The organism is Amycolatopsis sp. WAC 01375 (assembly GCF_003947325.1).
In the GTDB taxonomy this organism is placed as follows: Bacteria; Actinomycetota; Actinomycetes; order Mycobacteriales; family Pseudonocardiaceae; genus Amycolatopsis.
In genome coordinates, this window is record NZ_QHHW01000044.1 from 111,673 (window position 1) to 165,919 (window position 54,247).

General features: G+C 68.9%; 56 protein-coding genes (2 of these 56 running past the window's edge). 31 read left to right on the forward strand and 25 right to left on the reverse strand.

The features are described from left to right. Both DL991_RS30485 and DL991_RS30490 read left to right on the forward strand, forming a co-directional pair. Nucleotides 1–731: the 3' portion of a TetR family transcriptional regulator gene (locus tag DL991_RS30485; RefSeq protein ID WP_125787808.1), read on the forward strand. It extends 4 nt beyond the left edge of the window; the window shows 731 of its 735 coding nt (coding positions 5–735); the start codon falls outside the window, past its left edge; it ends in the stop codon at nt 729–731. A 94-nt stretch (nt 732–825) separates the two neighbouring features. Then, a complete protein-coding gene (locus DL991_RS30490; RefSeq protein WP_125787809.1) occupies nt 826–1,029 on the forward strand; it encodes a hypothetical protein in 204 nt (67 codons plus the stop codon). Nucleotides 1,030–1,161: 132 nt separating this feature from the next. Here DL991_RS30490 and DL991_RS30495 read toward each other — a convergent pair whose 3' ends face one another. Next, nucleotides 1,162–2,241 (reverse strand): epoxide hydrolase family protein, encoded by a 1,080-nt coding sequence (locus tag DL991_RS30495; protein WP_125787810.1) that lies wholly within the window; start codon nt 2,239–2,241, stop codon nt 1,162–1,164. 112 nt (nt 2,242–2,353) lie between these two features. Here DL991_RS30495 and DL991_RS30500 point away from each other — a divergent pair, with 112 nt between their 5' ends. Beyond that, entirely contained in the window at nt 2,354–2,833 is a 480-nt protein-coding gene (locus DL991_RS30500; protein WP_125787811.1) for a MarR family winged helix-turn-helix transcriptional regulator, read from the forward strand. A 122-nt stretch (nt 2,834–2,955) separates the two neighbouring features. Here DL991_RS30500 and DL991_RS30505 read toward each other — a convergent pair whose 3' ends face one another. Next, nucleotides 2,956–3,834, reverse strand: a complete 879-nt coding sequence (locus DL991_RS30505; protein WP_125787812.1) for a LysR substrate-binding domain-containing protein — start codon at nt 3,832–3,834, stop codon at nt 2,956–2,958. Between the two features lie 51 nt (nt 3,835–3,885). Beyond that, nucleotides 3,886–4,641, reverse strand: coding sequence for an SDR family oxidoreductase (locus DL991_RS30510; RefSeq protein WP_125787813.1), 756 nt, complete (start codon nt 4,639–4,641; stop codon nt 3,886–3,888). Nucleotides 4,642–4,867: 226 nt separating this feature from the next. Here DL991_RS30510 and DL991_RS30515 point away from each other — a divergent pair, with 226 nt between their 5' ends. Further along, nucleotides 4,868–6,013 carry a hypothetical protein gene (locus DL991_RS30515; protein WP_233599070.1) on the forward strand — a complete coding sequence of 382 codons (1,146 nt, stop codon included), beginning with the start codon at nt 4,868–4,870 and terminating at the stop codon, nt 6,011–6,013. Nucleotides 6,014–6,018: 5 nt separating this feature from the next. Here DL991_RS30515 and DL991_RS30520 read toward each other — a convergent pair whose 3' ends face one another. Further along, a complete protein-coding gene (locus DL991_RS30520; protein ID WP_125787815.1) occupies nt 6,019–6,531 on the reverse strand; it encodes a CGNR zinc finger domain-containing protein in 513 nt (170 codons plus the stop codon). A gap of 25 nt (nt 6,532–6,556) precedes the next feature. On the opposite strand from DL991_RS30520, the gene DL991_RS30525 reads away from it, so the two are divergent. Then, on the forward strand, nt 6,557–6,745 hold the full coding sequence (locus DL991_RS30525) for a hypothetical protein (protein ID WP_125787816.1): 189 nt from the start codon (nt 6,557–6,559) through the stop codon (nt 6,743–6,745). Here the strand turns inward: DL991_RS30525 and DL991_RS30530 are convergent. Further along, entirely contained in the window at nt 6,736–7,863 is a 1,128-nt protein-coding gene (locus tag DL991_RS30530; RefSeq protein ID WP_158634470.1) for a tyrosine-type recombinase/integrase, read from the reverse strand. The genes DL991_RS30525 and DL991_RS30530 overlap by 10 nt on opposite strands. A 101-nt stretch (nt 7,864–7,964) precedes the next feature. Between DL991_RS30530 and DL991_RS30535 the strand changes: the two genes are divergently transcribed. Next, complete coding sequence (locus tag DL991_RS30535; protein ID WP_125787818.1) at nt 7,965–8,168, forward strand: hypothetical protein; 204 nt, start codon at nt 7,965–7,967, stop codon at nt 8,166–8,168. Here the strand turns inward: DL991_RS30535 and DL991_RS30540 are convergent. Together DL991_RS30540 and DL991_RS30545 are read right to left on the reverse strand one after the other, a co-directional pair. After that, entirely contained in the window at nt 8,159–8,584 is a 426-nt protein-coding gene (locus DL991_RS30540; RefSeq protein ID WP_125787819.1) for a nucleoside deaminase, read from the reverse strand. The genes DL991_RS30535 and DL991_RS30540 overlap by 10 nt on opposite strands. Then, nucleotides 8,581–9,450, reverse strand: a complete 870-nt coding sequence (locus DL991_RS30545) for an LLM class flavin-dependent oxidoreductase (protein WP_125787820.1) — start codon at nt 9,448–9,450, stop codon at nt 8,581–8,583. The genes DL991_RS30540 and DL991_RS30545 overlap by 4 nt, the downstream gene beginning before the upstream one ends. A gap of 92 nt (nt 9,451–9,542) precedes the next feature. Between DL991_RS30545 and DL991_RS30550 the strand changes: the two genes are divergently transcribed. After that, nucleotides 9,543–9,989, forward strand: coding sequence for an Lrp/AsnC family transcriptional regulator (locus DL991_RS30550; RefSeq protein WP_125787821.1), 447 nt, complete (start codon nt 9,543–9,545; stop codon nt 9,987–9,989). 26 nt (nt 9,990–10,015) lie between these two features. Here the strand turns inward: DL991_RS30550 and rox are convergent, their stop codons facing one another. Beyond that, the gene (rox, locus tag DL991_RS30555) at nt 10,016–11,443 is read right to left on the reverse strand and encodes a rifampin monooxygenase (RefSeq protein WP_125787822.1); all 1,428 of its coding nucleotides are present in this window, start codon (nt 11,441–11,443) and stop codon (nt 10,016–10,018) included. Nucleotides 11,444–11,675: 232 nt separating this feature from the next. On the opposite strand from rox, the gene DL991_RS30560 reads away from it, so the two are divergent. Genes DL991_RS30560 through DL991_RS30570 form a run of 3 tightly spaced genes read left to right on the forward strand, consistent with a single transcriptional unit; the run spans nt 11,676 to nt 14,350 of the window. Next, a complete protein-coding gene (locus DL991_RS30560; protein WP_125787823.1) occupies nt 11,676–12,350 on the forward strand; it encodes a TetR/AcrR family transcriptional regulator in 675 nt (224 codons plus the stop codon). Further along, nucleotides 12,347–13,480 (forward strand): NAD(P)/FAD-dependent oxidoreductase, encoded by a 1,134-nt coding sequence (locus tag DL991_RS30565; RefSeq protein ID WP_125787824.1) that lies wholly within the window; start codon nt 12,347–12,349, stop codon nt 13,478–13,480. The genes DL991_RS30560 and DL991_RS30565 overlap by 4 nt, the downstream gene beginning before the upstream one ends. 54 nt (nt 13,481–13,534) lie before the next feature. Further along, nucleotides 13,535–14,350, forward strand: a complete 816-nt coding sequence (locus DL991_RS30570; protein WP_125787825.1) for a hypothetical protein — start codon at nt 13,535–13,537, stop codon at nt 14,348–14,350. Here DL991_RS30570 and DL991_RS30575 read toward each other — a convergent pair. Beyond that, complete coding sequence (locus DL991_RS30575) at nt 14,314–14,934, reverse strand: ABATE domain-containing protein (protein ID WP_125787826.1); 621 nt, start codon at nt 14,932–14,934, stop codon at nt 14,314–14,316. The genes DL991_RS30570 and DL991_RS30575 overlap by 37 nt on opposite strands. Nucleotides 14,935–15,024: 90 nt before the next feature. Here DL991_RS30575 and DL991_RS30580 point away from each other — a divergent pair, with 90 nt between their 5' ends. The 4 genes from DL991_RS30580 to DL991_RS43065 all read left to right on the forward strand — a co-directional run bounded on the left by DL991_RS30580 (nt 15,025) and on the right by DL991_RS43065 (nt 18,137). Next, complete coding sequence (locus DL991_RS30580) at nt 15,025–15,771, forward strand: MBL fold metallo-hydrolase (RefSeq protein ID WP_125787827.1); 747 nt, start codon at nt 15,025–15,027, stop codon at nt 15,769–15,771. Nucleotides 15,772–15,825: 54 nt separating this feature from the next. Beyond that, on the forward strand, nt 15,826–16,596 hold the full coding sequence (locus DL991_RS30585) for a dienelactone hydrolase family protein (protein ID WP_199746719.1): 771 nt from the start codon (nt 15,826–15,828) through the stop codon (nt 16,594–16,596). 185 nt (nt 16,597–16,781) lie between these two features. Next, a complete protein-coding gene (locus DL991_RS30590; RefSeq protein ID WP_125787828.1) occupies nt 16,782–17,498 on the forward strand; it encodes a class I SAM-dependent methyltransferase in 717 nt (238 codons plus the stop codon). A 378-nt stretch (nt 17,499–17,876) separates the two neighbouring features. Further along, complete coding sequence (locus DL991_RS43065) at nt 17,877–18,137, forward strand: hypothetical protein (RefSeq protein WP_199746718.1); 261 nt, start codon at nt 17,877–17,879, stop codon at nt 18,135–18,137. A 1,043-nt stretch (nt 18,138–19,180) separates the two neighbouring features. On the opposite strand, the gene DL991_RS30600 is transcribed toward DL991_RS43065, so the two are convergent. Further along, nucleotides 19,181–19,366 (reverse strand): hypothetical protein, encoded by a 186-nt coding sequence (locus tag DL991_RS30600; RefSeq protein WP_125787829.1) that lies wholly within the window; start codon nt 19,364–19,366, stop codon nt 19,181–19,183. Nucleotides 19,367–20,435: 1,069 nt separating this feature from the next. Between DL991_RS30600 and DL991_RS42720 the strand changes: the two genes are divergently transcribed. Further along, the gene (locus DL991_RS42720) at nt 20,436–20,609 is read left to right on the forward strand and encodes a hypothetical protein (protein ID WP_158634471.1); all 174 of its coding nucleotides are present in this window, start codon (nt 20,436–20,438) and stop codon (nt 20,607–20,609) included. Between the two features lie 28 nt (nt 20,610–20,637). Here the strand turns inward: DL991_RS42720 and DL991_RS30605 are convergent, their stop codons facing one another. Together DL991_RS30605 and DL991_RS30610 are read right to left on the reverse strand one after the other, a co-directional pair. After that, nucleotides 20,638–21,060 carry a hypothetical protein gene (locus DL991_RS30605; RefSeq protein ID WP_125787830.1) on the reverse strand — a complete coding sequence of 141 codons (423 nt, stop codon included), beginning with the start codon at nt 21,058–21,060 and terminating at the stop codon, nt 20,638–20,640. Between the two features lie 27 nt (nt 21,061–21,087). After that, on the reverse strand, nt 21,088–22,299 hold the full coding sequence (locus DL991_RS30610) for a hypothetical protein (RefSeq protein ID WP_125787831.1): 1,212 nt from the start codon (nt 22,297–22,299) through the stop codon (nt 21,088–21,090). A gap of 90 nt (nt 22,300–22,389) precedes the next feature. Between DL991_RS30610 and DL991_RS30615 the strand changes: the two genes are divergently transcribed. Together DL991_RS30615 and DL991_RS30620 are read left to right on the forward strand one after the other, a co-directional pair. Further along, the gene (locus DL991_RS30615; protein WP_125787832.1) at nt 22,390–25,164 is read left to right on the forward strand and encodes a BTAD domain-containing putative transcriptional regulator; all 2,775 of its coding nucleotides are present in this window, start codon (nt 22,390–22,392) and stop codon (nt 25,162–25,164) included. Nucleotides 25,165–25,606: 442 nt separating this feature from the next. Beyond that, the gene (locus tag DL991_RS30620) at nt 25,607–26,293 is read left to right on the forward strand and encodes a hypothetical protein (RefSeq protein ID WP_125787833.1); all 687 of its coding nucleotides are present in this window, start codon (nt 25,607–25,609) and stop codon (nt 26,291–26,293) included. Between the two features lie 148 nt (nt 26,294–26,441). On the opposite strand, the gene DL991_RS30625 is transcribed toward DL991_RS30620, so the two are convergent. Continuing rightward, nucleotides 26,442–28,085 (reverse strand): WXG100 family type VII secretion target, encoded by a 1,644-nt coding sequence (locus DL991_RS30625; RefSeq protein WP_125787834.1) that lies wholly within the window; start codon nt 28,083–28,085, stop codon nt 26,442–26,444. Between the two features lie 100 nt (nt 28,086–28,185). Next, the gene (locus DL991_RS30630; protein ID WP_125787835.1) at nt 28,186–28,965 is read right to left on the reverse strand and encodes an SDR family NAD(P)-dependent oxidoreductase; all 780 of its coding nucleotides are present in this window, start codon (nt 28,963–28,965) and stop codon (nt 28,186–28,188) included. Nucleotides 28,966–29,050: 85 nt separating this feature from the next. Here DL991_RS30630 and DL991_RS30635 point away from each other — a divergent pair, with 85 nt between their 5' ends. Further along, the gene (locus DL991_RS30635) at nt 29,051–29,902 is read left to right on the forward strand and encodes a helix-turn-helix transcriptional regulator (protein WP_125787836.1); all 852 of its coding nucleotides are present in this window, start codon (nt 29,051–29,053) and stop codon (nt 29,900–29,902) included. Here DL991_RS30635 and DL991_RS30640 read toward each other — a convergent pair. Then, nucleotides 29,861–31,084: a helix-turn-helix domain-containing protein gene (locus tag DL991_RS30640; protein WP_125787837.1), complete on the reverse strand. Its 1,224-nt coding sequence runs from the start codon at nt 31,082–31,084 to the stop codon at nt 29,861–29,863. The genes DL991_RS30635 and DL991_RS30640 overlap by 42 nt on opposite strands. A gap of 111 nt (nt 31,085–31,195) precedes the next feature. Here DL991_RS30640 and DL991_RS30645 point away from each other — a divergent pair, with 111 nt between their 5' ends. After that, nucleotides 31,196–32,068 carry an SGNH/GDSL hydrolase family protein gene (locus tag DL991_RS30645; RefSeq protein ID WP_233599071.1) on the forward strand — a complete coding sequence of 291 codons (873 nt, stop codon included), beginning with the start codon at nt 31,196–31,198 and terminating at the stop codon, nt 32,066–32,068. Between the two features lie 81 nt (nt 32,069–32,149). Here DL991_RS30645 and DL991_RS30650 read toward each other — a convergent pair whose 3' ends face one another. Continuing rightward, complete coding sequence (locus DL991_RS30650; protein ID WP_370308240.1) at nt 32,150–33,331, reverse strand: S8 family peptidase; 1,182 nt, start codon at nt 33,329–33,331, stop codon at nt 32,150–32,152. A 268-nt stretch (nt 33,332–33,599) separates the two neighbouring features. Between DL991_RS30650 and DL991_RS30655 the strand changes: the two genes are divergently transcribed. Continuing rightward, nucleotides 33,600–34,403, forward strand: a complete 804-nt coding sequence (locus DL991_RS30655) for a pentapeptide repeat-containing protein (protein ID WP_125787838.1) — start codon at nt 33,600–33,602, stop codon at nt 34,401–34,403. Between the two features lie 5 nt (nt 34,404–34,408). On the opposite strand, the gene DL991_RS30660 is transcribed toward DL991_RS30655, so the two are convergent. Then, entirely contained in the window at nt 34,409–35,047 is a 639-nt protein-coding gene (locus DL991_RS30660) for an SDR family NAD(P)-dependent oxidoreductase (protein ID WP_125787839.1), read from the reverse strand. A gap of 118 nt (nt 35,048–35,165) precedes the next feature. On the opposite strand from DL991_RS30660, the gene DL991_RS30665 reads away from it, so the two are divergent. Then, nucleotides 35,166–36,119: a YafY family protein gene (locus DL991_RS30665; RefSeq protein WP_125787840.1), complete on the forward strand. Its 954-nt coding sequence runs from the start codon at nt 35,166–35,168 to the stop codon at nt 36,117–36,119. Here DL991_RS30665 and DL991_RS30670 read toward each other — a convergent pair. Next, the gene (locus tag DL991_RS30670) at nt 36,098–37,036 is read right to left on the reverse strand and encodes an AraC family transcriptional regulator (RefSeq protein WP_125787841.1); all 939 of its coding nucleotides are present in this window, start codon (nt 37,034–37,036) and stop codon (nt 36,098–36,100) included. The genes DL991_RS30665 and DL991_RS30670 overlap by 22 nt on opposite strands. Before the next feature lie 81 nt (nt 37,037–37,117). Between DL991_RS30670 and DL991_RS30675 the strand changes: the two genes are divergently transcribed. Together DL991_RS30675 and DL991_RS30680 are read left to right on the forward strand one after the other, a co-directional pair. Continuing rightward, a complete protein-coding gene (locus DL991_RS30675; RefSeq protein WP_125787842.1) occupies nt 37,118–37,945 on the forward strand; it encodes an NmrA family transcriptional regulator in 828 nt (275 codons plus the stop codon). A 32-nt stretch (nt 37,946–37,977) separates the two neighbouring features. After that, nucleotides 37,978–38,469: a DUF1772 domain-containing protein gene (locus DL991_RS30680; protein ID WP_125787843.1), complete on the forward strand. Its 492-nt coding sequence runs from the start codon at nt 37,978–37,980 to the stop codon at nt 38,467–38,469. Nucleotides 38,470–38,554: 85 nt separating this feature from the next. Here DL991_RS30680 and DL991_RS30685 read toward each other — a convergent pair whose 3' ends face one another. The 3 genes from DL991_RS30685 to DL991_RS30695 form a co-directional block, all read right to left on the reverse strand. Further along, nucleotides 38,555–39,328, reverse strand: a complete 774-nt coding sequence (locus tag DL991_RS30685; protein ID WP_125787844.1) for an alpha/beta fold hydrolase — start codon at nt 39,326–39,328, stop codon at nt 38,555–38,557. 74 nt (nt 39,329–39,402) lie between these two features. Beyond that, a complete protein-coding gene (locus DL991_RS30690) occupies nt 39,403–40,629 on the reverse strand; it encodes an RNA polymerase sigma factor (protein WP_125787845.1) in 1,227 nt (408 codons plus the stop codon). After that, on the reverse strand, nt 40,626–41,759 hold the full coding sequence (locus tag DL991_RS30695) for a glycosyltransferase (RefSeq protein ID WP_125787846.1): 1,134 nt from the start codon (nt 41,757–41,759) through the stop codon (nt 40,626–40,628). The genes DL991_RS30690 and DL991_RS30695 overlap by 4 nt, the downstream gene beginning before the upstream one ends. An 84-nt stretch (nt 41,760–41,843) precedes the next feature. On the opposite strand from DL991_RS30695, the gene DL991_RS30700 reads away from it, so the two are divergent. Genes DL991_RS30700 through DL991_RS30720 form a run of 5 tightly spaced genes read left to right on the forward strand, consistent with a single transcriptional unit; the run spans nt 41,844 to nt 45,423 of the window. Next, nucleotides 41,844–42,881 carry a hypothetical protein gene (locus DL991_RS30700; RefSeq protein ID WP_125787847.1) on the forward strand — a complete coding sequence of 346 codons (1,038 nt, stop codon included), beginning with the start codon at nt 41,844–41,846 and terminating at the stop codon, nt 42,879–42,881. A 38-nt stretch (nt 42,882–42,919) separates the two neighbouring features. Continuing rightward, the gene (locus DL991_RS30705) at nt 42,920–43,207 is read left to right on the forward strand and encodes a hypothetical protein (protein ID WP_125787848.1); all 288 of its coding nucleotides are present in this window, start codon (nt 42,920–42,922) and stop codon (nt 43,205–43,207) included. Beyond that, nucleotides 43,204–44,604 carry a WXG100 family type VII secretion target gene (locus tag DL991_RS30710; RefSeq protein WP_125787849.1) on the forward strand — a complete coding sequence of 467 codons (1,401 nt, stop codon included), beginning with the start codon at nt 43,204–43,206 and terminating at the stop codon, nt 44,602–44,604. Before DL991_RS30705 ends, DL991_RS30710 begins: the two co-directional genes overlap by 4 nt. Beyond that, nucleotides 44,588–45,145: a hypothetical protein gene (locus DL991_RS30715; protein WP_125787850.1), complete on the forward strand. Its 558-nt coding sequence runs from the start codon at nt 44,588–44,590 to the stop codon at nt 45,143–45,145. Before DL991_RS30710 ends, DL991_RS30715 begins: the two co-directional genes overlap by 17 nt. Before the next feature lie 23 nt (nt 45,146–45,168). Next, complete coding sequence (locus DL991_RS30720; RefSeq protein ID WP_125787851.1) at nt 45,169–45,423, forward strand: hypothetical protein; 255 nt, start codon at nt 45,169–45,171, stop codon at nt 45,421–45,423. Between the two features lie 495 nt (nt 45,424–45,918). Here the strand turns inward: DL991_RS30720 and DL991_RS30725 are convergent, their stop codons facing one another. Continuing rightward, a complete protein-coding gene (locus DL991_RS30725; RefSeq protein ID WP_125787852.1) occupies nt 45,919–46,713 on the reverse strand; it encodes a TetR/AcrR family transcriptional regulator in 795 nt (264 codons plus the stop codon). Between the two features lie 68 nt (nt 46,714–46,781). On the opposite strand from DL991_RS30725, the gene DL991_RS30730 reads away from it, so the two are divergent. Continuing rightward, nucleotides 46,782–49,499 (forward strand): DEAD/DEAH box helicase, encoded by a 2,718-nt coding sequence (locus DL991_RS30730; protein WP_125787853.1) that lies wholly within the window; start codon nt 46,782–46,784, stop codon nt 49,497–49,499. Then, complete coding sequence (locus DL991_RS30735) at nt 49,496–50,656, forward strand: SWIM zinc finger family protein (RefSeq protein ID WP_125787854.1); 1,161 nt, start codon at nt 49,496–49,498, stop codon at nt 50,654–50,656. The genes DL991_RS30730 and DL991_RS30735 overlap by 4 nt, the downstream gene beginning before the upstream one ends. On the opposite strand, the gene DL991_RS30740 is transcribed toward DL991_RS30735, so the two are convergent. Next, nucleotides 50,593–51,240 carry a DUF4865 family protein gene (locus DL991_RS30740; protein WP_125787855.1) on the reverse strand — a complete coding sequence of 216 codons (648 nt, stop codon included), beginning with the start codon at nt 51,238–51,240 and terminating at the stop codon, nt 50,593–50,595. The genes DL991_RS30735 and DL991_RS30740 overlap by 64 nt on opposite strands. A 31-nt stretch (nt 51,241–51,271) precedes the next feature. On the opposite strand from DL991_RS30740, the gene DL991_RS30745 reads away from it, so the two are divergent. Then, complete coding sequence (locus DL991_RS30745) at nt 51,272–52,021, forward strand: nucleotidyltransferase domain-containing protein (protein WP_125787856.1); 750 nt, start codon at nt 51,272–51,274, stop codon at nt 52,019–52,021. On the opposite strand, the gene DL991_RS30750 is transcribed toward DL991_RS30745, so the two are convergent. Together DL991_RS30750 and DL991_RS30755 are read right to left on the reverse strand one after the other, a co-directional pair. Beyond that, nucleotides 52,008–52,439 (reverse strand): hypothetical protein, encoded by a 432-nt coding sequence (locus DL991_RS30750; protein ID WP_125787857.1) that lies wholly within the window; start codon nt 52,437–52,439, stop codon nt 52,008–52,010. The two genes, DL991_RS30745 and DL991_RS30750, sit on opposite strands and share 14 nt — an antisense overlap. A 287-nt stretch (nt 52,440–52,726) precedes the next feature. Next, nucleotides 52,727–54,247 carry the 3' portion of an acyl-CoA dehydrogenase family protein gene (locus DL991_RS30755; protein ID WP_125787858.1) on the reverse strand. Its footprint extends 99 nt past the window's final position, so only the last 1,521 of its 1,620 coding nucleotides appear in the window; its start codon lies off the right edge, out of view; the stop codon is at nt 52,727–52,729.

Below are 54,247 nucleotides of genomic sequence, written 5' to 3' on the forward strand. Positions count from 1 at the left end.
CCGATTCGCCGCGCCGAGCGCCGGTGACCAGGGCAGGGGCGACGCCCGCGGGCCGTCGCCGGCTGCGTCGCGCGCTCGCCGCCGCGGCCGTCGACCTGTTCGTGGCCAAGGGCTACGAGGCCACCACGGTGGACGAGATCGCGGCCGCCGCCGGGGTGGGCCGCCGGACGTTCTTCCGGTACTTCGACGCCAAGGACGACGTGCTCTTCGCGAACCACGACGAGATCGTGGCCGAAATGGAGGAGACGTTCGCCGCCGCGGACCCCGGCCGCGACCCGGTGGAGGTGGCCTGCGCCGCGGTCGGCCTTGTCCTCGACTCCTACGCCGCGGAACTCGACGTCTCGCTCAAGCGGTTCACCCTGACGCGGACGGTCCCCTCGTTGCGGGACAAGGAGGTCGCGACCGTCGACCGCTACCAGCGGGTGCTCGCCCGCTACCTGCGGGCGCGGTACACGGAGCAGGGCGACGAGACGGCGAGCCTGCGGGCGGCAGTGGCCGCGGCGGCGATCGCGGCCGCCAACAACCACGTGCTCCGGCGCTGGTTGCGCAGTGGCGGGCAGGACGACATCGCGGCCAGCGCGGCGGAGGCCTTCGCGCTGGTCATCGACGCGTTCAGAGCCGAACCCGTCGCGGGCGCCGGCGCCGAAAAGACGGTGGTGGCCGTGCTGTCCACGGCAGCACCGCTGCACACCGTCATCGCCAAGGTGAACGCTGCCTTGAACGAGCCGTAACCGGTTCTGGCACTCAGTGCCATGAGGCGATCCGAAGGTAGGATGTTCCCTGCTGATCAGCCCGATCTCCTGGACTCACCACTGGGTGTGGGTGGTGCCCGCGATCGGCTTCCTCGCCGCCCGAGGACGTCGCGGGGCTGCGCTGATGGTCGCCGTTCTGTTCACCGGGTGGACGGTCTCCGTGGTCCCGGGCGGCGGGGGAGCGGAGCGCGACTGGAACCTCGTGGAGGCCTTGATCGGCAACGCCTATCTGATCTGCCTTCTCATCGCGGGACTCATCCGCCTACCCCCTATATAGGCGCGTCCTGGAAGGCCGGAAATCGACTGAAGCGGTGGAGCTCTCGACCGATCACTGACGTTCCTCAAATGTATAACGCCCTATACTGCTGGGCTGACTTCAAAGCCCATTCCTTCGACAGAGAAAACCCGGCTACGACGCCGGCAGGCCGAGGAAGAAGGCCCGAATGTCCTCAGCCAGGAGATCCGGTACCTCCATCGCGGCGAAGTGTCCGCCGCGCTCGAACTCCGACCAGTGCCTGATGTCGTACAGCCGCTCGGCCAGCGGCCGCACCGACTGCGTGATGTCGTACGGGAGCACTGCCACGCCGAGCGGGACCGGGCACGGCTCGGTGCCGCGCACGGCCTCGTGGTGCAGTCGCGCGGAGGAGGCCGCGGTCGCGGTCAGCCAGTACAGCGAGATGTCGGTGAGCATCCGGTCGTCGCTGATCGGCGAGCGGGGATCCGTCCACTGTGCGAAGCGCTCGGCGATCCAGGCCAGCTGGCCGACCGGCGAATCGGTCAGCGCGTAGCCGATGGTCTGCGGGGTCGCGGCCTGCAGGGCCTGATACGGCGGCCGGCTCGCCATCAGCCGCCGGACCTTGTCCAGTCGGGCTTCGTCCTTTTCGGACAGTTCGACACCGGCTTCCGGCCGGGTCGGCAGGTAGTTGACGTGTACACCGACGACCTGTTCGGGGGCCACCGTGCCGAGTGCGATCGAGATGCCCGAGCCGAAGTCGCCGCCCTGTGCGCCGTAGCGCTCGTATCCGAGCCTGCGCATCAGCTCGACCCAAGCTAGCGCGATTCGGGTGATGTCCCAGCCGCGTTCGTGGGTCGGGCCGGAGAATCCGTAGCCGGGGATGGACGGGATGACCAGGTGGAAGTCGCGTGACAGCGGCTCGATCACGTCGAGGAACTCCAGGAACGAACCGGGCCAGCCGTGGGTGAGGATCAGCGCGAGCGCGTCCGGGTTCGCGGACCGGACGTGGATGAAGTGGATGTTCTGACCTTCGATCTCGGTGGTGAAGTGTGGAAGTTCGTTGAGCTCGGCTTCGTGCGCGCGCCAGTCGTAACCGGTGCGCCAGTGCTCGGCCAGTTCCTTGAGGCGGGCCAGTGGGAAGCCGTAGTCCCAGTCGGCGTCGGTGATCTCGTTGGGCCAGCGGGTGCGGGACAGGCGGTCGTGGAGATCGTCGAGGTCGGCCTGGGGGACGTCGATACGGAAGGGCTTGATCATGGTCTTGGCTCCCGGATGGTCATTCGCCGCCTAAACGTTTAGGCGCCCAACGTTTGGTCTCCAAACGATACTGCAATCGTTCGGGCTCCCAACGATTGGTTAGACTTGTCACATGGAGAACTCGTCCGGAGAGCCGCCTGCCCGATGGCGCGGTCTGCCAAGCTGGCTGCTCACGCAGACCGCGACCCACGCCCATCGCCTGGTGACCGACGGGTTCTCCGCCGTCGACGCCCGGGGCTACCACTACCGCGTGCTGGCGACGCTGGAGGAGTACGGTCCCGCCAGTCAGGCGACGCTTGGCCGTCGTAGTGGGATCCACGTCAGCGAGATGGTCGCGACGATCAACGAACTCGCCGACCGCGAACTGGTTGAGCGCGCCCCGGATCCCGCCGATCGGCGGCGCAACGTCATCTCACTGACCACCGCCGGCAAGCGGCGGTTGCGGAGGCTGGAGAAGCAGCTGGCCGAGCGCCAGGAAGAACTGCTGGAACCGCTGTCACCCGGGGAGCGGGCGCAGTTCACCGAGCTGCTGTCGAAGCTGCTGGATCACCACGATCGGCGGACCGGCGAGTCCCGGGTCGACCTCTCGTGAGTGGCGATTCGCCCACCTGTCCTGGACCAGCCCTGAGAGCTCGGCGATGGAGGATTTGGGACGTTCAGTGTCCCAAATCCTCCATCATCACGACATCGCGCCACTCACGAGACCCGTGTGCCTCACGAGAAACCCTGGGCAGACGCGAGAAAGGCCTGGCGAGCGTCGGAAGTGCTGTACTGGGGCCAAAGTGCCTGAAGCGGGACGTTTACCTCCGGTTCCAGCCCCAGGACGCACACGGCGCCGCCGGCCGCCGGTCCTGGCGGCGCGGTCACGAGGGCGACGCCGTCGGTGTCGAGGACGGCAGTGACCGGTGGTGTTCCCTGGATGGGGTTGCGGCGCACGCGTGGCTCGAATCCCGCGTCACGGCAGAGGTTGACGAGCAGATCGGTGTACCCGGAGCGGCCGGGATGTCCCCAGACGGTGATGTCCTCGTCGGCGAGGTCGCTCAGCTGGAGGTGGTCGCGTCCGGCGAACCGGTGGCCTGCCGCGACGGCGACGTTGAGCGGCTGCCGGATCAGGGTGGTGCCGACAAGGCCGTGCGCGAGGGCCAGTGCGCGGCCGAGGCCGAGATCGAGCTGTCCGCCGAGCAGCTGTGCGACGAGTTCGTCGGGATAGCGCTGGTTGACGTCGATGATCAGCTCGGGGTCGGGCTGGTGCTTCCGGAGCAGGGCGGTGACCTCGTCGCCGGTGACGGCGGGGGTGTGGCCGACGCGGAGTCGTTCCGGTTCGGTCCGGCCGATGCGCCGGGCGCGCTGGACGGCGGAGTCGGCGATGCCGTGCAGGAGGTGGGCGTCGGCGATGAGTGCCTGTCCGGCGGGGAGGACGGTGACGCCGGTGGCGCTCCGCTCGAGCAGGGGGACGCCGACTTCCCGCTCGAGCGTGCGCACCGAGGTCGACAGCGCCTGCTGGCTCAGGTGCAGCCGGGTCGCCGCGCGGGTGAAGCTGCCTTCTTCGGCGACGGCGATGAGGTGGTTCAGCTTGTACAGGTCCAGGCCCACCTCGGGGTTCCCCTTCGTGTCCGGTCTGCGGCGTCTCGGTCAGCGTAGGGGTCAGCGTGTGGTGTAGCCGCCGTTCGGGAACATCGTCTGGCCGGTGAACCAGCCGCCGTCGGTGGCCAGGAACCGGATGATCGGCACGATGTCCTCGATCTTCGTGAGGCGTCCGCCCATGGCCTGCGACTTGTGGAACTCGACCCGTTCGGGGGTTTCCTGCGGGTAGAAGAACGGGGTGTCCATCGGGCCGGGGGCGACGACGTTGACCGAGATGCCGCGGTCGGCGAACTCCTTGGCGGCCGCCCTGGTGAAGTGCTCCAGCGGGGCTTTGCCGCCGGCGTAGGTGGAGTAGCCGTCGGTGAAGGCCGCCAGCAGTGAGGTGCCGAGGCTGATGATCCTGCCGTTGTCGGAGAGGCGTCGGCCGGCTTCCTGGATGAAGAAGTAGGCGGCTTTCGCGTTGACCGCGAACATGCGGTCGTACTCGTCCTCGGTGGTTTCGAGGATCGGTTTGCGCAGGACCATGCCGGTGGTGTTGACCGCGATGTCGGCGCGGCCGAAGTTGTCGATCGCGGTGTCGAAGAGGCGGCGGACGTCGGCGACCGTGGTCAGGTCGCCTTGGACGGCGATGGCTTCGGAGCCGGTGTCGAGGACGGCTTCGACGGTCTTCTCGGCGTCGGCCGCGGAGGTGTCGCCGTGGTAGTGGACGACGACTTTGGCGCCGGCCTCGCCGAGGGTGGTGGAGAGGAGTCCGCCGAGGTTCTTCGCGCCGCCGGCGATGATCGCGACCTTGTCGTCGATGTTCTGTTCGCTCATGGTTCCGACCGTAGGAGCCGTGGGCGGGGGCTGGGAAACACAGGATCGAGGTGGGCCCACAAGCCTGGTTTGTGGCCTTCCCCACCTGCTCCGAGCTGTGAATCTTCGAGATCGAACGGCGAAATGACCTCACATTGTGGACACTCTGATCGTGCTTCGAGAAGTCGACGACCTTGATCAACCCGCCGTTCGCGAGACGGCGCCCCGGCAGGGGCGTCCGGCGCGTGTGTTCGAGAGAGTCCTCGACCGCCTGGCCTGGTCGCCTTACCCGAGGGCGATCGCGCTGTACCTGGTGATCCGCACGGCGAGTGTCCAGTTGCTGGATCTGCTGGCCGCCCGGCGCGGTTCGACGCTGACCGATCGGCTGACCGCGTGGGACGGTCAGTGGTATCTGCGGCTGGCGGTGCACGGGTACGCGGATCTGCCGGGAACCCTGGACGCGGCGAGGCAGCCGTACTCGGACGCGCCGATGGCGTTCTTCCCGTTGTATCCGAAGCTCGTCGGCGCGGTGATGTGGCTCGGGCCCGACGTCGTGACCGCGGCGCTGACGGTGTCGGTGATCGCCGGTCTCGTGCTGGCGTGCGGGCTGATCCGGATCGGGCGGGCGGTGTCGCCGGATCGGGGTGACCGGACCGGGTTGCTGCTGGTGGCGTTGTGGGCCGGGGCGCCGATGGCGATCGTGTTCTCGATGGCCTACACGGAGGCGGTGTTCTGCGCGTTCGCGGTGTGGGCGTTGGTGGGGGTGCTGGAGCGGCGCTGGATGCTGGCGGGGTTGTGTGCTTTCGGGGCCGGGTTGTCCCGGTCGACGGCGGTGGTGCTGGTCGCGGTGGTCGTCGTGGCGGCGTTGATCGCGGTCTTCCGGCGCACCGAGGAGCGTTGGTGGGCGTTGGCGGGTGCGGTGGTCGCGCCGTTGGGGGTGGCGGGGTACCTGGGGTTCGTCGCGTACCGGACGGGCAGTTGGACCGGCTGGCAGGACATCGAGTTGCGGGGTTGGAACACCGAGTTCGATTTCGGGGCGGAGACGGCGGATTCGGTGCTGGCGCGGTTGACCGGGGACGAGTCGGTGTTCAGCACGCTGACGGTGTTGTTACTGCTGGGTGCGGTGGCGTTGGCCGGGGTGGCGGCGTTGATCCGGGTGCCGTGGCCGTTGACGCTGTACGGCGCCGGTGTGCTGTTGCTGGCGATCGGGACGCGGGGGCTGCCGGACGCGAAGATCCGGTTCATCCTGCCTGCTTTCCCGGTCCTGATCCCGATCGCGATCGGGTTGTCGAAGCGGCGGACGGTGACTGCGGTGGCGGCTGCGGCGGCGTGGGTGGTCCTGGGTGCGTGGTTCTCGGCGCATGCCCTGACGGCGTGGCGGTACGCGATCTAGCCCGCCTAGCTCGCCTGCCGGGTGCGGTGGTCGGCGACGTGGACTCTGGTGGCGCAGCGGGTCGAGCAGAAGCGGCGTCGGCCGTTGCGGGAGATGTCGACGTAGACGGTTTCGCAACCTTCGCGTGAGCAGACGCCGAAGCGATCAGGGGCGTCGCAGACGAGGTGCGCGAGCCCGCCCGCGGTGTAGGCCCGGACCCGGGAGACGGTTCCGGCGTGCGCGTCGACGTAGTGCAGGTGGGGGGCTTTGCCGTCGTGGGTGGAGATGTAGGGCTTGGACGCGGAGTCGTGGAGCAGCGCGTTGACCAGGTCGACGCGTGTGGCCGGGTCGGCTTCGAAGACGTGCCCGAGTCTCTGGGTCCAGGCGATGATCTCGGTCGATTCGTGTTCCTCGACGGCGGGGACGGTCATGCGGTCCTTGAAGATCGCGGTCAGGGTGGCTGGTCCGGCGGCGTCGCCGAGATTGACCAGTTCGGCGGCGATCTGCGCCGCCGCTCCGCCGTAAGGGTTGAAGTGCATTGACTCATTACAGCACGATCGGGGGATGGAAGCGAACATGTGTCCGCGGTGCGGGTGGCCGCTGGCGGAACTGCCGGGAAGCGTGCGGAACACCCAGCGGGTGTCCCAGGGCAGGCTCGAGTACGTCCGGTGTCTGTGCGGGAGCTGGCTCACGCGGGTCGACGGTGTCGTGATCGGGGCGACGAAGTCCCAGCTGGGGCAGGCTCAGTTCTGACGGTGGCGCGCGTCGGCGAGCAGTTGCGCGAGCGCGTGCACGGGAGAGGTCTCCAGCTTGTGCCGGTGCGCGTCGTAGCGGTCGCGGGTGGTGCGGATGTCCGCGTGGCCCAGCAGGTCCTGGACCTTCTGCACCGGGACGTCGTTGGCCAGCAGCAGGGTGCCGGTGGTGCGCCGCGCGGTGTGCGGGGAGATGGTGTTCGCTTCGGCGAGCCCGGCGGCGCGGGCCTGTGCCCGCAGGAGAAACCAGACATCCCGTTGCGCCAACGGTTTTCCGCCGGGCTTGGTGCTGTCGTAGCGGTGGGGCATGGTCGCGAGCAGCGGTCCGGTCAGTTCGTCGGGACGGACTCCGGCGCGGGCGGCGCGCAGGTCGAGGTAGCGGTGCAGCGGGTGCAGGGCGGCGGGTACGAGCGGGACGAAGTCGCGGTGGCCGCCCTTGGCGGTGTAGCGCAGGATCGTGTGCCCGGCGTCGGCGTCGAGGTCGCGCACGGTCGCGGTGGTCAGGCCGGAGACCCGCAGGCCGGTGTAGAACAGGATCGCGACGACGGCGGCGTCGCGCCAGGACGCTTCGGTGTCGTTGGTGCGGGCCCGGTTCTCCATGTGGTTCAGCAGTTTCGCCGTCGACTCGCCGCCGAGGGCCGGTAGCGGCGGGGTCTTGCCGGTTTTGGGCCGGTTGACCGCGGAGACCGGGTTGCGGTCGGCGATGTCGTTGGACTGCAGGTACCGGTACCAGCTGGAGATGCCGGCGAGGGTGCGCGCGACGGTGGAGTCGGCGGCGGGCCGGGGCAGGCCGTCCCTGCCGGTGACGGTGAGGGTGTTCTTCCAGGCGTCGACGTCGGCGCGGCGGGCCGTCAGCGGGTCGAGCCCGGTGCGGGCGCACCAGCCGAGCCAGGCGGAGAGGTCGGCGTAGTAGGCGCGGCGGGTGTGGTCGGTCTTGTCGGTCTCGAGCCAGAGCGTGGTGATGTGCCGGATCGCGTACCGGTCGAGCGGGTCGGCGGGCGGGAGCGCGGGAAGCAGCGCGACGGCTTCGGCGAGGATCTGTCGCCGGTTCTCGGCCCTGGTCTCCGGCAGCCGGGCCGCCGGTGCTTCCGGCGCGGTGGGCACGAGTTCGGCGGACATCGTGATCATCCTAGCCGAAGCCGGCCGTCCGCGACCCGTCTCGTTCCGCTATTGACAGGGCCGTATTGCTGCGCGGCATTCGCAGTAATGAGTCGGGCTGGGTGATCTACTACATGGATTACCGACCCTATGGTTTCGGGGCGGCCGCGTGCGTCGGTTCGCGTTTCGTGAACCAGGCGACGGCGCGGGTCCTGGAATGCTGGGATGAATTGACGGCCGTGGAAATCGAGCTGCGGAAAGAGAATCCGGTGATGGGGCCGATTCTGGCCCCGCCGGAATTCCGATTCGCCGCTGCTCAGGTGTAGTAGCCCTCCACGGGGACGCGGGCTTCGTCGTACAACGCCGGGCCTTCGAGCCGGACGGGCGGCGCGGTGGACGGCGGTTTGAGCGCGGTGACCTGGTCGCCGGAAAGGGCGAACACGACCCGGCCGAGGCCGGAGCGTTCGATGGCGCCCTGGCACATCCCGCACGGCTGGCAGCTGGTGTACATCGTGGTCGCCGCGGCGACGGCTGGGTCGAGTTCGCGCGCGGCCCAGACGGCGAGTTTCAGCTCCGGGTGCAGGCTGATGTCCGATTGCGACACCGAGGTGTTGTGGTCCTCGGCGAGCACCGTGCCGTCGGGGCCGACGAGGAGCGAGCCGAAGGGCGGGTCGCCGTCCGTGCGGGATTTCGCGGCCAGTTCGATGGCGCGGCGGAGGAACTTCTCGTCTTGTTCGGTCATCGTCGGTCCTGTTCGGTTCGGTAGCGGCCCAGTTCCCAGTGTGCGGCCACGGTCGCCAGCGCCTGCCAGGCGGCTTCCGGGCGGAGGGTCTCCTCGGGGTCACCGGAGAACGGGTCGAGTACGACCGTCTCGGCACCGAGGTGGCGTAGCCGGTCGAGGTCGTCGACGATCTGCTCGATCGTGCCTTCCCCGGCGAGGCGGCCGGGTCCGGTGACCGGACGGCCGGTGATGTTCAGCAGGATCCGCGGGGTGAACGCGGGGACGGGCCGGTTCTGCGCGTCGGCGATGGTCTTGACCCTGGTGAGCGCTTCGGTGAGCCAGGGGAGGGTAGCCCGCAGCGGATGCCAGGCGTCCCCGACCCGGACGGCGCGGCGGATCCCGGCGTCGCTGTTGCCGCCGACCCAGATCGGGATGTCACCGGCGCGGTAGTCGGTGTCGTCGGCCCAGGCCTTCCGGACGGCGTCGAGATGGCCGTCGGTCAGCCGTCCTCGTTTCTCGAACGGGACGTCGAGCGCTGCGAACTCCTGACGGGCCCAGCCGGACGCGACGCCGAGCACGAGCCGTCCGCCGCTGAGCTGGTTCAGGTTCGCGGCCATGCGGGCGATCAGCAGCGGATGCCGGTACGGGACGATGAGCACGGTGGTGCCCAGCCGGATTTCGTTCGTCACGCCGGCGAGCCAGGACAGCGTCGTGAACGGTTCGTAGAACGGCGCCGGATACTGCTCGGCGACGTCGGGGGTGATGGCGACGTGGTCGGACACCATGAGCAGGTCGTAGCCGAGGCCTTCGACCGTGGTGGCCCAGCCGCGGAGGATCCCGGGGTCGGTCCCCGGGCCGAAATTCGGGACGTTGACACCTATTCGCACAGGTCAAGGCTATCGGCGGGGCGATAACCCGGGAAGAGATCTTTCCCGGCGTACCGGCACTTCCACCGTGGATCTGCCGGTATTCTGCCCCGATGGCCGAGACTCTCGACGCGACCGACTGGGCGATCCTGGTGGAGCTCCAGAACGACGGGCGGCTTCCGCTCACCGAGCTGGGGAAACGGGTCAACTTGAGCGCGTCGGCGACGACGGAGCGGGTCAAACGGCTGGAGTCGGCCGGGGTGATCACCGGCTACCGCGCCGAGGTCGACCTGGAGAAGGCCGGGTATGTGGTGCTCGCGGTGGTGCGGCTGAAGTATCCGGGCAGCAAGCACGCGCCGTTGCACAAGCTCCTGGCGGAGCGGACCGAGATCCTCGAATGCCTCCGCACGACCGGTGACGACTGCTATTCGCTGAAGATCGCGGCCCCGTCGATGGGACGGCTGGAGGAGATCGTCAACGAGCTCGCGCTGTTCGGGAGTACGAACACCAACATCGTCTACAACCAGACGTTGCGTTATCGGGGTCCGCAGGGCCCGTGACCGGGCACGGGCCCCCGCGGACGTCGCTAAAGCCCTTCGGTCTCTCCGAACCACCGGCGCAAAGCCGTGAGCAGCTCTTCCTGGTCTTCACCCGCCCACGCCACGTGCCCGTCCGGCCGCAGCAGCACCGCCGGTACCTCGAGTTCTTCGCTGACGTCGACGACGTGGTCGACCCGGTCCGACCAGTCCCGCACCGAGAGCGCGCCGGTCTGGTCGAGCAGCAGGCCACGACCGCTACGGGTCAGCCCGTAGAGATGTCCTTGCTTGAAGTCCAGATCCCGCATCCGGCGGCCGAGCAGCTCGTGCCCTTCGCCGAAGTCGTAGCGGATCGCGGTCGCGGTGATCTTCTCGGTCAGGAACAGGCTCACGTCCTCGAAATCCATCAGCTCCGTGAGCAGCCTTCGGACGGCCTGGGACCCCGGGTCGAGCGACATCAGCTGCATCTGCGCGCGGGTGTTGTCCAGTACCGCGGCGGCCACCGGGTGCCGTTCCGTGTGATAGGTGTCCAGCAGGTCTTCCGGTGCCCAGCCGTTGACCGCGGCGGCCAGTTTCCAGCCGAGGTTGAAGGCGTCCTGGACACCGAGGTTGAGCCCCTGCCCGCCGACCGGCGGGTGGATGTGCGCCGCGTCGCCCGCGAGGAACGCGCGCCCTGCCCGGTAGCGCTCGGCCAGCCGCGTCGCGTCGCCGAAGCGGGAGAGCCAGCGCGGCGAGTGCACGCCGAAGTCGCTGCCGGCGACGGCTTTGAGCTGCCGTTTGACCTCGTCGAAGGTCGGCGGGATGCGGGGATCCTCGGCCAGTCCTTCGGCGGGCACTCCCACCCGGTACACCCCGTCGCCGATGGGGGAGAGACCGAACCGCAACTGGGTCTTGCGGACTTCGGTCATCACGGCGAGCACCGTTTCCCAGTCCTCGGTCAGTTCCATCTCGCCCAGCAGCGTCTCGGCGGTGGCGGGCTCGCCGGGGAAGTCGATCCCGAGCAGTTTGCGGACCGTGCTGCGGCCGCCGTCGCAGCCGACGAGGTAGCGCGAGCGCAGTGTCGTCCCGTCGGAGAGTTCGACGTCCACGCCGTCCTCGTCCTGGCTCAGGCCGACCAGTTCCCGACCGCGCCGGAGGTCGACACCCACCTCGGTGGCGTGCTCGGTCAGCAGGCGGTCGGTGACGGTCTGCGGAATGCCGAGGATGTAGGCGTGGGCGCTGTCCAGCGGCGGCGCCGATTTCGGGATGCCCGCGAAGGAGCCGCCGACCGGGTACTTCGTGCCGTGTTCGAGGAAGCGCTCCAGCAGGCCCCGCTGGTCCATCACCTCGATGCTGCGTGCGTGCAGGCCCATGGAGCGGACGACCTTGGTCTGCTCCGCGTCCTTCTCCACGACGACCACATGGACGCCGTGCAGTCGCAGTTCGGCGCCCAGCATCATGCCGGTCGGTCCGCCGCCCGCGATGATCACGTCGATCAAGAGTTCCCCCGATTGTCGAGCTCGTGTTGTCCGGCGGGAGATTCTGCGGCACGACAGGGGTCTTGCCGCAAGCCCCCGGGTGCGCTATACGTTAGAAGTGGCAGGGAGTGTCGATCTCCCTGCTTTCGTCATTTCAGTCCGTAGTGGACGGACGCCCCCCGTGGGAAGCAGCGCGCATCACTGACACTAGGCCGAACATGTTCGTTACGAACATGTTCGCTATAGTGGTCGCATGGCACCTGAGAAGAGCCGCCGGGAACGACCGGCCAAACCCGCGTTGACCCGCGGCGGCATCGTCGCCGCGGCGGTCGCGATCCTGCGGGAGGAAGGCCTGCGAAAGGTCACGATGCGCCGCCTGGCGCAGGAACTCGACACCGGCGCGGCCTCGCTCTACGTCTACGTCCGCAACACCGCCGAGCTGCACGCGGCGATCCTGGACGAACTCCTCGGCACGATCGCCCCGCCGCCGCCCGAAGGCGACTGGCGCGACCGGCTCGAACAGCTGCTCACCGGCTACACCTCCACCCTGCTCGAGTACCCCGGCCTCGCCCTCTCCGCACTGGTGGCCCGCCCGAGCGGCGAGAACTACCTCGGCCTGGTCGAGAACCTGCTCGCCCTCCTCGCCGAGGGCGACGTGCCACCCGAGCGGCGCGCGTGGGGGATCGACATCCTCCTCCAACACGCGACGGCGACCGCGGCCGAGCACGCCGAGCAGGACTCCCCGGACGACTGGGACGCGCTGGCCCGCGCTGTGAGGGACGCCGACGAGACCACGCATCCCCAGATCGCCGCACACGCGGCAGACCTGCTCACCGGACGGCCAGAACAGCGGATGTCGTGGGGACTGCGGGTGCTGATCACCGGAATCACGCACACCGGCCTGCCCACCGAAAGGAACCCGACATGACCACACACCACCCCATCGCGATCATCGGCGCCGGCCTCGGCGGCCTTACCCTCGCCCGCGTCCTGCACGTCAACGGCATCGAGTCCGCGGTCTTCGACCTGGACGCGTCGCCGTCCGCACGGGCACAGGGCGGCATGCTCGACATCCACGTCGAATCCGGACAGGCGGCGCTTCGGGCCGCCGGACTCCATGACGAATTCCGCTCGCTCGTGCATCCCGGTGGCGAGGCCCTGCGCATCCTCGACCGGCACGCGGTCGTGCACCGCGAGGAGGCCGACGACGGTGACGGCGGACGCCCCGAAGTCGCCCGCGGCGACCTGCGCGACCTGCTCCTCAGGTCCTTGCCCGAAGGCACCGTGCGCTGGGGTGTCAAGGTCACCGGCGCACGCGCGCACGACGGCGGCGGACACGAGGTCACTCTGGCCGACGGCACCACGTTCACCACGGATCTGCTGATCGGCGCCGACGGCGCGTGGTCCAAGGTCCGCCCTCTTGTCTCGGCCGCCGAGCCTGCTTATGAGGGCATCTCCTTCGTCGAAGTGCACCTGAACGACGCCGAGAACCGCCACCCCGCGAGCGCCGCGCTCGTCGGAAGCGGCATGTTCTTCGCACTCGACGAGGCCAGAGGACTCCTGGCGCATCACGACACCACCGGCAGCCTGCACGTCTACGTCGCCGTGAGGATCGAGGAGGACTGGATCTCCACTGTCGACTTCAGCGACACCACCTCCGCGAAAGCCGCCGTGCTGGACCACTTCGACGGCTGGGACGCCGGCCTGCGAGCGCTGATCACCGACGCGGACGGCGAACTGATCCCACGGCCGATCCACGCGCTTCCCGTCGGCCACCGATGGGACCGCGTCCCCGGCGTCACCCTTCTCGGGGATGCCGCCCACCTGATGTCGCCGTTCGCCGGTGAAGGTGCCAACCTCGCGATGCTCGACGGCGCCGAACTCGGCCTGGCCCTCGCAGCCCACTCCGGCGACGCCGAAGCCGCTCTCGGTGCGTACGAGACGGCGCTGTTCCCGCGCAGCGAGGCCTCGGCGGCCGAATCCGCCGAAAGCCTTGCCCTGTGCTTCGCCGAAGGCTCCCCGAAGCCTTTGCTGGAACAGTTCGCGTCCTACCGTTGAGGCAACCATCGCGCGGCGCCGGGCGTGAACCCGGCAGACGAGCTAGGGGGAACAGTGGCGACGGGCGCACTCAGCTTCGAAGAGATCGCGGTGACCAGGAGGTGGCTGGCGAAACGCGGTGTCGAGGTGGTGACACCGTCGAGACTCCTCGCCGCCCGGGTCGGCCCCCGCCTGAGCCGGACCGTTCCCGGCCGGTTCCGCCGGCTCGCCGCCGCGCTGGCGGTGGGTGTCCTGCTGGGCGTCGCTTACGGGTTCTTCGACTTTCGTGACGGCGAGGCACCGGGCAGTGTCTACGTCTGCTTCGTCGGTGGCGCCCTGCAGGTCGCACACTGGTGGTCGTACCTGCGCCGCGAGCAGGAACTGGGCCCGCTGCCGGTGATGGATCGACGGTCCGGGCGACGACCGCCGGCCCTCGGGATCCTCGGCGGCTGGTACGCGTCCTCCTTCGTGGTCACTTTCGGCGGCGGCGTCGCTCTGGCCCTCGCGGTCCACCTGAGCACCCCGGCGAAGGCGAAGGCATACGCGACGGGCTGGCTCCTCGCGCTCGGCTGGGCCGCCCTGTGCTGCTCGGTGATCCTCCTCGGCACACTGCGGCGGCCCGTCCATGCCGAAGACAGGGCTTCGATGGCCGTCGACACCGAGCTGCGCGTCATGGACAGCCAGTTCGCGATACCCGGCGTCTACGCGGTGGTCGTCCTGTACGACCCGCTTGTCGGCGACGGGCCTCCCACCGAGTTCACCGGCTGGCTGATCGCCTACGCCGTACTCGGCATGGGGACGACGTTGCTCGGTCTCTGGCAGCATCACCGCCGTCCCGCGTTGCCGCCCGGTGACTACGCAACCCCGGTCGGCTGCGAGCGCCTGGCGTAGGCGCGGGCGGCGCGGGCCCTGTCGCCACAGCGCACGGAACACCACTGACGCCGTCCATTGCGCAGGAAGAACCGAGTGCACGGCGGCGACCCACAGGCGGTGATTCGCTCGGCGTCCGGCCCGGTCAGCAGGTCCGCGGCGTTGGCGGCGAGCGTCGCCAACGCGTGCTCGACGATCTGGGTGACCGGATGCGAGGCCGTGCGGTACAGCCCCCGGACGGGGTCCCAGCGCAGGAGTTCCGCGGTCGGGGCCTTGCTCAGCGCGTCGTTGACGGCGTCGAGGGCGCTTTGCGGAGCCGGATCCGCGCAGGACCCAGCCGCCAGCAGCACCCGGACCTGTTCACGCAGCGAACGGACCAGGCCAGCGCACATCTCCCGCAGACCGGCGTCGACTGGGGCGAGCCCCTGCGCGGCCAGCCAGTCCGTCGCGGCGGCCGGAGTGCCGAGGAGGTCGGTGAACTGGCCGCCGGGCAGCGCGATGGTGGTGTTGGCGAGCGCCAGCGCGACGTACTGCTCGGCGCCCGGAGCAGGGGGAAGGGCAGCGGTGTCGTCCACGTTCTCATGGTAGGCGGTGGGTTCAACCATGAGGAAACCTCACGGAAGTAGTTGCACTCTTCCGTGAGGGCCGACTAAGGTCACTCACGGAAAGAGTAATCCCTATCCGTGAGGTGGAAGATGACCCAGATCAGCGAACAGCTCTCCGTCCAGGTCATCGGCGGGCCGACCGCGCTGATCGAGTACGGCGGCCTGCGGTTCCTGACCGACCCGACCTTCGACGAGCCCGGCGACTACGCGAGGCCCGACGGGAGGCCCGGTCTCACCAAGACCGCCCCGGCCTCGGTGAAACCCGCGGACCTCGGCCACATCGACGCCGTCCTGCTCTCCCACGACGAGCATCCCGACAACCTCGACGATTCAGGCCGTCGATTCTTGGCCGACGTGCCACTGACCCTCACCACGCCCAGCGGCGCGGGCCGGCTGGGCGGCACCGCGAAAGGGCTGGCGACCTGGGAGACCGTCGAACTCGGATCCGTGACCGTGACCGCCGCGCCCGCGCTCCACGGACCGGAAGGCGCGGAGAAGATCACCGGCGACGTCGTCGGCTTCGTGCTCACCGGCCAGGGCCTGCCGACGGTCTACGTCAGCGGCGACAACGCCTCGCTCGACGTCGTCCGGCAGGTCGCCGACCGGTTCGGCCCGGTCGACACCGCCGTGCTCTTCGCCGGTGCCCCGCGACTGAAGCCCGTCTTCGACGGCGCCCTGCTCGTCCTCGACAGCGCACTGGCCGCGGAGGCGACGCGAATCCTCGGTGCCCGTACGGTCGTCCCCGTGCACATCGACAGCTGGGGCCACTTCACCGAAGGCCGCGAAGACCTGGTGGCCGCGTTCACCTCCGCCGGTCTGGCCGATCGGCTGCGGTGATCCATCACCGGTGTGGCGGCGCGTGATCGAAAACGTGGTTACGTTCGAAAGGGCATGCAGACGAGAAAAGGGAGCATCGCCATTTCCGCCACCACACTCAGCATTCCCACGCCGGACGGTCAGTCCGACGCCTTCGCCGCATACCCGGACGAGGGTGGGACGCGTCCGGGCGTCCTCCTGTACCCGGACGCCTTCGGGCCACGACCCGTGCTCTGGGACATGGCCCGCGAACTGGCCGGACACGGCTACTACGTACTCGTCCCCAACGTCTTCTACCGGCACCGCCCGGCACCGGTGTTCGACCTTCCCGAGCAGATCACCGCCGAAGACCGACCGGCGCTCTTCGGCCAGATCATGCCCCTCGTCGAGGCGCACACCACCGAACGCGCCCTGAGCGACGCCGACGCCTACCTCGGCTTCCTCACCGCCCAGCCCGAGGTGAGCGCCGGACCGGTCGCCACGATCGGCTACTGCATGGGCGCCGTCCTCGCGATGCGCACCGCGACAGCCCACCCCGGCAAGGTCGCCGCCGTCGCCGGATTCCACCCCGGCGCCCTGGTCACCGACCAACCCGACAGCGCGCACCGACAGATCCCGAAACTCACCGCGCAAGTCCACCTCGGCCTCGCCGAGAACGACATGACCCCCGAAGCCATCACCGAGATCAGCCACGCGTTCGACGCCGCCGGTGTCGGCTACAGCTGCGAGATCTACCCCGGCACCGTCCACGGTTTCACCATGTCCGACACCGACGCTTATGACCCAGCCGGATCGAAGCGCCATTGGGAAAGGCTGCTGTCGCTTCTCGGTAGCGCGCTGACCTAGACGCCGGCACCTGCTTTGGTAACGCGAATCCGACGTGCTGCTGCGGGTCGGTTTTGTGTTGTGAAAGCCACTTTCGCAACCTTCAACGTTGCGAAAGTGGCTTTCACAACACGGCCGCTGAGAGTCATTGGGCCCAGGTTCGAATCCCGGACCGGGAGTAGCCCACTCGTGCCATATTGGGCCATATGCCGATCAGTCCCGAAAGCCTCGCGGAAACCGACTACGACGTCTTCGCCGAAGCGTATGCGGCCGAGAACGAGACCAGTCTCATGAACGCCTACTACACGCGGCCGGCGATCCTGAAGCTGGCCGGAAACGTGACAGGCAGGCGAATTCTCGACGCGGGCTGTGGAGCGGGCCCGCTGTTCGAGGCACTGCGCGACCGGGGTGCGATCGTGGCCGGCTTCGACTCCAGCGCGAAAATGGTCGAGCTGGCCCGAAAGCGGCTGGGCGCGGACGCTGCTCTTCAGGTCGCCGACGCGGGTAGCCCGCTTCCGTATCCCGACGCCGCGTTCGACGACGTCATCGCCGCTCTGGTGCTGCATTACCTGGAAGACTGGGCCGCGCCGCTGGCCGAGATCCGGCGCGTGCTGAAGCCCGGCGGCCGGCTGATCATGGCCGTCAACCATCCCACCATCTTCAAACTGGTCCACCCCGAAGCCGACTACTTCAAGACCGTCCAGTGGTCTGAGGAGTACACCTTCAGCGGTCAGAAAGCCGTGCTGACGTACTGGCACCGGCCACTGCACGCGATGACCGACGCCTTCACCACGGCAGGATTCCGGACGACCGTCGTCAGCGAGCCCTACCCGGCACCCGGCGCTCACGAGCGTTTTCCCGAGGAACTCGCGGGCAAGACCGCGTTCATAGGCTTCCTGTTCTTCGTCCTCGAAGCCGTATGACAGGACGTGGCGGGGTTTGAGGAACATCGGAACGAAAATCAGCGCTAAGCCTTGATCATGCTGGTCAGAGGCATGCTCTTCTATCGGCAAGCATCGGGTTGCAACGTTTGGATAACGGCGTGGAGTTTCGCCCGTCAGGACTGGGTGCCCGACCGCCGTGCTGCGACTTTTGCCGTGTACGACGGCGAGGTTGACGTCGACGCTGCGGCGATCGCGTGTCATTGTTCGAAGTGACCAGCGCGGATGCCCGAACGCCCGTGCACGCCCGGTGATCCGGAGCCGGTCTGCCGCATCGCGCGTCGTTGGTCAGCTCACGCGCCATCCGCTGTTCCAGCCGGGGAACTTCGCAGCGAACACGTCGAGGTCCAGGTCGAGTTGGTGAGCGGCGGGGGCGAACAGGGCGGCGTAGTCGGGGTCGGGCGAGTACAGCGTCCATCGGCGGCCGCGGTGGTCGAGGCCGTGCCATCACGCGTCGCCCTCGGCCGCCGTGACCGCCTCCGCCTTCGACGCCGACGCCGTGATCGCCTGGCCGAACCCGATCGCGCCGTGAAGAAGCTGACCATCAAGACCGGCAAGAACGCCGGACAGCACCCCTCCGTCGCCTCGCTCTACCGCGCCCTCGCCGACACCGACGCCTGACCAGGCACTACCCGACCACTTGGCAGGTTTCTCCCGTATCCCGGCGGTCCCCCTGGTTCCCAGGCTCCTGAGCACCGAGATCCGCCAGCGGCGACGAATTCGCCGCTCCGGCGCCGAACGGCCTGCCCAGCATGCTGCGACGCACCCCCGCGAGCGGCTCGCGGCGGTTGATCAGAACCCAGGCGGAGGCGGAGTGCTGTCGCCAGAGCCCCGGTTGCGCCTGCGTTCTCGCGCGAACATCTCATCTTTTCGTTTGAGCGCTTTCCTTGCTAGAAGCGCTTTCCTTGCGTCGTCGACTTTGTCCACCATGCCTGACGAAGAGTTGTCCAGACGACGTCTGAGCTCGTCGTGCCGTCTGCGCGCGTCGCGTGCACGTTCCTGGTCGCGCCGCAGCCGCTCCTCCAACTCCCGCTCCGACTCAGCTTTGCGCCTCGCACTCTCCAGGTTGGACCGGACAACGAGGTACCCCATGCCGCATAAGAGCGCGAGTAAACCCGCGATGACCAGCACGAGGAACGCCCTGACCAGTAGATCCGGTAGTGTCACATGTTCACGGTAGGTGCGTCGGGCAGTCTCAGAGGACCGCCATAAGCGCGTTTTCCACGTTCGATGGCGGCCTGCTTGTCGGCGTCGGTGGGCGCGGCCGGACCGGGGTGTCGTCGGGCCGCACGCCCAACTGGTCACCGCGCTGCTCGGCACCGCCGTGGCCTCCCACCTGGCCGACACCGGGCACGACGACGCCGAACTGTGGGGCGCGGCGATGAAAGCGCACGGCGTCGACACCGCGAACTCCGCCGCCGAACGCTACTAGGCGCGGCCGGGTTCCGCGCCGACTGCCGGACCGCCAAGACCCGCCGCGACCTGGGCGGGCTGCTCTACGCCGACGGCATCCACGACAGCCTGCTGCGGGCTGCGGGCAAGCACCACACCAGCAGCGCGAACAGCGTGATCCCGGCCCCGCGCCCCGCGTCGGAGTCCGTTCCGACGACCGCCCCGATGACCGCGTAGCCGCGCCATCGGCAACGGGTCGGCGCATCACCTGGTCAGGCGATGCGCCGACCCTGCTCGCACAACACCGTCACGCCCTGCTCCACAGCCTCCAGCGCCGCGGCGAGGCAGTCGGTCTGCGCGCCCGCAGGCGCGGCCCCCGCCACGCCGCCGGCGCCGAGCAGTGTCGCCGCGGCGACGCCCGGCAGTACGAGCAAAGTTTTCCGAAGCAAGTTCCTCATGATGTCCCCTCGAAACGGTCGGTTATCCGCACGCCCGAACGTATGGGCCGGGGGAGCACGGCTCCAGGCCTTTTCGCGCTGCCGAAAACGTGGCGCTGACCAGGCAAAACGCTCTCAGTTGTCCGCTGAGCGCCTAACTCGTCCCTCCTGGTGTCTTCCGTTCGGTCTCCGTCGCCTCCGGGCGGGCCGTTCTCGCCGTCATTCGATCCCATTTCCCCGGTACTCAGTCATAAGGGGCATTATCACCGTGCCTCCACGTGAGCTCAGTTTCGCGCATAGCACGCGCGAAACTAGATACGCGTATCGCGTAAACCGGCAAAACGGACTAGCGAACACGTGAACACGAGTGAAAGATGAGGATGGCAATTTCTCCTTGGCGACGACCTGGTGGAGACACCAGCGTCAGCGACGCCTGACCTGCCGTAGGCCGCCCGCGCGTGTCCCTGTTCGGGCGAAGATCTGTTGGCCGGACGTAAGTGGAGACGCGCTAGGTGGCCGATGTCGCGCCGGTCGAGATGAAGATCGGTCGACCTCCTCTCCCTAGATCGATGTGCACGTGAGGGGAGAATGTGCTGGGTCGACGTCGATCGGGACTTCAGCGGATCCGGTTGCCGGGGTGTCGGTGGCCAGTTCCAACTCCCCACTGGCGGCCAGTTGGCGGGGAGTTATCCGGCCGCGCCCGGTTACGCAGCGTGGCTCTAGACAGACGTGGCCGTAGCCCGTGGAGAGCTGCCCGCCCGTCGACTGGAGAGGCTTCGATCTGTCGGCTGCCAAGACCGAGGGACCACCACGTCGTCAGTCGTGGGACCACCGACACCAGCGCAGACGTGGAACGGGTTATTACGCGGTTCGTTGGGCCGCCGCCGCGTTCCTGAACGACCGCTCGGCGGCATGAGTGGACGCTCGTGCGAGGCAATGACACATTGCGCGTGAACGGTGACCGAGGTTTGAGCCACCCGCGTGGCCGCATGATCTAGCTTCCCGAGGGCGTGAGCGCGATTTTGCCGAGCACCTCGCCTACTTCCAGCTTCCTGTGATCCAGTACTTCTCGCCACAACAGAGGTACCTCGTGCACGATCTCTTCCGCCTCACCGCGAGCCGCGGCGGTGAACAGGTCGGCGGCCATGGCGCGCTGGTCGGGCACGGCACAATGTTGGCATTGAAGGTCGCGAACGACATCGCCTTCTGGAATGCCGTGAACAGCTCCATGGAGAAGTCGGGCGGCGGGCGCGATTCACTCTGATCCACACCCGCGCATGTACTGCGTTCGGTCAGCGCCGGACCGACATGATCGTTCGATGGGAGTAGTCGTCGTCGCCGTCCTCTTGCGTAGCGGGCGGCGAGGGCGGCGCAGCGGCATTCGCGGTCGACGTGTCCGGCGTCGCCTCGGCGATATTGTCGACGGCCGGCGGTGCGGCTCTGTCCTGGGCCAACTGCTGGATCTCCTCCGGGCTCAGCGGTTCCAACGCCTCGGCGAATTCGTCGGCGGCGCGAGCGAACGCGTCGCGGTAGGCGAGGCTGTCCGCAGCCTCGCGAAGAGTCATGTGGCCTGCCTGCACCTCGCGTGCCATCTCGGCGAACACGCGGTCGCCACCTCCCTTGGCAACTTCCCGAAGGGTCTCTTCTTGGAAGCGTCGGATCTCGTCATGGTCAATCGGCGAACGGGGGAGTCGGTCAAGAATCGAGCGGTCCATGAGCGTTCCTTCCAGGGTTGCGACTGATCAGAATTCTTCGCCGTCACCGGGGTGCTGGTAGTGATGGTCCTTGAGCTTGCCGAAATCGCACGCAGGAACCTCTTCGAGGTCGGCGGCTTCGCTCAGCGTCTCAAAAATCTTGACAAAGTCGGAAACTATGGACGCCAGCGCTCCGGCATAGCTGACACAGTTGATTATTTTTTCAACCCATCCACCTTGGAACGCTTCCTTGATCACAGTGGCCATAGTCAGCCCCTTGGCGCTGCCCGCAGTCAATATTGTGAACACAATATCCAAGACAGTGTTCACGACATCGTCAAAAAGGAGATGTATCTCAAAGATGAACTCCATGACGAGTTCGTAGCCTTGCTGGAGAGCGCTGAAGGCGTCGGCTTCGGTGTAGATCGCGTCGCGAAACTTCTCGAAGTAGACATGAGCTGCGTCCGCGGCCATCCCCTCCCAGCTGCCATGGAGGCTATCGGTGGCATCGTGAACGTTCTCCGCGATCAACTCCACACCCTTGGCGCATGACTTCCATACGGTCGCGCACTTTGCCCACGCCTCCCATTCGCCGATCCACCATTCGCGGATCGACTGAATGAAGTCGAAGCCAATGAGGTTTTCCAAAACCAACCGAGCGGCCCCGACGACACTTGTCCCGTTGAGGCTGTTGCGTGCCCAGAACTCGACTTTGCTACCGATCATCTCCTCTTTGGAGGGGATGGGGTCGAGCTTCAGTTCACTCTTGATGTCCTCGAACTTGGTCCATTTGGTGCTCGACGGCGCATGTGACCGCTCGTCTCCACCTCGACCCTCGTACTTCCCCAGGTAGAAGTCAGACTCCGGATAGCCCTCGTCGATCTTGGCGAGCTTGGCCGCGTTCGACTTTTCTTCCTCTCGGTAGTATTCGGCGACACGATGCATCTCGCTGCAGGAACCCCGGGCGATCCGGTCCATCTGCCGGGTGCGTTCCGCCATTGATTCGACAATGGTTTCGTGACCCAAGCAAAGGGCGTTGATAAGCCCTTCGTCGTGAGCGCTCATCTTGGTTTCCTTGGTGACGAGCTGCTCAACTTCGACCGCGCCGCCCGAGACGTCCTCCAGGAACTCGGCGTACTTGTCCAGAACATCTGGGTCTACGGTAAATGACACGGATCCTCCCCATTCCTTGTCGTAGCACTGACCGAGCACGCCAGGCTGTTCACGCGCCACGGCAGTGTGCGGCACCATGGTGCGCATCCGACCCTGTAGGAACCCTGTGCCGGTCTTGCATCTCACCGGACGCATCCGCTATACAGGCGAATCGCAGGCACGCCGGGGAGGGGGTTGGTGGGGCTTACATTCCAGGTGCTTGGCCGTGTCGAGGCCCTGCGCGCCGACCGGCCGGTCGATTTGGGTCACCATCGCCAGCGTGGCGTGCTGGCGGCTCTGCTGGCTGACGCCAACACCGCCGTGACGACGGACTCGCTCGTGGACCGGGTGTGGGGCGCCCAGGCTCCCGCACGTGCACGTCACGCGCTTTACAGCTATCTGTCCCGGTTGCGCCGGGTGATCGCCGCGTCCGCGGCGATCACCCGGCAGACCGGCGGCTATCTTCTTGCGTTGGACAGGGACGCGGTCGATATGCACAGATTCCGCCGGCTCGTCGGTGAGGCAGACGCGGCCACCGATGACGAGACCGCGTTGTCGCTGATCGAGCAGGCGATGCGACTGTGGCGGGGTGAGCCGTTCGCAGGCCTGGACACGCCTTGGTTCAGCTCGATCCGTGACCGGCTACAGGCGGAGAAGGTCACCGCACAGCTGCGCCGCAACGACCTCGCGCTGGACCTCGGCCGCCATGTCGAACTGCTGGCCGACCTGCGTGACGAGGCCGCGGAGCACCCGCTCGACGAGTACCTGGCAGGCCAGCTCATGCTGGCGTTGTACCGCGGCGGCAAGCAGGCTGACGCACTCGAGCATTTCCGGCGCGTCCGTGCGCGGCTGGCCGATGAGCTGGGTGCCGACCCCGGCGCTGAGCTGCGGAGCCTGCACCAACGGATCCTCTCCGCCGCGCCGTCCCTGTCCCTCCCGGCAGCCGGCCGTGGCGCGATCAACGTGGTCTCATCGCCAACGCCGCGCCAGCTTCCGGCGCCACCAGCGCATTTCGTCGGCCGCGCCGACGAGATCGCTGTCCTGGACAAGGCACTGGATGCCGATCCCGGCAGCGCGGTGATCACAGCGATCAGCGGCACGGGCGGGATCGGCAAGACCTGGCTCGCCCTGCGATGGGCGCACGACAACCTCGATCGGTTCCCCGGCGGGCAGCTCTACGCGGATCTGCGCGGCTTCGACCCGGCAGGCAACCCGCTGGCACCCGCGGATGTCATCCGGTCCTTGCTGGCTTCCTTGGAGGTGCCGCCAGAACGGGTCCCGGCCGACCATGCCGCCCAAGCGGCCCTCTATCGCAGCCTGTTGGCCAACCGCCGGCTGCTCCTCGTGCTCGACAACGCGCGCGACACCGAGCAGGTCCTGCCGCTGCTGCCGGGCAGTCCCAGCTGCCTCGTGCTGGTCACCAGCCGTAGTCGTCTATCCGGATTGGTGGCACGGCACAACGCCACTCCGGTCTCCCTCGAGACGTTGAGCGAGGTCGAGGCCACCGCCCTGCTGACCCGCAGGCTCGGCCAGGACAGGGTCGCCGCCGAACCGGCGGCCGCGGCGGAACTGATCGAGCACTGCGCGCGGCTACCGCTCGCGCTGGGGATCGCCACCGCCCGCGCGATGACCAATCCAGGGTTCTCCCTGCACGCCCTCGCCGAGGAGTTACGCGACGAGCACGACCGGCTCGACATCCTCGCCACGGACGAGCCGGCCGGCGACGTGCGGGCGGTGCTCTCCTGGTCCTACCAGGCACTCAGCCGCCGGGCCGCCCGTCTGTTCCGACTGCTCGGGCTCCATCCTGGACCTGACATCGCCCTGTACCCGGCGGCCTCGCTGGCAGGGTTCGGTCTGATCGAGACCCGTTCCCTGCTTGCGGAGCTGGCACAGACGCATCTGCTGGAGGAACATCTGCCCGGCAGGTACCGGTCCCACGACCTGCTTCGCGCCTACGCGGGCGAACTGGTCGCCGACGAGGACAGCGGGACGCGGCATGCGGCCATCCACCGGACCCTGGACCACTACCTGCACGCCGGCTTCGCGGCGGAGCGATACCTGGCGCCACATTGGGACCCGATCGTGCTCCCCGCTCCTCAGCGCCACGTCGCGATCCGCCGGATCGCCGACTACCGGCAAGCGATGCAGTGGTTGACCGCCGAGCAGGCCAACGTGCTCGCCGCGATCGAACTGGCGGTCCGCAACGGCTTCGACACGCACGCTTGGCAATTGCCGTGGACGCTGAGCACCTTCCTGAATCGGCAGGGATTGTGGACACTGCGAGTCACCACGCAACAGACCGCCCTCACGGCTGCCGACCGGCTGGACGACCCCAACGCCCAGGCCATCAGCCACCACCTGCTCGGACGCGGACAGGCCATCCTGCACCAGTACGAGGAGGCCTTCGAGCACCTGCACACGGCCCTGCGTCGCTATGCCGACCTCGGCGACCTCGGCGGCCAGGCGGCCATCCGCTTCTCACTCACCCAGGTGTGCATGCAGCGGGAGCGTCCCGCCGAAGCCGTCGACCACTGCAGCGTCGCACTGGAGCTCTACCGGGCGAGCGGCAACCCCGTCTGGGAGGCGTTCAGCCTCAGCGCGCTGGGTGGGTGCGAGGCCCTTCTTGGCCGGTACCCCCAGTCGCTCACCCACTGCCGCGAAGCACTGGAACTGCTCCACACGCTCGGCAACCAGGACGGCGCCGCGCACACACTGCGCTGCCTTGGATACGTCCATCACCAGCAGGGCGAGCACGCCGACGCCGTCGGCTGCCTCCGCGACGCCCTCGCGTTGTTCCGCGAACTCGGCGACAACTACCACGAGGCCGATACTCTTCATAAGCTCGGAGACGCGCTCCAAGCAGATGACCGATCCGGCCAGGCCCTGGCAGCCTGGAAACGGGCGGCGACGATTCTGGACCAGCTCGCCCATCCAGACGTGGACACCGTCCGCGCCAAGATCAATCGTCTTTGACCGTGGTGCCGCTATGAGCCGCGCGAGGCCGTGGCCGCAACGATCAACCAGAACTGCAACTTCTGGCAACAGTCCCCGGCGGCGAGCGTGGTGGAACGGTGAGTACTGGTGTACCAAGGCCTCAGCAATGGGCTATCCGGCCAGCGCGCAGGGCCGGGCGAGTATTGCAAGGTGGCGCCGCCGCGACGACGTCCGTATCCGGCGACGTCGAACAGCTCACGCGCCGAAGCTGTGACCGAAGGCAACATCTGCGCCAAGCTCGGCCGCTACCAGGACGCTCTCGACAACGATCGCGGTTGGGGAATATGACGTCTACGCCGGCAGGCCAACCGCCAAAATCGGTTTCACAGTAAACGAGACGGGATTTCTCATTGCAGTGAGACGTCACAGAGGAGGAGGGACAACGTCGGCGGGGTGCCGCAGGCGTCAGTTGGCTCTCGTCGTGCTGCTCGCCCTTGTCTCGGCGTGCGGGCCGGAGGGGTACGCGATCGACCCGCCCGTCGTCGCGGCGCCGTTTCCCTTGCTCGGCTCCGCGAGCGACTTCTACGTCGACGAGGACAACCCGGCCGCTGTCTGGGCGCGCTCGGCGCCGCCCGGTCCCGAAGCCGACGTCATTCGCGAGCAGATCGCCTCACAGCCGGCCGCTCAGGTCGTTCGCGCACCAGACCAGGTGAAACAGATCGTCGGCCGGGCCGCCGGCACCGACACGATGCCGATCCTCCTGGTGGCCCCGAAGCAGGCGGAAGCGTGCGAGACAGACCACCGCGCATGGCTCGACGGGATCGCGGCCGGCATCGGGGAGGCGCGTGCCTTGGTGGTGATCCGAGTGGGCGAGGGGTGTTCGACCGCGGCCGCGAAGATCCTCGGCGCGCTCGCTCGGACCATCGTCCTTCTCGATGTCTCCGACTCGCCCTCACCGGCGGCTGCCGCGGAGAAGGTCGCCTCGGCGGGGCGAGACGTGGACGGATTCGCGGTCAACGTTCGTGGCTACGACGAGACCACAGCGACCGTGAACGCGAGCGCCATCCGCCACCACCTGCTGGCCGCCACAGGCAGGAACGACTACTTCATGGTGGCCGACAGCAGCCGCGGCGGAGCACCGACCGCCGGGGACAGAACCAGGTCCTGAGGCCCGAGCGCGACAAGCTGCAACTGCTCTGGCTCACCACTCCAGGCCTCTCCGATGGACCATGCGGAGAGGCTCCCGCCAGTCGCGCCGGCGAGTTCGTCCCGGCACTCGCCTACGCGCTCGCGAAGCGCCCCTGAGCTCGGCTGGGTCAGGGAAGGGCTTTCCCGAGCTTGTCCAGGCCCTCAGTGATCCCGTCTTCGCTGCGCCGGTACGTGTCGGCGCCGGTGACCAGGCTGTCCGCGATCCCGCCGACCGTTTCCACGCCCGCAGTCAGCCGATCGCCGGCCGCGGTGAAGTGCTTGGTCATCGTGTCGCTGAAGGTGGCCGCGGCGGGAACCTCGCCGAGCAGCCGCGACACCAGTTGCAGCCGCGACACGGCGCCGGCCGCGCCGCTCAACGTGGACGTCGCCCCGTCCAGGACACCGGCGGCGCCGACCAGCGAGTCGGGGTCGGTTTCGTACCCGGCCTCGCCGGGGGAGAGCGCGCCGTCCGGGTCGAGGCCCAGCTCGTCCAGCGAGATCCTCGTCAGCTCGGGCTCGTCCCACTTCTCGCCCGGGTTCTTCTGGTAGCCGTAGGCGCCGGATTCGTGTGCCAGCACGATCTCACCGTCGATCTCGACGGCTTCCTCGACACCGTGCGAGTCGTAGCCGTCTTCGTTGCCCGGCTCGCCGCCCTTCAGTTCGATCTCTTCGCGATCGTTGAAGTCGTACCACTCCGGCGTCCGGTCCTGTTTGTAGAACTTGCCGCTGTGCCCGTCGGAGGAGGAGAAGATGAACTCGTCGTCGCGCACCACGACACCCTGGACGTTGTTCGGTGTCTCGATCGGCTCTCCGGCCTTGTCCGGCTGGGGTGAGCCTGAGCCGTTCGGGTCGAGGGGGATTTCGTAGAGCTGGTTGTTCTTGTAGTCGCCCACGAAGAGCTTGCCTTGGGCGTAGGTGACATAGCTGTGTGCGGGCGTCGGAACCACGTCGATGGCGTTGACCGGTTTGCCGCTGTCCTGTGCGGCGTCGAGTTCGGCCTTGTCGTAGACGTACACGTGTTCGTTGGACGACACCCAGACGTGTTCGCCGTCCGTCGCGACGCCGCCGGTGTGCGTGGGCGCGCCTACCTCGCCGTTGCCGTCGAGATAGACGTTCCCCGCTTCTTGGCCCGTCTCGTAGTCGACGTAGGTCAGCCTGCTCGGTGTCAGCCCCGGACCGAGCGGGGTGTCGCCGGACCCGTCTCCGTCGCCGTCGTGGTATGAGCCGACGAGCAGGTTCTTGCCGTCGTAGGCCAATCCCTGGGAGGTCCACGGCTGGCCGGGGTTGACGCCGCTGATGTCGGCATTACCGTCGCTGTCCCAGCCGCCGCCGGTCGTGGCCGCCAGGGCGTTCAGCTTGCCTTCGTAGGTCTGCTGCGCGGCGGTCAGAGCGTGGACGGTCTTCATCGCGATCTCCGGTGCTTCGAGGAGATCGCTCAGGCCCAGCTTCCGCCACGGCGCGATGGCCGTCTCCGCCGAGCTTCGCAGCGCGGAGTACGCCTGCGCGGCGCCTTTGACAGCCACCTCCGCGGTGGCGAGCTGGGCGTACACCTCGGCGAGGTCTCGCGAAGACTCCTTCGCCTTGCCGACGAACTCCGCCGACGCCGTACCGCGCCAGGACCGTGCCGCTCGCAGAGCGCCGTCGGAGATCCCGTCCGCGACGGTCTGCAACGACCGCTTCGCGTCGGCGATGGTGGTGCCGACCTCGGCGATGCCTGCCGCGTCGCCCGAGGTGAGCTTGGCGTAGAGCGGTTCGGGATCCAGGAACGGCATCGGCTTCTCCTCGGGCAACCCCTGTTCAGGGTGGGTCGTGCGCGTTCAGACGCCGCCAGGCGGACACCGGTTCCCGCGCATCACCCACCCCGCCACCCGCTCAGGACAGCATGCCGCCGTCCACCCGCAGGACCGTGCCGGTCACATAGGAGGCGCGGTCACTCAGCAGCCACGCCGCGGCCTGGGCGACCTCCTCGGGTTCGGCCACCCGACCCAGCGGAGTGCTCGCGTTGAGCCGGTCGAGGATGCCCGGCGAACTCTCGACCCACTCGGTGAACATCTCGGTCATCGTCGTGCCGGGTGCGACGGCGTTGATCCGGATCCCCTCCGGGCCGTAGGTGGCGGCCGCTGAAGCGGTGAGGCTGTTGACGCCGCGTTTCATCGCGCCGTACGCGGGGAGTTCCGGGTTGGCCATCAGGCTGCCGACACTGGTGTTGTTGACGATGGCCCCGGTCTTCGCGGTGGCCCGGATCGCCTCGATCTCGGCGACCATCGCCAGCCACGGGCCCTTGAGGTTCACCGCGTAGATGCGGTCGAAGTCGGCTTCGGTGACCTGGTCCATCGGGCCGGGCGGCACGTTCGTCGCGCCGTTGTTGAAGGCGACGTCGAGCCTGCCGTGCAGTTCCACCGCGCGGTCGACGGCCGCGCGGACGCTCGAAGCGTCGCCGAGGTCGCACACCACGTGGTCCGCGACGCCGCCCTCCGCGCGGATCTCCTCGGCGACGGCCTTGAGCTGGGACTCGGTGCGGGCGGCGAGCACGACACGCGCGCCCTCCCTGGCGAACAGCCGCGCGGCGGCGGCGCCGATACCGCGGCCGGCGCCGGTGACGAAGGCGACCTTGCCGTCCAGCAGGCCCGAAAAAGTTGTTGTCGTGGTCATGCCACCGAGACTTCACCGCCTCTCGGTGGCTATCCAGGCATCGGCGGTACCTGGCTGACGTACCGGCATCGTCCACACTGGAGTGGTGGACAGAGGACAACTGGCGGACTTCCTGCGCAGCAGGCGCGAGGGGATCGCTCCGGCTGACGTCGGCCTTCCCGCCGGGCCACGCCGCCGCACGCCGGGCCTGCGCCGCGAGGAGGTGGCTCAGCTGGCGTTCATCTCGACCGAGTACTACACGCGGCTGGAGCAGGCCCGCGGTCCCCGGCCTTCTCGTGAGGTGCTGGCCGGGCTGACCAGGGCGCTACGGCTGTCGGACGCGGAACGCGATCACCTGCATCACCTGGCAGGCGCGCCGCCGGGGCCACCACCAGGCCCGTCCCGGGAGGTCCGGCCGAGCATTCTCGCGCTGTTGCACCGCCTTCCGCAGGCGGCGGCGATCGTGCTCTCGGCGACTTATGACGTGCTCGCTTGGAACGACCTCGCCGCGGCCCTGATGGAGGACTTCTCCGCCCTGCCACAGCGTGACCGCAACCTTCTGCGCCGCGCATTCCTCGGGCCCCGCCCGGAGGGACGCCGGCTGTACGGAGTGTCCGACGCCGACGAGTTCTCGGCGAGCGCGGTCCGGAATCTCCGGGCCACCGCCGGCCGCTATCCCGACGATCCCGAAGTCACCGGGCTGATCCGGGAACTCCTCGACGGCAGCGAGGAATTCGCCAGGTTGTGGGCCGCGCACGACGTCTGTGCCGCGCCGACCCTGTGCAAGACCTTCCGGCATCCGGTGGTGGGCCCGGTCAGCGTCAACTGCGACGTCCTCGACATCAGCGACCGCGACCAGCAGGTCCTGATCTACACCGCCGACCCTGGCACGCCGTCGGAGAACGCGTTGCGGCTGCTATCGGTCGTCGGGACGCAGCGGATGGACGTCCCGCTCTGAGCGCTTTGTAGGTTCCCTCGATACCAATGGGTCGATCCTCAGTGCGATCGCCAGCGCGAACCGGCCTGCCGGATCGTCGATCGTGCCGCCGAACAGCGTCCGCAACTGCCGGATGCGATACCGGACGGTCTGGACGTGGACGTGCAGTTCGATACCGATCGCCTGGGGCTGATCCGGCCGCGCGAGCCACGCCGCGAGGGTCGCGGTGAGCCGTCGCCTCGCCGGTTCGGGCAGACCGGCCAGCGGGGCGAGGACCTCCTTCGAGAACTCGGCGGCGAGTTCGGGATCGGCGGTGAGCAGCAGGTCGATGCGGTGATCGGTGGTGTGGACGAGGGGGTCGCCGCCGAGGGCGCCGGTGCGGGTCAGCCGCCACAACGCGCTCGCCCGGCGGGCGCTGAGCGCGGCGAAGTGAAGCGGCACGACCGGCCCCACCCCGGCCTGGTCGTCGCCGAGCAGGTCCCGCAACCGGCCGAGGTACCACTCGAGCCGGTCGGCGGGCATGACCACGGCGGTCAGGTCGTGGTGACGGCCGATCAGCACCCGCCCCGGCATCCGGTCCAGCAGCTGCGGGGCGGCATCGGCACTGGTGACGGCGATGACGAGACGGCCGGGCAGTATCCACGCGGCCTGGCTCGCGGCGTCGTCGAGCACGTCCCTGGCGGCGGCCGGTTCGGCGAGAAGGAGGCCGAGGAGGCGGTCCCGACGCGCCTGCCCGGCCCGCGCCGCCTGCGACCGCGCTTCGGCGTACCCGTCGGCGGCCGCGGCCGAGAGTTCCGCGATGAAGGCGAAAAGCGCCTCGCCGAGTTCGACGATCGCCTGGGTCGGCAGGTCCACGGCCGGTGCCGCCGAGGTGAGCTGCCGCCAGACCCCCAGCGCCGCAGACTGGTAGAAGCCGAGCATCTCCTCGAGGCTGCGGCCGGCGGTGTGCTGGGCCCGGCCCTGCGCCCGGTAGACCTGGCGATCGGTGGTGGTGTCGGGATGGCCGATCTCGCTGAAGAAGGCGTGCAGGGCGACGTCGAGGGTGACTTGGAGGTTCGCCGCCGTCCGGTCGTCCAGCGGGGTCCGCAGCCCGGCGCGGACCTGATCCATCGCGGCGGACGCGATCGCGGCGGTGTCCGGCTCCAACCGGGTCAGCACCGAGGCGTCCAGCCTGCGCCATGGCTGTGGCGGCGCCTTCGTCATAGAGGGAACCTACAAAACTCCGATCAAGAACGCGCGCCTCCGTTCTAGTGGTCTTCCCCTGTTCAGCGGACGCTGACCCGCAGCATTCGACGACGCATGCAGGAGGCGGCAGTGACACGTACGCGCTGGGGAAGACTCGCCCGGATCGCCGCGGTGGCGGGCACCGCACTGACCCTCGTCGGAATCGGGACACCGGCACTCGCCGCGGCGGAACGCCAGGTGTACGTCGCGATGGGCGACTCGTTCTCGGCGGGCTCCGTGGTCCTGCCGCAGTCCGATCTGCTCACCTGCGCCCGATCCGCGATCAACTACGCCGGTCTGTTGGCGAAGCAGATCGATGTCGACGAACTCCGTGACGTCACCTGCGGCGCCGCGACCACGTCCCATTTCACCAACCCGCAGAAGGGCATCATCTCCGGCACCAACCCGCCGCAGTACGACGCGCTCTCGGCCGACACGACCCTGGTGACCGTCGGGATCGGCGGCAACGACATCGGGCTGGTCGGGCTCGCGACGTCGTGTGTGAACCTGCTTCCCGTGGGCGCCTCGTGCAAGGCCGCCAACACCACGGGCGGGGTGGACAAGTACGCGACCAAGATCGACGCCTTCGCCGCGACCTACGGAACGGTCATCGAACAGATCCGCCAGCGCGCGCCGCGGGCCGAGATCGTCATGGTCGGCTACCCGACCGGGATCAAATCCGGCGGCTGCTGGCCGCTGGTCCCGGTCCTGCCGCAGGACGCCGATTACATCCAGGCCAACATCGACCGGCTCAACGCGCGGATGGCCGAGCAGTCCGCCGCGCACGGCGCGAAATACGTCGACATCCGGACGCCGAGCATCGGTCACGACGCGTGCCGGCCGATCGGCGTCAAATGGATCGAAGGGCTCATCCCTTCGGTGGTGAACAACAGCTTCGCCCCGCTGCACCCGAACGCCGCCGGACTCGCGGCTGTGGTGCCCAGCATCCGCAAGGTGCTGTAGCCGCCGACGACGCTAGGAAAGGACCGTTCCTTGCAAATTTTGCAAGGAACGGTCCTTTCCTGGCACGCGCGGGGAGGGTGATCAGGCGGTCGGCGCCCAGTACAGGAGCCGGTTCGCGGAACCGGAGCCCGGATTGGTCACCTTGCCGGGAGTCGCCGCGTTGATCAGCGCGGTCGCCACCTGCGCGGGGGTGGCGGTCTTGTTGTTCTGCAGGAAGCGGGCCGCGACGCCGACCACGTGCGGAGTCGCCATCGAAGTGCCGCTGATCGTGTTGGTCGCGGTGTCGCTGGTGTGCCACGACGACGTGATTCCGGTACCCGGCGCGAAGATGTCCACCAGGCTGCCGTAGTTGGAGGAGTTGGCGCGCGCGTCGGTGTTGGTGGCCGAGCCGACGGTGATCGCCTGGGTCACGCGGGCGGGGGAGAAGCCCGAGGCGTCCGAGTTGGAATTCCCGGCGGCAACGCCGTAGGTGACGCCCGCGGCGATCGACCGGCGGACGGCGTCGTCGAGGGTGGTGGAGGCGCCGCCACCGAGGCTCATGTTGGCCGCGGCCGGTTTGACGTGGTTCTTGGTGACCCAGTCGATGCCCGCGATGACGCCGGCGGTGGTGCCGCTGCCGGAGTTGTTGAGCACGCGGACGCCGTAGACCGTGGCGGCCTTGGCGATGCCGTACTGCGAACCGGCGATGGTGCCGGCGACGTGGGTGCCGTGACCGTTGCCGTCCTGCGCGACGGTGTCGTTGTCGACGAAGTCGTACCCGTTGCGGGCGCGGCCGCCGAAGGTCTGGTGGCTGATCCGCACGCCGGTGTCGAGGACGTAGACGTTCACCCCCGCGCCGGTGCTGGTGTAGCTGTATTTCTTGTCGAGCGGGAGGTTGCGCTGGTCGACGCGGTCGAGGCCCCAGGACGGCGGGTTGGTCTGGGTCGCGTCCGCGCGGACGACCTGGTTCTGCTCGACGGACGCCACCGAGGGGTCGGCGGCGAGCCGCTTGGCCTGCCGTTCCGACAGCGTCGCCGAGAAACCGTTGAGCGAGCTGCTGTAGACCTGCTCCACCTTCGCGCCGAAGCGGTTCGCCAGTGCGCCCACGACGCCGGTGTCCTTGAGGGTGACGATGTAGCTGTTCGGGATCGCTTCGGCGGATCCGGCGGCGAGGATCTGTCCTTCGGCGGCTTGCGCGGGCGCGGCGGTCACGCTGATCGCCACTGCGACAGCGCTCGCCATTCCGGCACGGGACAGCCAACGGGCTTGTCTCGTCTCTCGCATGTGTTCGTCCTGTCGTTCGCAGGGGACCGGCCGGTCAAGACCACAGCGGCGGAAACGGTCCAACTCGACCGCATGGGACGGCACCTGCCGAAGCCCACGAAGATCGAGGTTATTGAGCGTTCGACCTGCCCGATATCGACTGAACGGGGCAGCACCCCACCTTCGTCTGGCGGCCATTGGCGGCGGGTGCCCTGCACGGAAAGTGCGTCTCGGCCCCTCCGTACCCTGGGACGGAACACCCTGCCGAGCATCTGGAGCCCGAACCACCGTGCCAGCCCTTTCCAGCCTGCGAGCCGACTGCGAGAACTGCTTCGGCCTGTGCTGTGTCGTCCCGGCCTTCGCGGCGTCGGCCGACTTCGCGATCACCAAACCGGCGGGACAGGCGTGCCCGAACCTGCGCGAGGATTCCCGGTGCGGCATCCACGACAAGCTCCGCGATAAGGGCTTCACCGGCTGCACGGTCTACGACTGCTTCGGCGCGGGCCAGAAGGTCTCCCAGGTCACCTTCGATGGCGAGGACTGGCGAAAAGCGCCGAAGACGGCGAGGAAGATGTTCGCGGTCTTCCCGGTCGTGCGGGATCTGCAGGAACTGCTCTACTACCTCACCGAGGCGGCTTCACTGCCGACGTCCGCGCCGATCCGTGACGACCTGGCCGAGATGATCGACCGGACGGAGCGGATGACGCTGGAGACGCCTGGGGTGCTGCGGACGCTGGACGTCCAGACGCATAGGGGCGGGGTGAACGGACTGTTGGTGCGCGCGAGCGAACTGGCCCGTGCCGAGGTGCCGGGCAAGAAGAAGGACCGGCGCGGTGCCGATCTCATCGGTGCGAAGCTCAAGGGCGCGAACCTGCGTGGCGCGCTGCTGCGCGGGGCGTACCTGATCGGTGCGGACCTGCGGGGAGCCGATCTCCGGCAGGCCGACGTCACCGGGGCGGACCTTCGCGACGCCGACATCCGCGGCGCCGATCTGCGCGACACCCTCTTCCTCATCCAGTCGCAGCTGGACGCGGCGAAGGGCGACGCGACGACGAAGCTGCCGGCGTCTCTCTCCCACCCCACGCACTGGTAGTCCTTCTATCCTTTGTGGACGACTTCTTGTTGCCAGGCGTCTCGTGGCTGGGTGTGCAACCGCCAGTAGTGCTCGGCGATGTCGTCGGGGTCGAACGGGGTCCCTTTCGCGACGGGTCCGGCGACGGTCACCGTGGCGACGTGCACTCCCGAAGGACCGAATTCCGTGTCCAGCAGGGAAACCAACGCTCTCACGCCCGCTTTCCCGAGCGAGAGGCTCGTGTACGCGGGCACGGCTTCGGGCATCCCGCCGGTCAGGATGATCGTGCCCGAACCACGCTCGGCCATCCCCGGCGCGACATGGGTCGCGGTGGTGATCGCTCCGACGACGTTGACCGACCACGCCGCGAGATGCCGTTCGACGGAAAGCTCTCCGGGGGCGTCGGCCTGGATGATCGCCGCGTTGTAGACCACGACGTCAGGCTCGCCGTGCTCGCGTGCGGCGGTGTCGAGGACGGTTTTGAGGGACTTCGCGTCGGTGACGTCGGCGGTGAGGGCCAGAGCGGTCCCGATCTCGGTGGCCAAGGGGTCGAGTGTCGCCGCGCTGCGGGCGATCAGAGCGATCGGCAACCCTTCCTTGGCGAACCGGAGGGCGACCGAGCGGCCGATGCCCGGTCCCGCGCCGACGACGACTGCGCCTGCCATGTGCTTCTCCTTCTGAGTCGGGTGCGGCGACCGTAAGGCCTCACATCGATGTGAGGGTCAAGCCGCGGTGCGCCGAAAGTGTTCACGAGGTGAGCGGTTTGCCTGCGAGACTGAGCCCATGCGTGCCGATCGCCTGGTGGCCACCCTCCTGCTGATGCAGGCCCGCGGCCGCGTCACGGCTTCCGAACTGGCGGCCGAACTCGAAATCTCGGTCGCCACCGCCCGGCGTGACCTCGAAGCGCTGTCCGCGGCCGGCGTGCCGGTGTATCCGCAACCCGGCCGGGGCGGTGGCTGGTCGCTGATCGGCGGCGCGCGGACCGACCTCAGTGGACTGTCCGCGTCGGAGGCGCAGGCGTTGTTCCTGCTCGCTGGTCCGGCCGCGTCGATCTCGCCCGAGGTCAAATCCGCGCTGCGGAAGCTGGTCCGGGCCTTGCCCGACACGTTCCGCGCCGACGCGCAGGCCGCCGCGGACGCCGTCGTCATCGACCCGTCCCGGTGGGGCGAGCGCGAGAAGGAACGACCCGAACTGCTCACCCTGCTGCAGGCCGGGATCGTCCGGCGTCGCAAAGTCCGGTTCGGCTACGCGAAAAAGGGCGCGGATCCGGTCGAGCGGGTCGTCGATCCGTGGGGGCTCGTGGACAAGGACGACATCTGGTACCTCATCGCGGGTACCGACAAGGGCCAGCGCACCTTTCGCGTCGACCGCATGTCCGACGCCGAGGTCAGCGACCTGCCCGCCGGGCGTCCGGACGACTTCGAGCTTTCCCGGGCATGGGAGCAGATCGTCGACCGGGTCGAGCAACGGCGTTCGGGACTGGACGCGACCGTGCTCATCGCCGAGCGGCATCTGCCGATCCTCCAGGACCACTTCGGACGGCAGGCACACGTCGAGGAGACGCTCGACGACGGGCGCGTGCGGGTGACGGTGTCGGCGCCGGTGGCGTGGATGATCGCCCAGCAGCTCGCGGGCTGGGGCTCGATGATCGAGGTACTGGGACCGCCGTCGGTCCAGGAGGAACTCGCGCGGATCGGCGCGGAACTGGTCGAGCGCTACGCGGCCCCGGTGCGGTAACCCTGCGGGCTGACCCCGTGTTCGCGTTTGAACGCGGTGCTGAGCGCGAACGAACTGCCGTAGCCGACCTGCCGGGCGACCGCGCCGATCGTGACGTCGGGGTGCTGGCGCAGGAGGTCCGCGGCGAGCGCGATCCGCCAGCTCGCGAGGTAGGTCATCGGCGGTTCGCCCACGGCGGCGGTGAACCGGCGGGCGAACGCGGCCCGGGAAACTCCGGTGTCGGCGGCGAGACTCGCCACGGTCCACGGTTCGGAAGGCTTGTGCTGCAGCAGTTTCAGCGCACGCCCGACGACGGGGTCGCTGTGCGCGCGATACCAGGCGGGCGCAGCGGCGCCGGGCCGGTCGAACCAGGTCCGCAGCGCGGCGACCAGGAGTAGATCGAGCACCCGGTCCAGGACGGCTTCCTGACCGGGCGTGTCCTTGACGATCTCCCCGGCGAGCAGCGGCACGAGCGGGTTCTCCCATTCCTCGTCCCGCACGACCAGCAAGGACGGCAGCGCGTTGAGGAGCCGTTTGCTGATCTCGCCTTCCAGTGGATAGGTGCCGGTGAGCAGCACGACAGGACCGTCCGGATCGCTGCCCCAGGTGCGGACGCCGAGATCGGACAGCTCGGTCAGGTGCTGTCCGTCCGGGGCCAGGCATTCCTGTCCCGGCAGGATCATCGCCTGTGGCGGCGTTGCCGGGTCGTCCGCGACGAGATACGGGTCCGGACCGCGGGCGATGGCGATGTCGCCGGTGCCGAGGCGGACGGCTTCGCCGTGATCGGGAACGACCCAGGAGTCGCCGCGAACCTGCGCCATCACCGTCAGCGGTGCCTCGTCCTCGACGCGCAGCGACCACGGCGGGGTCATGACGGACTTCAGCAGGAAAGCGCCGCGGGCACGGGGTCCGTCGAGTAGACCAGCGAGGGGATCCATGCCGAGAAGTGTAGACGATAAAACATGGAACAGAGCCTCTGAACTATGTTCCGTCTCATCTTGAGCCGCTTGACTAAGTGCATGACAGAGACGAAGAACAACGAGACGGTCCTGGTCCTCGGCGCTACCGGCAAGACCGGGAGCCGCGTGGCGCAGCGGCTGACCGAGCAGGGGATCGAGGTCCGGAAGGCCTCGCGGCCGACCTTCGACTGGGACGACCGATCGACCTGGACCGCCGCGGTCACCGGAATCGGCGCGGCCTACCTCACCTACTACCCCGACCTCGCCTTCCCCGGTGCCGCCGAGGCGATCCGCGACTTCTCGAAGCTGGCGGTGGATCACGGCGTCCGGCGGCTGGTCCTGCTGTCCGGCCGCGGCGAAGAGGAAGCCGTGGTCAGCGAACAGGGTGTGCGGGACTCCGGTGCCGAGTGGACGGTCGTGCGGTCCAGCTGGTTCGCGCAGAACTTCAGCGAGCACTTCCTGCTGGAACCGGTGCTCGCCGGCGAGATCGTGCTCCCCGCGGGGCAGGTGACCGAACCGTTCATCGACGTCGAGGACATCGTCGACGTCGTCGTGGCGGCGCTGACCACCGACGGACACGGCGGCCAGGTGTACGAGCTGACGGGGCCCCGGTTGCTGGGTTTCGCGGACGCGGCGGCGGAAATCGGCAAGGCTTCGGGGCGAGACGTCCAGTACATTCCGGTTTCCGCCGCGGAGTTCGCCGCGGGAGCGGCCGAGCAGGGCGTGCCGGGGGAGGAGATCGAAGGCCTGACCGACCTGTTCACCCGAGTCCTCGACGGCCGCAACGAGTCACTCACCGGCGATGTCGAGAAGGTGCTGGGCAGGCCCGCGAGGGACTTCTCCGACTACGCCGCGAAAGCCGCGGCCACCGGGATCTGGAATCGATGAGAAGAGCGGGAATCGGAAGGGAGGCGACAGGAATGGCGACGCTGAGCGAGATCGTCCTGATCGCGGCCGTCATCACGGCGGGGTTGATCGCGGGCTTGTTCTACGCCTACACGTGCTCGGTCATGCCGGGGCTCGCGCGGGCCGACGCCCGGACGTACGTGACCGGGATGCGGGAGATCAACGTCGCGATCCTCAACGGCTGGTTCGCGCTGAGTTTCGGCGGTGCGCCACTGCTCGCCGCGGTGGCGGCGGCGCTGCACTTCCGGTCGGAACTGCGGTCCGCGCTGCCATGGATCATCGCGGGATTCGTCCTGCTGCTGGTGATGCTGATCGTGACCATGGCGCTCAACGTGCCGCTGAACAACGCGCTCGAAGCCGGTTACGACGGCGACAACACCGACTTCGAGGCGTTGCGGGCCAAGTTCGAGGGCGTCTGGGAACGATGGAACCTGGTCCGGACCTTGGCCGCGATCGGTGGCTTCGGTGCTCTGGTCGGCGGGCTTATCGTGCACGTCCGCGCCTGATCCGCTGCCACACACGCGCTATGAAAGGTCCTTTCCTGGCAAATTTTGCCAGGAAAGGACCTTTCATAGCACTTGGGACCGGCGCTCAGACGCCGAGGATCTCCCGAAGCAGCGGAGCGAACGCGGCGGCCTCGGCGGCGAAACCACCATGGTCACCGGGGAAGTAGGCCGGTTCCACCCCGAGACGGCCGGCGGCGAGCACCGCGGCCTCGTGCGCGGGCTGCCCGGCCGATTCCTTGCCGACACCGACGACGATCCGGGTCCCCGACGCCTTCAGCGCCGCGTAGTCCGGGGTGAAGTCCCCGATCATCTTCATCAGGTGCACGACGAAGAACTCCATGTTCTTCCGCATCTCCGGCGGGAGGGCCTCCCCGCCCGCCTCGAAACCGGCATCGGCCATGAACTTCCCCATCGCCGCTTCGATGCCGTGCTCGCGGTGGATGTGCAGCAGCTCGTCGGGATCGATGTCGGGCTGCTCGGCCAGCAGGCTCGTCAGCGGTGGTTCGTGCGCCACGAGCGTCCGCACCCGCCCGGGATGGTGGGTGACGAGCTCGAACGCCTGCATGCAACCGCCGCTGGACGCGAAGATCATCGCGGGTTCCTCGCTCACGCTGTCGAGCAGGCGCAGCACGTCGTCGGCGTGGACCTCGATGCGTTGCTGCTCGTCGGGATCGTCGAGGGTGCTGTGGGAGATCCCCCGCGGGTCGTAGGTGATCACCGTGTAGTGCTCCGCGAGCAGGCCGGCGATCGGCGTGAACATGGCGGAATCCGCTGCGCCACCCGGAATGCACAGCAGCGTGGGGCCGCTGCCGGTGACTGTGTGATGGAGCCGGGCGCCGGGGACGTCGAGAACGGCCATGAGGTGGCCCCTTCCTCTTTCGGGACTTGTCGCTCCACCGACGAACGGCGTCGCCGGGGACAGACACCCCGGAGTCAGGAGATTTCGGCGAGTTTTCCCGAGAGATAGGCGCGCTCGGCGTCGGTGACGGCGAGCGCGAGTGCCTCGCGGTAGGCGACGGCGGCTTCCCCGAACCGGTCCAGACGCCGGAGCAGATCCGCGCGGGTCGCGGGAAGCAGGTGGTAGCCAGGGAGACTGCCGGTGAGCTTCTCGACCAGTTCGAGTCCGGCCTCCGGCCCTTCGGCCATCGCGACGGCCACCGCCCGGTTCAGCTCGACGACCGGCGAGGGCACGAAACGCGCCAGTTCCCGGTAGAGGCCCGCGATCTGCGCCCAGTCGGTGTCGGAGGCGCGGGCCGCCGTCGCGTGACAGGCGGCGATGGCGGCCTGGATCTGATATTGCCCCGGGACGCCGCGGCGGAGCGCGGTTTCCAGCAGTTCGGTGCCCTCGGCGATCTCGGTGGAGTTCCAGCGGCCGCGGTCCTGGTCTTCGAGCGAGACGAGGGTGCCGTCATCGTCGACCCGCGTGGCCCGGCGGGCATCGTGCAGGAGCAGCAAGGCCACCAGGCCGAGGACCTCCGGCTCGTCGGGCATCAGACCGGCGAGGAGCCGAGCGAGCCGGATCGCCTCCGCGGACAGGTCGGGCCGCAGCAGATCGGTGCCGGCGCTGGCCGAGTAGCCCTCGTTGAACAGCAGGTACAGCATCCCCAGCACCGCGGCCGTGCGTTCGGGCAGCAGCTCCGCGGGCGGGACCCGGTACGGGATGCCCGCGGTGCGGATCTTCCGTTTCACCCGGACCAGGCGCTGCGACATCGTCGCCTCGGAGACCAGGAAGGCGCGGGCGATCTCGGCGGTGGTGAGCCCGGCCAGGGTCCGCAACGCGAGCGCGACCTGGCCCTCCATCGGCAACGCGGGGTGGCAGCAGGTGAAGATCAGCCGGAGCCTGTCGTCGTGGACACCGCTCTCGTCCCGTTCCAGCTCCGAAGACGCGTTCAGTTCGGCGGCTTCCCGCAGTTTCTCCGCGCCGACCGCCTCTCGCCGGATCCGGTCGGTGGCCCGGTGACGTGCCGCCGTGGTCAGCCAGGCGCCGGGTTTCGCCGGGACACCGTCGCGGGGCCAGGTGCGCAACGCGAGCGCGAACGCCTCCTGGGCACATTCCTCGGCCAGATCCCAGTCGCCGGTGACCCGGATCAGGGTGGCGATCACCTGCCCCGACTCTTCACGGAACGCCCGGGTGATCGCGGCGTCGAGGTCGGTGGTCACCGGAGCAGCCCTTCCAACAGCGGAACGGCCTTCTCCGGCGGCGGGTACGCGGTGACCTCGTCCCGCAACCGCGTGGCCGTGACCCGATAGGACGGTTCCCTCAGCACCGTGGTCACGGCGTCGCGGATGTCCTCCGGCGTCGCGGCGATGACGTCGAGGACCGTGCCGAGCCCGAGTTCGGTGACACGGTCGGCGTTGTGGGGCTGGTCGGCGCCCATCGGCAGCACCACCATCGGGAGCCCGTGGGCGATCGCGCCCAGCAGGCTGCCCGAGCCGCCGTGGGTGAGCGCCGCGTCGCAGTACGGGAGGATGTCGTCCTGCGGCAGGTACTTCGCGAGATGGATGTGCTCCGGCTGGCGGCCGAATTCGGCGGGATCGATGAGGTTCCCGACGGTCACCACACACGTCGCCTCGACCTCCCGCAGCCCGGCCAGCGCCCGGGCGAACAGGTCGCCGGATTCGGTGTTGAAGATCGTGCCGAGGGTGAAGTAGAGCGCCGGGCGGCCCTCGACGTGCCAGTCCGGCGCCGGACCACGACCGGGAACGGGACTGTGGAAGGGCTGTGCGGTCGGTGGGAGCGGGAACCGGGGATCGCGGAAACTCGCGGGGACCGGCGAGAGCACGAGATGGCGGTAGGCCATTTCGAGGTTCCGCTGCGGGGAAAGCCCGTGGGCGGCCCGGACCTCGTTGAGCGCGTCGTCGACAAGGTCGGGGCGGATGAGGGCGCCCGCCGCCATGACCAGGACGGTCGCGTGGGGGAGACCGAGCTTCTCGGCGGCGATCATCGCACCGTGATCGGCTTCGTCGCAGACGAGCAGATCCGGTGCCCAGTCCGCGCAGAGCGTCAGGACGTCGGCGGCCCGAAGGGGTGCGGCGCGGCGGACGAAACCGTCGCGCAGGTCGGCGTCCTCACGGTCCCTGTCGACGGGGAGCAACGGGCGGCGGGAGCCGTCGCTGCCGAAGTTCGGGCCCGACGGGAACGCGGTGAAACCGGCCGCCTCGACGATCGGGACCATCAAAGGCTCGCCGGTGAACGCGATCGTGTGGCCCGCGTCGGCGAGCGCGCGGGCGATCGGCAGGAGCGGCCGGAAGTGGCCGTTGCCGCCGACGAAGGTGAACAGGGCACGCATGCGGTCGACCCTAATCGGCGGGATCAACTGTTTTCCCGGCGTTGCCTCGCTTCCCGCCCGGCGGGGCAGCGCTACCCTGCTGCGGTGATCGATACGGACGCCGACGAGGTCCGGCTGTGCGCGCTGGAAGGCTGCGAGAACCCTCTGCCCCCGCCCGCGGTGGACGCCGAAGGGAAACGCAAGGGTGGCAGGCCCTCCGCCTACTGCAGTAAGACGCACGCCGACGCCGCGTCGCGCGCCCGGCGGGCGGCCGCGGTGGCGAGCGTGGCCGACCCGCTGCTCGAGGTCCGCCGGATCGCCGACGAGTTCACCCCTGCCGCGGCGTCACTCGTGGAACTGCTGGACGCGATGCGCTCGCGGTTCGACAACGCCGCCGAGGCGGCCCTGGGGCGGGTCACCGAAGCCGAAACCGACGCGGCCACGGCCCGCCGCGAGGCCGAAGACGCGCAGCAGACGGCGGCGAAGGCCGACACGGCGCGCGCGACCGCGCTGGCCGCGTCCCGGGACGACAAGATGGCCAAGGCCAAAGCGGAACGCGCCGCCGAACAGGCCATGAAGGACGCGGAGGATACCCGCCAGCGTTCATGGACCGAGGTCGCCGCTCACGAACGCGCCCGGGGCGCCGCGGAAGCCGCGACCGTGGCGGCCGAACGCGCCCGCGACGCGCTGGTCTCCGATCTCCGGACGCTGCGCGAGGACTTCGCGGCCGTCCGGGCGGAGAAAACCCGGCTGACAGCCGAGCTCGGCGAGCGGGACACGGCGCTGGCGCGGGCGGTGGCCGAACTCGAATCCTTGCTGGACCGGCTCGACGAGGCGAAGGCCAGGGCAACGGTGTCCGAAAAGGACTGTGCCGCCGCACGCGAGGAATCCGCCGCTCTGCGTGGAGATCTGGACCGCACCCGCGCCGAGCTCGCCCAGGAACACACGACCCGCAGCCTCGCCGAAGCCCGGGCGACGGCCCTCGCCGAGGAACTCGATCGCGCACAGGCCCGTGCCGCCGCGGATCAGACGCGATACGACGACGTCGTCCGTCAGCTGGCCGAACTCGCCCGGCCACCGGTCGTCGAAGAAGCGGCCACCCCTTCACTCGAATCGCCTGTGGAGGCGTCCGAGCTCAAGTAGAGTCCCGCTGACCTATCCAGGGTTGGGGGCCACGGGCTGTGAGCGGATACGAGGTCGAGATCGGTCAGCTGCGGACTGCGGCCAAGGCGGCGGGATCCGCCGCGGACCAGGCCAGGGCCGTGGAACCGGGCAGCGGCCTGGACGCGATCGCGACGGCATTGCCAGGTGGCGAGGCCGCGAAGAACGCGCCAACGCTGGCGTCGACGTTCACCGAGCGCGCGAAGGGATGGGCCGGCGAGATCGACCGCTGGAGCGAATCGATCACGACGGCCGCGAACACGTACTCCGAGAACGAGAAGTCGGCGGAGGAGGCTTTCGGGAGATGACGGTCGGCTACGACGACGTCCGCAAATGGGACGCAGATGCGCTCGAGGCGACAGCCACCAACCTGAGTGGGCGGCGGGACAAACTCATCGGGCTGCAGGACGAACTCGACGACGCCAGGAAACTGCCCGATTGGCACGGCCCCGCCGGCGAGCGCGCACGCGGTTCGCTGGGCGATACGCGGAACAAGGCCGAGATCCTGATCGCGGGACTGTCCGCCGTCGAAAATGCCCTGCAGAACGCGTCGGACGAGGTGTCCGCGCTCAAGACCAGGGTCGCAAACAACGACTCCCTCGCCGGCACCTACCAGTTCCGCATCGCCGCCGACGGCGCGATCGTGGACGACAAGCCCGCCGACCCGCCGCCGAAGTCCCGGTTCGAGGCCGAAGAGTACGCCGAGGCCCGACGGCACCGCGAGACCATCAGGAAGCAGCTGGAGCAGGAAACCAAGGCGATCCTCACGGCGGCGAACAACATCGACGCAGCCCTCGCCAGAGTGATGCGACTCGCGCAGGACGGCGAGATCAGCGATCACGGAGCGACCACCCTGGCCGGGGCCAAAAAGGGCGGGGAGATCGACGCCAAAGTGGTCGAGATGGAGCAGTCCCTGCGCGAAGCAGGTCTGCTGAGCGGGCCGCCCGCGTCCGGCCACTACCGGCAGTGGCTCGAGAACGCCGTACGCCGGGGTGTCTCGATCGACACCATCAAGAAGATCGCCGACGAACACGACATCACGCCCGAGGATTTCCAGGTCCTCGACGGCATGGAAGAGATCCGCGAGGACGAGGACGGCGACGGGACCTTCAAGTCGTACTTCCTGATGCCGACCGACATCTCCGGGGACGACGCCGCCAAGGCGGTGCGGATGACCTACATCATGAACGCGGGCACCGACTACGGCACCGAAGGCGAGAAGACCGACTTCGCGCCGACCCCGTACGGATCCGAGGAACTGCGGCGGATCACCGACCGGCAACGGGAGAACTCCTGGAGCTACGACGACGACGTGGGCTTCGTGCACGGCAACGGCGGACGGCTGGCGACCACCCCGAACGGCATGATGATGGGCCTCGGCGGGAACCTCATCCAGGACCAGTTCAGTCAGCAAGGCGGAACCGCCTGGGGCGACACGTTCATGCTGAACATCGACGACCCGAAGGATCCGGCACAGCAACTCCGAGAGGTCGCGAAGTCGGGCCACGCCTGGTACGAGGGCGACAACGGCGCGTCCCAGGGTTCGCTCGACTTGGACCGATTGCTGCACCACGAGGAGCGCCACTCCCAGCAATGGGCGCGCGAAGGCTATGCCGGCTTCCTCGCCTCCTACGCCTGGGAGCAGGTCACCGGCGGCAACGAAACCGAGGAAGACGCGGGACTCTCCGATGGCGGATATCACTAAGGGTTCGCGCGTCGCCTGCGCCGCCCTGCTCGTGCTGGCGGTGACCGCGGCGTGCGACACCAAGGCACAGTTCGCGCCGTCGCTGCCGCCGGAGGCCGGGTTCCGCGTGGAGAGCGGCGTCCTGAAACTGTGGACTGGCACGCCGTGCGAGGGTGTCACCGGCCTGAGGCTGACGTTCGACTCCGGCACCCAGGCGAGCACGGAACAGGTGTGGGCCGCGCCGCGGCCGGGAGTACGGGTCGAGCACCTGGACCTGCTGAAAACCGGCGGGGAATCCCCCCAGGACACCGGTGGCCCGCTCCAGGTGCGGACGCCGCTGCCCGCGGGGTACGACTGGACCAAGGCGGGCTCGGTCAGCGTCGCTGTCGACGGCCCGAAAGCGAACGGCGCCAAGGCCGACATCGCCCAGGTGCTGCGCGAGTCGGCCCAGCATCCGTCCGGGAGCTTCCTGTTCGGCCGGAGCGGCTGGATGGACGCGTCGGACGTCCAACGCGAGAACGGAAAGTCGTTCCTGACCGTCTGCACCCCGGACCCGAAGTGACGTCGCGACCAACGGAGCCGAAGATGGGCACGCAGGAAAGTACATCGCGGACGGTGCTCCGGCGCTTGGTGCTCCGGCGCTTGGTGCTCGGCGCGTTCGCCTGCGTCGCCGCGGTGATCGTGCTGCTCGTCGGCCGTGTGGTGCTCAGCGCGACCGGTTTGTCCTCCGATCCGCACGGCTACGGGATGTTCGCGGGAATCCTGTTCACAGCGGTCTTGACCCCGGTCGCGCTGGGGCTGTGGCTGCTGTACCGCTCGCTGCGACGACGCGGCAAGTGACCTTCACGCGCTGAGTGCGGGGTCGCCAGCCAAGGACCTGCGGCGCTTCTTGCGTGATGCCAGGTTTGAAGTACATGAAGGCCCCCTTCCTGCACCTAAGGCGTCAGGGTCCGGGCAAAGTCGCATAACCGCTGAGGGGTAAGGCAAAGGTGTCGGGTCGCGGGGTTTCGCTCGCGGCCGTGGGGCACTCAGGTGTCGCGAAAGTGGCCTTCGCGACGCATCTCGACCATGGGTTCCGCGAAGGCACCGGCGTAGCGAAGGCCCCCTTCTTCGCTACCGCACCCCCTGCCCCCGACGTTGCGAAAGCCACTTTCGCAACCTTGAAGGTTGCCAAAGTGGCTTTCGCAACCTGGCAGCTTCGCCTTACCCCTCAATAACCCTCCTAATCACTCGCGACCCCTGTCAAAAGTCGGATGTACAAGCATCAAAGAGGCACTCAGCTGCCGGATAGGGTCCTTTGTGGGCATTCAGGGCCAGGAAAGCGCCTTCACACGCTCAGGACGGCAGTTCGGCCCCCGAGGTACCGGAGCCGCCGTTCACCAGCTGCTCGACCCCGTCCAGGATCCGCGCCAGTCCGAACCGGAAGGTGTGCAGCGGCGCGCTCGCCGCACCGTGCGTCTCCCCGGCCGCCTGCCCGATCCGCGCCGCGAGCGGGAACAATCCGGCGTCGGCTTCGGGGATCTCCGCCAGTACGGGCGCGCTGGCCGTCCACCACTCCATGTCGGTCAGCCCGGATCGCTGCACGAGACTCGCCGATTCGACCGAACCGCGCGCGATGCCCTGGACGAATCCGTTGACCATCGCCACGACGGCGTCCATCTCCAGGTCGGTGAGCCCGATCGCGTCGACGGCCTTGAGTTCGCGTTCGTGTTTGGCGAAGGTGTGCGGGCCGAGGGGGAGACGGCCGGTGGTGAGCTGGAGCATCCATGGATGCCGGTGGTACAGCTCCCAGGCGTCTTCGGCGAGGATCGTCATCGTGACCCGCCAGTCGTGGCTCTCCGGTGGATCGGTCAGTTCGCCGTGGACCCGGTCGATCATCAGGTCGAGCAGTTCGGCGCGGCCGGGGATGTAGGTGTAGATCGTCATGGGGGAGACGCCGAGCCTCTCCGCGCCCCGGCGCACCGACAGCGCGGTGATGCCCTCGGTGTCGGCCAGTTCGAGCGCGGCGGTGACGATCTCTGCGACGGTGAGCTTCGGTTTGGGGCCGCGACGGGGTTTCTCGCGCACGTCCCAGAGCAGTTCGATGGTCCGCCGTGGATCGCTCGTGCCGGTGTGGTCCGCGTCTGTCATCACGTTCTCTCTACGGTGTACAGAGTTGTGTTATCCTGAACTGTACACCGTACAGAGATTGGGGTTGAGTGGCGTCTCACGACGGTTTCGGCAGTGTCGTTTTCGAACCGAAGAATCCCCCTCGGACCAGCGGATTCGTCTTCTGGAACGCCGACGGGGACACGCCTGGGGCCGGGGAGGTGACAGTCGCCCTCCCCGAGATCGTCACGGTGCCGTGCGTCCGGCTCCCGATGGCCGAGGCGCTACCCGCGCTGCTGCGGCTTCGTGAGAGCGACGATCCCTCCGCGCGCTTTTGGAGCACAGCGGCCACGGCGGCGTTGAAGCTCGCCGAGGCGGGCAGGCTGCTTCCCGGGCTCACGGAGTCCGATGTGGACGCCTGGCGCGCGGGCCCGCTGGAACCTACCGACGCCGCTTGGCTGCGCGAGCTGTCCGAAGCGATGCCGGCTCGGGCACGAGCGATCCCGGGTGAGGGCAACCTGCTCCCCGCGCGGTATCCGTTGCTGCGCGCGTTTCTCGATGCCGTGGCCGACACCCTTCCCCGCACGCCCGCGGCCGCGCAGGCCGCGGGCGTCAAGGCGTTCGCCGCCGCACCCTCGCACCGTCTCCCGCAGCTGCGGGACTGGGCGGCCGAGGTCGCGGCAGGGCTGGACTCCGGGGTCCGGGTATCGGTGCGGATCGAGGCGCCGGGCGACGACTTCACGACCGGCCGCTTCAGCGGGGTCGTCCAGGTGCACAGTCTCGCCGACCCCGGCGTCCTGATCGACGCCGCCGCGCTGTGGTCGGGTGACGACCGGTTCGGCCCGCGAGCGCGGATCGACGTCATGCTGGCCCTGCGCCGCGCCGCTCAACTGTGGCCACCGCTGGCACCCCTGCTCGGCGCAGCGGTGCCCGATGAGGTCGTGCTCGGCGACACCGACATCACGGAGCTGCTCACCACCGCCGCGCCCCTGCTGGCCACGGCGGGTATCGACGTGCACTGGCCCGCCGGTCTCGTCCGCGACCTGAGCGCGAAGGCCGTCGTCGGCGGCGGTGCCGCGCCGCCGGACGACCTCCCGTCCTTCTTCGCCGGTGGCACGCTGCTGCAGTTCGACTGGCAGCTCGCGCTCGGTGGCGCGCCGCTCACCGCGGCCGAGATGGACGCGCTGGCCGAGGCGCACCGTCCCGTGGTGCGGCTACGTGATCAGTGGGTGCTGGTCGATCCGGCGCTGGCGGCGAAGGCACGGGACCGTGCCCTGAAACCGCTGACACCGATCGACGCGCTCGGCGCCGCTTTGAGCGGGACGGCCGAGGTCGACGGTGAACGTGTGGACGTCCTCACCGACGGCTGGCTCGCCGCGTTGCGGGAGCGGCTACTCGCGCCGCCCGAACCGCAGGCACCGCCGCGAGGTCTGGCCGCGACCCTGCGCGACTACCAGAGGCGCGGCCTGCAGTGGCTCACCGCCATGACGTCGATCGGGCTCGGCGGCTGTCTCGCCGACGACATGGGTCTCGGCAAGACGATCACGCTGATCTCGCTCCACCTGCATCGCGCGGACGGCCCGACCCTGGTCGTGTGCCCGGCCTCGCTGCTGGGGAACTGGGAACGCGAGATCACCCGCTTCGCTCCCGGCGTCCCGGTGCGCAGGTTCCACGGCACCGAACGCTCGCTCGAAGAACTCGGGAACGGCTTCGTGCTCACGACCTACGGCACCCTGCGCGTCGACCCGGAACCCCTTGGCGGTGTCCAGTGGGGATTGCTGGTCGCCGACGAGGCCCAGCACGTCAAGAATCACCGCTCCGGCACAGCGAAGGCGTTGCGGACGCTGACGTCGTCGGCGCGGGTGGCGCTGACGGGCACGCCGGTGGAGAACAACCTCTCCGAACTGTGGGCGATCCTGGACTGGACGACGCCAGGACTGCTCGGCACCATGGCCGACTTCCGCCGTGTGTGGGCGAAACCGGTCGAGTCCGGAAAGGACCCCGAGGCGGCGGAACGGCTGTCCCGGCTGGTCCGCCCGTTCCTGTTGCGACGCCGCAAATCCGATCCGGGGATCGCGCCGGAACTGCCGGCCAAGACCGAGACCGACCGGCCGGTGACGCTCACGGCCGAGCAGGCGGCCCTGTACGAGGCGACGGTGCGCGAACTGATGGCCGACATCGCCGGCAGCGAGGGCATCGCGCGCCGCGGCCGGATCGTCAAGCTGCTCACCGGGCTCAAGCAGATCTGCAACCACCCCGCGCAGTACCTCAAGGAACCGTCGGACGCGGTGCTGGACGGCCGGTCGGGCAAACTCGAACTGCTCGACGAACTGCTGGGCACGATCCTCGCCGAGGACGGCGCGGTGCTGGTGTTCACGCAGTACGTGGCCATGGCGCGGCTGCTGGAACGTCATCTCGCGCAGCGCGGGATCGGCACGCAGCTGCTGCACGGCGGCACGCCGGTGCCCAAACGCGAGGACCTCGTGCGCCGGTTCCAGGCCGGTGAGGTGCCGGTGTTCCTGCTGTCGCTCAAGGCTGCGGGGACCGGGCTCAACCTCACCCGCGCCGATCACGTCGTGCACTACGACCGCTGGTGGAACCCCGCGGTGGAGGATCAGGCGACCGACCGCGCGTACCGGATCGGGCAGACCAGGCCGGTGCAGGTGCACCGGCTCATCGCCGAGGGCACGGTCGAGGACCGGATCGCGGCGATGCTGCGGGAGAAACGCGCGCTCGCCGACGCTGTGCTCGCCGGCGGCGAGGCCGCCCTGACCGAACTGACCGACGCGGAACTGGCCGATCTGGTCGAGCTGAGGAGTCGCCGATGAGTACGCCCGACGATCGCGTCCGCGGCTTCCCCTCCTTCGGGCGACAGGGCGGCCACGGTCAGTTCGCCCGCTCGTGGTGGGGCCGCGCGTGGATCAACGCGATGGAGGACACCGCGCTGGACCTGCGGCAGCTCAAACAGGGCCGCAAGTACGCCGCGGGGGGCCGGGTCGGCCCGATCACGGTCAGTCCTGGCCGGATCGCCGCCGTGGTCGACGACCAGGAAGGCCAGTACCGCACCGAGGTCCGTCTCGCGGAACTGACCGAGGACGAATGGGACCGGTTCCTCGACCGGGTCGCCTCCCGGGCCGGGCATCTCGCCGCGCTGCTGGACCGGGACATGCCGCACGACCTCGTCGAGGCCGCCGACGACGCCGGGGTGCATCTCCTGCCCGGCATCGGCGACCTGGACCCGGACTGCGACTGCCCCGGCTGGGAGCTGCCGTGCCGCCATGCCGCGGCGCTGTCGTTCCAGGCATCGTGGCTGCTCGACGCGGATCCCTTCGTGCTGCTGCTGATGCGGGGCAAGGGGGAGCGGGAGCTGCTCGACGAGCTCCAGCGGCGCAACGCGCCCCGGTTCGTGCGCACGGGGGACGACGGCGTCCCGGCAGAGCGGGCCTACGCCGACGAGCCGGGCCCCTTGCCGGACCTTGCCGCGTTCGTTCCCGCCGGTGGCCCGACCGTGCCCGGCGCGCCCGATATCCCGTCGGAGACCTTCGCCCTGCTGGTCGCCAACGCGGGACAGGCGGCCGGTGCGCTGCTGACGTCACAGCCGAAGCTCACCCGCAAACAGGACGCCGTCCGCCTCGCCGCCACTCGCCCGGAGGTCGCCGACAGGCTGCGCCCGGCCGAGAACGGTGAGGACTTCGACCGCGCGGTGCTCGCCTGGCGGCACGGTGGCCGAGCCGGTCTCGAGGTGCTGGAGACCGTGTGGACACCGCCGTCGCAGGCGATGGGCCGCGCGCGGGCCGCGTTCACCGAGGTGGTGGACGATCCCGGCGATGGCCTGGACGTCGAGCGCAACCACTGCACCGTCCACGGAACCGGGGTGCAGGTGCGGTTGGGCAAGGACGGGCTCTGGTATCCGTACCGGGATCAGTGGCCCGCCGGCCCGCCCGAAGCCGGCCCAGGCGCGCTGTTCGCCGCACTGCTCGGCTGATCCCACTGCCGTCCTCGCCGCAGCTCGGCCAGCTGCGGCGAGGACAGGTGGAGGATCCGGTACCGGACCTCGTCCGACTCTGGAGCCTCGCCGGCCCACAGGCTGTAGCGGACCACCTGCCAGGTCCGCGGATCGACGGCCAGCGCGCCCGAATGCGCGCCGTCCTGGCGTAGATGCTCGCGCAGCCCGTCGAGAGCCTCGCCGAGGAACACGACCGGGTCGGTCTCCGCCGGGATCGTCACGACATGCTTCCCCGCCGCGACCGGAGAAGCACCGAACGCGGGCCCCTCCTCGAAACCGAGCACGGTCCAGTGCTGCACGGCGGGACGCCCGAACGATTCGACGATGCCGCTGAACGGGCCGCCGAACAGGAACGCGTTCATCCCGGCCTCGTCGTGCCACAGGTAGAACGGCGAGTACTGGTTCAGCGTCGAGCCGTCGACGCCGCGTTCACGGATCCCGTAGACCTTCAGCCCGAGGCCGCCGAAGTCGTCCAGCAGATGCCCGCGAGTGGCGACGCGCTCGCGGATGATGCCCATGTCGTAGTCGCCTGGGAGGGTGATTTCGTACTGCATCGCATGCATGGCGTACATACTAGTAGGTACAGGAGTATTGATGTTCGACATCGAGGAACGCACCCGAGTGCGTGACGAACTGATCGCCGCGGCCCGCCGTGACGTGGACATCGTCGGCGCCGCTCTTGTCGGGTCGACTGCTCGCGGCACCGAGGATCGCTGGTCGGACCTCGATCTCGTCCTCCAGCTCACCGACGACGTGGACGAACCCGCGGTGGTCGCGCGGTGGACTCGATCGCTCGACGACAGGTTCGGGGTCGCCGACACTCTCGACGTGATCTCGCGCGAGGGCGTGCGCTATCGGGTGTTCCTGCTCGACTCGTCGCTCCAGGTGGACCTGTCGTTCTGGCCCCGCGATCAGTTCCGCGCCACCGAAGACGGCTTCCGGCTCGTCTTCGGCCAAGCCAACGAGCCGACGAGCTCGTCAGGTCCCAGCAGTGCGCAGGCGATCGGAATGGCCTGGCTCTATGCGATCCACGCCCGCTCGGCGATCGCCCGCGGGCGATCGTGGCAAGCCGTCATGATGCTCGACGAGCTTCGCGACCAGATCATCACCTTGCTGTGCCTGCGGTACGGCTTGAATCCCTGGCATGGCCGCGAGGTCGACCGTTTGCCGGCCCACGCGCTGGAGGCGTTGAGTGCCGGCCGGGCGACGTCGGTCGGCTCGACGGAACTCGAACGGTCTCGGCAGGTCCTGGTTCGGCATTACCTGACCGTCGTCGAACATCACGATGCCGAGCGTGCGGCCGCCCTTCGTCGCGCGCTCGAAGAGCCTGTCACCTCTTGCTGAGCCGGATGATCCCCTCGCCGCCCTGCACAGCGACGACGGCGATCACCTGCCGGTTGATCTGATGGACCATCCCCGCGGGCCCGGACACCGCTCCGCCCATCCCGCCGGACGCGGGGGCGAGACCCACCTTCCCGGCCTGGACCGCGACCGAAAGCGGACCGGCGCCGCCGTCGTTGGGGATCTGGTCACCGGTCCGCACCAGGACCTCGCACTCCCCGTCGGAGCAGGCCTTCAGATCCCGTCCGTCCGCCGCGACGAACGGTGTGCCGGACGGGGCCGCCGCCTCCATCATCGGCCCGCTCCCGGCGGAAGGATCCGAACTCGCCGCGGCGAAGATCGGCGTCGGCTCGGCCGTCGCGCAACCGGAGGCGAGCAGCACCACGGGGACCAGGAACAGGCATCTTCGGCGATCGACCATGACCGACGAACGTAGCCGACGGGCGAGCGTCTGGATGCACCCGAATTCCGCAATCCTGCGGCTGTTCGCAGTGCTCGGCGCCGGTCCGACCGGGGGAACCCACCGGACCGGCGCAGCACGTGGTCATGCGGGCACCGAGAGTCCGGAACCTCGGCGAGTAATGACGGCATCCGGCTGCGGGTTGATGCCAGGCCGGTCCGTGAAGGCCTCCTTGAGGGACTCTGGGTCCCTTAAGGAGGCCTTCACGGACTCGAACCGCCACGTTCGCCCACGGACCTCCCTGCCGCTCAGACGTCGGCGCGGGCGATGATCGCCTTGGTGTCCACACCGGACGGAAGCGTCCCGAACGCGACACCCCAGTCGCCGCCCAGCCGCGACGCGCAGAACGCGTCGGCCACCGCCGGCGTCCCGTGCCGCACCAGCAGCGACCCCTGAAGGATCAACGCCATCGACTCGACCAGCCGCCGCGCCCGGTACTCGATGTCCGACAGGTCGGACAGCTCCTTGTGGAGCCTGCCCACCGCGTCGTCCAGCCGCGCGTCGGCGCCGGACGCCTGCTCGACCTCCGCGAAGTACGCCGCCACCGACTCCGGCTGCTTCGCCATCGCCCGCAACGTGTCCAGCGCCGCGACGTTGCCCGAACCCTCCCAGATGGACATGAGCGGAGCCTCGCGGTAGAGCCGCGGCATCCCCGATTCCTCGACGTACCCGTTCCCGCCCAGGCATTCCAACGCCTCCACCGCATGCGACGGACCGCGTTTGCACACCCAGTACTTCGTCACCGCCAGCCCCAGCCGTCGGAACGCCTGCTCGTGCTCGTCGTCGGGCCGGTCGGTGGCCGACGCCAGCCGCATCCCGACCGTCGTCGCCGCCTCGGACTCCACGAGCAGGTCCGCCAGCACGTTGCCCATCAGCGGCTGATCCACCAGATTCGCCCCGAACGCGCGACGATGCCGAGCGTGGTGGACGGCCCGCACGGCGCCGTACCGCATCCCCGACGCGCTCCCGACCGCGCAGTCGAGCCGGGTGTTGTTCACCATCTCGATGATGGTGCGCACCCCGCGGCCCTCCTCGCCGACGAGCCAGCCGATCGCGTCGTCGTACTCGATCTCCGACGACGCGTTGGACCGGTTGCCCAGCTTGTCCTTCAGCCGCTGCAACCGGATCCCGTTGCGCGTGCCGTCCGGCAGGACACGGGGGAGCAGGAAACACGAGAGGCCACCCGGTGCCTGGGCCAGCGTCAGGAACATGTCCGACATCGGCGCCGAGGTGAACCACTTGTGCCCGACGATCACATAGCTTCCATCACCGAGCGGCCGCGCCGTGGTGGTGTTCGCCCGGACGTCGGAACCGCCCTGCTTCTCCGTCATCGACATCCCGGCGATGAGCCCGCGCTTCGAGCTCGGCTCACGCAGCCCGAAGTCGTATTCCGTCGCCGCCAGCAGCGGTTCGTACCGCTCGGAGAGTTCGGGATTGAACCGCAACGCCGGAACCGCTGCGTACGTCATCGAAATCGGGCACGTGTGCCCCGCGTCGACCTGACCCCAGACGTACATCTTCGCCGCCCGCGCCGCGTGCGCGCCCGGCCGGGAATCCCGCCACGGCGCCGCGTGCAGCCCATGCGACACCGCGACGTCCATCAGCTCATGCCAGTACGGATGGAACTCGACCTCGTCGATCCGGTTCCCGACCCGGTCGTGCGTGCGCAGCACCGGCTCGTTCTCGTTGACCAGCCTGCCCCACTCCTGCGCCTGCTCGCTCCCGGCCAGCCTGCCGAGGGCGTGCACCTCGGCCACCGCCCAGCCCGC

What these genes read in the sequence shown, in the direction of transcription:
- DL991_RS30495 (WP_125787810.1), bottom strand. Translation starts at nt 2,241, where the DNA reads ATGATCAAGCCCTTCCGTATCGACGTCCCCCAGGCCGACCTCGACGAT.
- DL991_RS30500 (WP_125787811.1), top strand. Translation starts at nt 2,354, where the DNA reads ATGGAGAACTCGTCCGGAGAGCCGCCTGCCCGATGGCGCGGTCTGCCA.
- DL991_RS30510 (WP_125787813.1), bottom strand. Translation starts at nt 4,641, where the DNA reads ATGAGCGAACAGAACATCGACGACAAGGTCGCGATCATCGCCGGCGGC.
- DL991_RS30520 (WP_125787815.1), bottom strand. Translation starts at nt 6,531, where the DNA reads ATGCACTTCAACCCTTACGGCGGAGCGGCGGCGCAGATCGCCGCCGAA.
- DL991_RS30525 (WP_125787816.1), top strand. Translation starts at nt 6,557, where the DNA reads ATGGAAGCGAACATGTGTCCGCGGTGCGGGTGGCCGCTGGCGGAACTG.
- DL991_RS30530 (WP_158634470.1), bottom strand. Translation starts at nt 7,863, where the DNA reads ATGTCCGCCGAACTCGTGCCCACCGCGCCGGAAGCACCGGCGGCCCGG.
- DL991_RS30540 (WP_125787819.1), bottom strand. Translation starts at nt 8,584, where the DNA reads ATGACCGAACAAGACGAGAAGTTCCTCCGCCGCGCCATCGAACTGGCC.
- DL991_RS30550 (WP_125787821.1), top strand. Translation starts at nt 9,543, where the DNA reads ATGGCCGAGACTCTCGACGCGACCGACTGGGCGATCCTGGTGGAGCTC.
- DL991_RS30560 (WP_125787823.1), top strand. Translation starts at nt 11,676, where the DNA reads ATGGCACCTGAGAAGAGCCGCCGGGAACGACCGGCCAAACCCGCGTTG.
- DL991_RS30565 (WP_125787824.1), top strand. Translation starts at nt 12,347, where the DNA reads ATGACCACACACCACCCCATCGCGATCATCGGCGCCGGCCTCGGCGGC.
- DL991_RS30575 (WP_125787826.1), bottom strand. Translation starts at nt 14,934, where the DNA reads ATGGTTGAACCCACCGCCTACCATGAGAACGTGGACGACACCGCTGCC.
- DL991_RS30580 (WP_125787827.1), top strand. Translation starts at nt 15,025, where the DNA reads ATGACCCAGATCAGCGAACAGCTCTCCGTCCAGGTCATCGGCGGGCCG.
- DL991_RS30585 (WP_199746719.1), top strand. Translation starts at nt 15,826, where the DNA reads ATGCAGACGAGAAAAGGGAGCATCGCCATTTCCGCCACCACACTCAGC.
- DL991_RS30590 (WP_125787828.1), top strand. Translation starts at nt 16,782, where the DNA reads ATGCCGATCAGTCCCGAAAGCCTCGCGGAAACCGACTACGACGTCTTC.
- DL991_RS30600 (WP_125787829.1), bottom strand. Translation starts at nt 19,366, where the DNA reads ATGAGGAACTTGCTTCGGAAAACTTTGCTCGTACTGCCGGGCGTCGCC.
- DL991_RS30605 (WP_125787830.1), bottom strand. Translation starts at nt 21,060, where the DNA reads ATGGACCGCTCGATTCTTGACCGACTCCCCCGTTCGCCGATTGACCAT.
- DL991_RS30610 (WP_125787831.1), bottom strand. Translation starts at nt 22,299, where the DNA reads ATGCGCACCATGGTGCCGCACACTGCCGTGGCGCGTGAACAGCCTGGC.
- DL991_RS30625 (WP_125787834.1), bottom strand. Translation starts at nt 28,085, where the DNA reads ATGCCGTTCCTGGATCCCGAACCGCTCTACGCCAAGCTCACCTCGGGC.
- DL991_RS30630 (WP_125787835.1), bottom strand. Translation starts at nt 28,965, where the DNA reads ATGACCACGACAACAACTTTTTCGGGCCTGCTGGACGGCAAGGTCGCC.
- DL991_RS30640 (WP_125787837.1), bottom strand. Translation starts at nt 31,084, where the DNA reads ATGACGAAGGCGCCGCCACAGCCATGGCGCAGGCTGGACGCCTCGGTG.
- DL991_RS30650 (WP_370308240.1), bottom strand. Translation starts at nt 33,331, where the DNA reads ATGCGAGAGACGAGACAAGCCCGTTGGCTGTCCCGTGCCGGAATGGCG.
- DL991_RS30660 (WP_125787839.1), bottom strand. Translation starts at nt 35,047, where the DNA reads ATGGCAGGCGCAGTCGTCGTCGGCGCGGGACCGGGCATCGGCCGCTCG.
- DL991_RS30665 (WP_125787840.1), top strand. Translation starts at nt 35,166, where the DNA reads ATGCGTGCCGATCGCCTGGTGGCCACCCTCCTGCTGATGCAGGCCCGC.
- DL991_RS30670 (WP_125787841.1), bottom strand. Translation starts at nt 37,036, where the DNA reads ATGGATCCCCTCGCTGGTCTACTCGACGGACCCCGTGCCCGCGGCGCT.
- DL991_RS30675 (WP_125787842.1), top strand. Translation starts at nt 37,118, where the DNA reads ATGACAGAGACGAAGAACAACGAGACGGTCCTGGTCCTCGGCGCTACC.
- DL991_RS30680 (WP_125787843.1), top strand. Translation starts at nt 37,978, where the DNA reads ATGGCGACGCTGAGCGAGATCGTCCTGATCGCGGCCGTCATCACGGCG.
- DL991_RS30685 (WP_125787844.1), bottom strand. Translation starts at nt 39,328, where the DNA reads ATGGCCGTTCTCGACGTCCCCGGCGCCCGGCTCCATCACACAGTCACC.
- DL991_RS30695 (WP_125787846.1), bottom strand. Translation starts at nt 41,759, where the DNA reads ATGCGTGCCCTGTTCACCTTCGTCGGCGGCAACGGCCACTTCCGGCCG.
- DL991_RS30710 (WP_125787849.1), top strand. Translation starts at nt 43,204, where the DNA reads ATGACGGTCGGCTACGACGACGTCCGCAAATGGGACGCAGATGCGCTC.
- DL991_RS30715 (WP_125787850.1), top strand. Translation starts at nt 44,588, where the DNA reads ATGGCGGATATCACTAAGGGTTCGCGCGTCGCCTGCGCCGCCCTGCTC.
- DL991_RS30720 (WP_125787851.1), top strand. Translation starts at nt 45,169, where the DNA reads ATGGGCACGCAGGAAAGTACATCGCGGACGGTGCTCCGGCGCTTGGTG.
- DL991_RS30725 (WP_125787852.1), bottom strand. Translation starts at nt 46,713, where the DNA reads ATGACAGACGCGGACCACACCGGCACGAGCGATCCACGGCGGACCATC.
- DL991_RS30735 (WP_125787854.1), top strand. Translation starts at nt 49,496, where the DNA reads ATGAGTACGCCCGACGATCGCGTCCGCGGCTTCCCCTCCTTCGGGCGA.
- DL991_RS30740 (WP_125787855.1), bottom strand. Translation starts at nt 51,240, where the DNA reads ATGCATGCGATGCAGTACGAAATCACCCTCCCAGGCGACTACGACATG.
- DL991_RS30745 (WP_125787856.1), top strand. Translation starts at nt 51,272, where the DNA reads ATGTTCGACATCGAGGAACGCACCCGAGTGCGTGACGAACTGATCGCC.
- DL991_RS30750 (WP_125787857.1), bottom strand. Translation starts at nt 52,439, where the DNA reads ATGGTCGATCGCCGAAGATGCCTGTTCCTGGTCCCCGTGGTGCTGCTC.